This window comes from Bradyrhizobium sp. CSA112 (assembly GCF_029051645.1).
In the GTDB taxonomy this organism is placed as follows: domain Bacteria; phylum Pseudomonadota; class Alphaproteobacteria; order Rhizobiales; family Xanthobacteraceae; genus Bradyrhizobium.
Map to the genome: position 1 here is coordinate 1 of NZ_JAACFS010000003.1, position 56646 is coordinate 56646.

56 protein-coding genes and 5 pseudogenes (1 of these 61 only partly in view) are annotated in these 56646 nt (G+C 58.8%); 25 read left to right on the forward strand and 36 right to left on the reverse strand.

Features of this window, described 5'->3' with window-relative positions; all coding sequences use genetic code 11:
• Positions 1 to 114 precede the first annotated feature (114 nt).
• Both GWE18_RS07625 and GWE18_RS07630 read right to left on the reverse strand, forming a co-directional pair.
• A complete protein-coding gene (locus GWE18_RS07625) occupies positions 115 to 372 on the reverse strand; it encodes a hypothetical protein (protein WP_275185170.1) in 258 nt (85 codons plus the stop codon).
• Positions 373 to 768: 396 nt separating this feature from the next.
• Complete coding sequence (locus GWE18_RS07630) at positions 769 to 1173, reverse strand: hypothetical protein (protein ID WP_275185171.1); 405 nt, start codon at positions 1171 to 1173, stop codon at positions 769 to 771.
• A gap of 135 nt (positions 1174 to 1308) precedes the next feature.
• On the opposite strand from GWE18_RS07630, the gene GWE18_RS07635 reads away from it, so the two are divergent.
• Together GWE18_RS07635 and GWE18_RS07640 are read left to right on the forward strand one after the other, a co-directional pair.
• On the forward strand, positions 1309 to 1707 hold the full coding sequence (locus tag GWE18_RS07635; RefSeq protein WP_275185172.1) for a hypothetical protein: 399 nt from the start codon (positions 1309 to 1311) through the stop codon (positions 1705 to 1707).
• A gap of 624 nt (positions 1708 to 2331) precedes the next feature.
• Complete coding sequence (locus GWE18_RS07640) at positions 2332 to 2739, forward strand: hypothetical protein (RefSeq protein ID WP_275185173.1); 408 nt, start codon at positions 2332 to 2334, stop codon at positions 2737 to 2739.
• Positions 2740 to 2811: 72 nt separating this feature from the next.
• On the opposite strand, the gene GWE18_RS07645 is transcribed toward GWE18_RS07640, so the two are convergent.
• Positions 2812 to 3078: a hypothetical protein gene (locus tag GWE18_RS07645; protein WP_275185174.1), complete on the reverse strand. Its 267-nt coding sequence runs from the start codon at positions 3076 to 3078 to the stop codon at positions 2812 to 2814.
• 222 nt (positions 3079 to 3300) lie between these two features.
• Between GWE18_RS07645 and GWE18_RS07650 the strand changes: the two genes are divergently transcribed.
• The 5 genes from GWE18_RS07650 to GWE18_RS07670 all read left to right on the forward strand — a co-directional run bounded on the left by GWE18_RS07650 (position 3301) and on the right by GWE18_RS07670 (position 6816).
• Positions 3301 to 3636, forward strand: a complete 336-nt coding sequence (locus GWE18_RS07650) for a hypothetical protein (protein ID WP_275185175.1) — start codon at positions 3301 to 3303, stop codon at positions 3634 to 3636.
• A gap of 536 nt (positions 3637 to 4172) precedes the next feature.
• Positions 4173 to 4412, forward strand: a complete 240-nt coding sequence (locus GWE18_RS07655) for a hypothetical protein (protein WP_275185176.1) — start codon at positions 4173 to 4175, stop codon at positions 4410 to 4412.
• 868 nt (positions 4413 to 5280) lie between these two features.
• Positions 5281 to 5502, forward strand: coding sequence for a hypothetical protein (locus GWE18_RS07660; protein ID WP_275185177.1), 222 nt, complete (start codon positions 5281 to 5283; stop codon positions 5500 to 5502).
• Positions 5503 to 5655: 153 nt separating this feature from the next.
• The gene (locus tag GWE18_RS07665) at positions 5656 to 5940 is read left to right on the forward strand and encodes a hypothetical protein (protein WP_275185178.1); all 285 of its coding nucleotides are present in this window, start codon (positions 5656 to 5658) and stop codon (positions 5938 to 5940) included.
• Between the two features lie 216 nt (positions 5941 to 6156).
• Complete coding sequence (locus GWE18_RS07670) at positions 6157 to 6816, forward strand: tyrosine-type recombinase/integrase (RefSeq protein WP_275185578.1); 660 nt, start codon at positions 6157 to 6159, stop codon at positions 6814 to 6816.
• A gap of 291 nt (positions 6817 to 7107) precedes the next feature.
• Here GWE18_RS07670 and GWE18_RS07675 read toward each other — a convergent pair whose 3' ends face one another.
• The 11 genes from GWE18_RS07675 to GWE18_RS07725 form a co-directional block, all read right to left on the reverse strand.
• Entirely contained in the window at positions 7108 to 8079 is a 972-nt protein-coding gene (locus tag GWE18_RS07675) for a tripartite tricarboxylate transporter substrate-binding protein (protein ID WP_275185179.1), read from the reverse strand.
• A 28-nt stretch (positions 8080 to 8107) separates the two neighbouring features.
• Complete coding sequence (locus GWE18_RS07680; RefSeq protein WP_275185180.1) at positions 8108 to 8818, reverse strand: GntR family transcriptional regulator; 711 nt, start codon at positions 8816 to 8818, stop codon at positions 8108 to 8110.
• Between the two features lie 141 nt (positions 8819 to 8959).
• Positions 8960 to 9733 carry an SDR family oxidoreductase gene (locus GWE18_RS07685; protein WP_275185181.1) on the reverse strand — a complete coding sequence of 258 codons (774 nt, stop codon included), beginning with the start codon at positions 9731 to 9733 and terminating at the stop codon, positions 8960 to 8962.
• A gap of 16 nt (positions 9734 to 9749) precedes the next feature.
• Entirely contained in the window at positions 9750 to 10133 is a 384-nt protein-coding gene (locus GWE18_RS07690; protein WP_057852982.1) for a carboxymuconolactone decarboxylase family protein, read from the reverse strand.
• Between the two features lie 36 nt (positions 10134 to 10169).
• A complete protein-coding gene (locus GWE18_RS07695) occupies positions 10170 to 11405 on the reverse strand; it encodes an ABC transporter substrate-binding protein (protein WP_275185183.1) in 1236 nt (411 codons plus the stop codon).
• 36 nt (positions 11406 to 11441) lie between these two features.
• A complete protein-coding gene (locus GWE18_RS07700) occupies positions 11442 to 12686 on the reverse strand; it encodes an ABC transporter substrate-binding protein (RefSeq protein ID WP_275185184.1) in 1245 nt (414 codons plus the stop codon).
• A gap of 37 nt (positions 12687 to 12723) precedes the next feature.
• Entirely contained in the window at positions 12724 to 13431 is a 708-nt protein-coding gene (locus GWE18_RS07705; RefSeq protein ID WP_057900792.1) for an ABC transporter ATP-binding protein, read from the reverse strand.
• A complete protein-coding gene (locus GWE18_RS07710) occupies positions 13418 to 15199 on the reverse strand; it encodes a branched-chain amino acid ABC transporter ATP-binding protein/permease (protein ID WP_275185185.1) in 1782 nt (593 codons plus the stop codon). The genes GWE18_RS07705 and GWE18_RS07710 overlap by 14 nt, the downstream gene beginning before the upstream one ends.
• A 2-nt stretch (positions 15200 to 15201) precedes the next feature.
• Positions 15202 to 16152 (reverse strand): branched-chain amino acid ABC transporter permease, encoded by a 951-nt coding sequence (locus GWE18_RS07715; RefSeq protein ID WP_275185186.1) that lies wholly within the window; start codon positions 16150 to 16152, stop codon positions 15202 to 15204.
• Between the two features lie 106 nt (positions 16153 to 16258).
• Entirely contained in the window at positions 16259 to 17656 is a 1398-nt protein-coding gene (locus GWE18_RS07720; protein ID WP_275185187.1) for an MmgE/PrpD family protein, read from the reverse strand.
• A 31-nt stretch (positions 17657 to 17687) separates the two neighbouring features.
• Positions 17688 to 18596, reverse strand: coding sequence for an NAD(P)-dependent oxidoreductase (locus tag GWE18_RS07725; protein ID WP_275185579.1), 909 nt, complete (start codon positions 18594 to 18596; stop codon positions 17688 to 17690).
• Between the two features lie 163 nt (positions 18597 to 18759).
• On the opposite strand from GWE18_RS07725, the gene GWE18_RS07730 reads away from it, so the two are divergent.
• From GWE18_RS07730 to GWE18_RS07740, 3 genes are read left to right on the forward strand one after another with little or no spacing between them, the layout of a single operon-like run.
• A complete protein-coding gene (locus GWE18_RS07730; RefSeq protein WP_275185188.1) occupies positions 18760 to 20103 on the forward strand; it encodes an MmgE/PrpD family protein in 1344 nt (447 codons plus the stop codon).
• Positions 20104 to 20152: 49 nt separating this feature from the next.
• Complete coding sequence (locus GWE18_RS07735) at positions 20153 to 20533, forward strand: carboxymuconolactone decarboxylase family protein (protein ID WP_275185189.1); 381 nt, start codon at positions 20153 to 20155, stop codon at positions 20531 to 20533.
• Between the two features lie 24 nt (positions 20534 to 20557).
• Positions 20558 to 21391 (forward strand): N-acyl homoserine lactonase family protein, encoded by an 834-nt coding sequence (locus GWE18_RS07740; RefSeq protein WP_275185190.1) that lies wholly within the window; start codon positions 20558 to 20560, stop codon positions 21389 to 21391.
• A gap of 65 nt (positions 21392 to 21456) precedes the next feature.
• On the opposite strand, the gene GWE18_RS07745 is transcribed toward GWE18_RS07740, so the two are convergent.
• Both GWE18_RS07745 and GWE18_RS07750 read right to left on the reverse strand, forming a co-directional pair.
• Entirely contained in the window at positions 21457 to 21858 is a 402-nt protein-coding gene (locus GWE18_RS07745) for a tripartite tricarboxylate transporter substrate-binding protein (RefSeq protein WP_275185191.1), read from the reverse strand.
• Positions 21827 to 22429, reverse strand: a complete 603-nt coding sequence (locus GWE18_RS07750; protein WP_275185192.1) for a tripartite tricarboxylate transporter substrate-binding protein — start codon at positions 22427 to 22429, stop codon at positions 21827 to 21829. Before GWE18_RS07750 ends, GWE18_RS07745 begins: the two co-directional genes overlap by 32 nt.
• Before the next feature lie 179 nt (positions 22430 to 22608).
• On the opposite strand from GWE18_RS07750, the pseudogene GWE18_RS07755 reads away from it, so the two are divergent.
• Positions 22609 to 24251, forward strand: a pseudogene (locus tag GWE18_RS07755) (VWA domain-containing protein); the annotation flags it as partial.
• A 631-nt stretch (positions 24252 to 24882) separates the two neighbouring features.
• Here the strand turns inward: GWE18_RS07755 and GWE18_RS07760 are convergent.
• Positions 24883 to 25068 (reverse strand): hypothetical protein, encoded by a 186-nt coding sequence (locus GWE18_RS07760; protein ID WP_275185193.1) that lies wholly within the window; start codon positions 25066 to 25068, stop codon positions 24883 to 24885.
• Between the two features lie 1097 nt (positions 25069 to 26165).
• On the opposite strand from GWE18_RS07760, the gene GWE18_RS07765 reads away from it, so the two are divergent.
• Complete coding sequence (locus tag GWE18_RS07765; protein ID WP_275185194.1) at positions 26166 to 26474, forward strand: H-NS histone family protein; 309 nt, start codon at positions 26166 to 26168, stop codon at positions 26472 to 26474.
• 1068 nt (positions 26475 to 27542) lie between these two features.
• Here GWE18_RS07765 and GWE18_RS07770 read toward each other — a convergent pair.
• From GWE18_RS07770 to GWE18_RS07780, 3 genes and pseudogenes are all read right to left on the reverse strand, one after another.
• Positions 27543 to 28594 (reverse strand): annotated as a pseudogene (locus tag GWE18_RS07770) (transposase).
• An 878-nt stretch (positions 28595 to 29472) separates the two neighbouring features.
• Positions 29473 to 29754: pseudogene (locus GWE18_RS07775) on the reverse strand (septal ring lytic transglycosylase RlpA family protein); the annotation flags it as partial.
• An 807-nt stretch (positions 29755 to 30561) separates the two neighbouring features.
• A complete protein-coding gene (locus tag GWE18_RS07780) occupies positions 30562 to 30795 on the reverse strand; it encodes a hypothetical protein (protein ID WP_275185195.1) in 234 nt (77 codons plus the stop codon).
• 464 nt (positions 30796 to 31259) lie between these two features.
• Here GWE18_RS07780 and GWE18_RS07785 point away from each other — a divergent pair, with 464 nt between their 5' ends.
• On the forward strand, positions 31260 to 31427 hold the full coding sequence (locus GWE18_RS07785; RefSeq protein WP_275185196.1) for a hypothetical protein: 168 nt from the start codon (positions 31260 to 31262) through the stop codon (positions 31425 to 31427).
• Here the strand turns inward: GWE18_RS07785 and GWE18_RS07790 are convergent, their stop codons facing one another.
• From GWE18_RS07790 to GWE18_RS07810, 5 genes are all read right to left on the reverse strand, one after another.
• Positions 31428 to 31622 carry a hypothetical protein gene (locus GWE18_RS07790; RefSeq protein ID WP_275185197.1) on the reverse strand — a complete coding sequence of 65 codons (195 nt, stop codon included), beginning with the start codon at positions 31620 to 31622 and terminating at the stop codon, positions 31428 to 31430.
• Between the two features lie 130 nt (positions 31623 to 31752).
• Positions 31753 to 32007 (reverse strand): hypothetical protein, encoded by a 255-nt coding sequence (locus GWE18_RS07795; RefSeq protein WP_275185198.1) that lies wholly within the window; start codon positions 32005 to 32007, stop codon positions 31753 to 31755.
• A 459-nt stretch (positions 32008 to 32466) separates the two neighbouring features.
• Positions 32467 to 32625 carry a hypothetical protein gene (locus tag GWE18_RS07800; protein ID WP_275185199.1) on the reverse strand — a complete coding sequence of 53 codons (159 nt, stop codon included), beginning with the start codon at positions 32623 to 32625 and terminating at the stop codon, positions 32467 to 32469.
• Positions 32610 to 32945 (reverse strand): hypothetical protein, encoded by a 336-nt coding sequence (locus GWE18_RS07805; protein ID WP_275185200.1) that lies wholly within the window; start codon positions 32943 to 32945, stop codon positions 32610 to 32612. The genes GWE18_RS07800 and GWE18_RS07805 overlap by 16 nt, the downstream gene beginning before the upstream one ends.
• A gap of 150 nt (positions 32946 to 33095) precedes the next feature.
• Entirely contained in the window at positions 33096 to 33266 is a 171-nt protein-coding gene (locus GWE18_RS07810; protein WP_275185201.1) for a hypothetical protein, read from the reverse strand.
• 1098 nt (positions 33267 to 34364) lie between these two features.
• Between GWE18_RS07810 and GWE18_RS07820 the strand changes: the two genes are divergently transcribed.
• The 4 genes from GWE18_RS07820 (at position 34365) to GWE18_RS07835 (ending at position 38305) form a co-directional block, all read left to right on the forward strand.
• Positions 34365 to 34595, forward strand: a complete 231-nt coding sequence (locus tag GWE18_RS07820; protein WP_275185609.1) for a hypothetical protein — start codon at positions 34365 to 34367, stop codon at positions 34593 to 34595.
• 601 nt (positions 34596 to 35196) lie between these two features.
• Positions 35197 to 36249 (forward strand): hypothetical protein, encoded by a 1053-nt coding sequence (locus tag GWE18_RS07825; protein WP_275185203.1) that lies wholly within the window; start codon positions 35197 to 35199, stop codon positions 36247 to 36249.
• 306 nt (positions 36250 to 36555) lie between these two features.
• Positions 36556 to 36876, forward strand: coding sequence for a hypothetical protein (locus GWE18_RS07830; RefSeq protein WP_275185204.1), 321 nt, complete (start codon positions 36556 to 36558; stop codon positions 36874 to 36876).
• A gap of 358 nt (positions 36877 to 37234) precedes the next feature.
• Positions 37235 to 38305, forward strand: coding sequence for a glycoside hydrolase family 88 protein (locus GWE18_RS07835; protein WP_275185205.1), 1071 nt, complete (start codon positions 37235 to 37237; stop codon positions 38303 to 38305).
• A gap of 278 nt (positions 38306 to 38583) precedes the next feature.
• Here the strand turns inward: GWE18_RS07835 and GWE18_RS07840 are convergent.
• From GWE18_RS07840 to rfbA, 4 genes and pseudogenes are all read right to left on the reverse strand, one after another.
• A pseudogene (locus tag GWE18_RS07840) lies at positions 38584 to 39899 on the reverse strand (IS5 family transposase).
• A gap of 535 nt (positions 39900 to 40434) precedes the next feature.
• Positions 40435 to 40629: a hypothetical protein gene (locus tag GWE18_RS07845; protein ID WP_275185206.1), complete on the reverse strand. Its 195-nt coding sequence runs from the start codon at positions 40627 to 40629 to the stop codon at positions 40435 to 40437.
• Positions 40630 to 42024: 1395 nt separating this feature from the next.
• A complete protein-coding gene (gene rfbB / locus GWE18_RS07850) occupies positions 42025 to 43092 on the reverse strand; it encodes a dTDP-glucose 4,6-dehydratase (RefSeq protein WP_275185207.1) in 1068 nt (355 codons plus the stop codon).
• Between the two features lie 26 nt (positions 43093 to 43118).
• The gene (rfbA, locus tag GWE18_RS07855) at positions 43119 to 43994 is read right to left on the reverse strand and encodes a glucose-1-phosphate thymidylyltransferase RfbA (RefSeq protein ID WP_275185208.1); all 876 of its coding nucleotides are present in this window, start codon (positions 43992 to 43994) and stop codon (positions 43119 to 43121) included.
• 126 nt (positions 43995 to 44120) lie between these two features.
• Here rfbA and rfbC point away from each other — a divergent pair, with 126 nt between their 5' ends.
• Positions 44121 to 44675 (forward strand): dTDP-4-dehydrorhamnose 3,5-epimerase, encoded by a 555-nt coding sequence (gene rfbC, locus GWE18_RS07860; protein ID WP_275185209.1) that lies wholly within the window; start codon positions 44121 to 44123, stop codon positions 44673 to 44675.
• A complete protein-coding gene (gene rfbD, locus GWE18_RS07865) occupies positions 44675 to 45589 on the forward strand; it encodes a dTDP-4-dehydrorhamnose reductase (protein ID WP_275185210.1) in 915 nt (304 codons plus the stop codon). The genes rfbC and rfbD overlap by 1 nt, the downstream gene beginning before the upstream one ends.
• Before the next feature lie 80 nt (positions 45590 to 45669).
• On the opposite strand, the gene GWE18_RS07870 is transcribed toward rfbD, so the two are convergent.
• On the reverse strand, positions 45670 to 46671 hold the full coding sequence (locus GWE18_RS07870) for a nucleotidyltransferase family protein (RefSeq protein ID WP_275185211.1): 1002 nt from the start codon (positions 46669 to 46671) through the stop codon (positions 45670 to 45672).
• Between the two features lie 61 nt (positions 46672 to 46732).
• The gene (locus GWE18_RS07875; protein ID WP_275185212.1) at positions 46733 to 47872 is read right to left on the reverse strand and encodes a PqqD family peptide modification chaperone; all 1140 of its coding nucleotides are present in this window, start codon (positions 47870 to 47872) and stop codon (positions 46733 to 46735) included.
• Positions 47873 to 48010: 138 nt separating this feature from the next.
• Here GWE18_RS07875 and GWE18_RS07880 point away from each other — a divergent pair.
• The 3 genes and pseudogenes from GWE18_RS07880 to GWE18_RS07890 all read left to right on the forward strand — a co-directional run.
• Positions 48011 to 48190: pseudogene (locus GWE18_RS07880) on the forward strand (hypothetical protein); the annotation flags it as partial.
• A gap of 2401 nt (positions 48191 to 50591) precedes the next feature.
• Positions 50592 to 51023 (forward strand): NUDIX domain-containing protein, encoded by a 432-nt coding sequence (locus GWE18_RS07885; RefSeq protein ID WP_275185213.1) that lies wholly within the window; start codon positions 50592 to 50594, stop codon positions 51021 to 51023.
• A 394-nt stretch (positions 51024 to 51417) separates the two neighbouring features.
• Entirely contained in the window at positions 51418 to 51816 is a 399-nt protein-coding gene (locus GWE18_RS07890; protein WP_275185214.1) for a hypothetical protein, read from the forward strand.
• 228 nt (positions 51817 to 52044) lie between these two features.
• Here the strand turns inward: GWE18_RS07890 and GWE18_RS07895 are convergent, their stop codons facing one another.
• Positions 52045 to 52215, reverse strand: a complete 171-nt coding sequence (locus tag GWE18_RS07895; RefSeq protein ID WP_156908533.1) for a hypothetical protein — start codon at positions 52213 to 52215, stop codon at positions 52045 to 52047.
• Between the two features lie 349 nt (positions 52216 to 52564).
• Between GWE18_RS07895 and GWE18_RS07900 the strand changes: the two genes are divergently transcribed.
• The 3 genes from GWE18_RS07900 to GWE18_RS07910 all read left to right on the forward strand — a co-directional run bounded on the left by GWE18_RS07900 (position 52565) and on the right by GWE18_RS07910 (position 53950).
• The gene (locus GWE18_RS07900) at positions 52565 to 52759 is read left to right on the forward strand and encodes a hypothetical protein (protein ID WP_275185216.1); all 195 of its coding nucleotides are present in this window, start codon (positions 52565 to 52567) and stop codon (positions 52757 to 52759) included.
• Positions 52760 to 53046: 287 nt separating this feature from the next.
• Complete coding sequence (locus GWE18_RS07905; protein WP_275185217.1) at positions 53047 to 53439, forward strand: hypothetical protein; 393 nt, start codon at positions 53047 to 53049, stop codon at positions 53437 to 53439.
• Between the two features lie 181 nt (positions 53440 to 53620).
• Positions 53621 to 53950: a hypothetical protein gene (locus GWE18_RS07910; protein WP_275185218.1), complete on the forward strand. Its 330-nt coding sequence runs from the start codon at positions 53621 to 53623 to the stop codon at positions 53948 to 53950.
• A gap of 376 nt (positions 53951 to 54326) precedes the next feature.
• On the opposite strand, the gene GWE18_RS07915 is transcribed toward GWE18_RS07910, so the two are convergent.
• From GWE18_RS07915 to GWE18_RS07930, 4 genes are all read right to left on the reverse strand, one after another.
• Positions 54327 to 54833, reverse strand: a complete 507-nt coding sequence (locus GWE18_RS07915) for a DsrE family protein (RefSeq protein WP_275185219.1) — start codon at positions 54831 to 54833, stop codon at positions 54327 to 54329.
• 44 nt (positions 54834 to 54877) lie between these two features.
• Positions 54878 to 55369, reverse strand: coding sequence for a hypothetical protein (locus GWE18_RS07920; protein ID WP_275185220.1), 492 nt, complete (start codon positions 55367 to 55369; stop codon positions 54878 to 54880).
• A 131-nt stretch (positions 55370 to 55500) separates the two neighbouring features.
• A complete protein-coding gene (locus GWE18_RS07925; protein WP_275185221.1) occupies positions 55501 to 56532 on the reverse strand; it encodes a TAXI family TRAP transporter solute-binding subunit in 1032 nt (343 codons plus the stop codon).
• A 37-nt stretch (positions 56533 to 56569) separates the two neighbouring features.
• Positions 56570 to 56646 carry the 3' end of a hypothetical protein gene (locus GWE18_RS07930; protein WP_275185222.1) on the reverse strand. The gene runs 2485 nt beyond the window's last position, so 77 of the gene's 2562 nt are visible here — the last part of the coding sequence; its start codon lies off the right edge, out of view — the gene reads right to left on this strand; the stop codon is at positions 56570 to 56572.

Here is a 56646-nt window from a genome sequence, read left to right on the forward strand (position 1 = left end):
GGGCTACTCGGGTGAAGTCCAAGCGGGGGAGATGGACTAGGCCGCGCCCCTCAAGAGGCCCTGGACCCTGCATGACTCCGGCGGACCGGCCGGACCGGGCTGGGAAATCCGAAGTTATTTGGTCAGGTGCGCAAGCATGGCCTCACAGGCGTTCTCGGCTTCGGCAAACGTCTTAAAGGGTGATCCGCCTATCTTGATTGCAGGCCTGTTGAAATCGATGGGGCGCCAGGAAGCTACAAAGCCCGGCCGCCCATGAAGTCCAGGACCACTGGTGCTCTCGTTGCTGATAACAAATGAGAAGCCACGCTCGCTCGCGCTCCAGATCTCCAGCTCATCTTTCGCGGGAGCAACGCGGCTGAAGTGTAAGGCCATTGCTACGATCCAGCGCGTCTCTAAACGGCCCCAGCGCTTACAGAGCTGAGCGCTGGGACCGCCAACCTAGGCAGGTTTTCCTCCGGCCTGGGGCTTTGGGGGCATAGTGCCGGAGGCAGGGATTCGACTCTAGGGAAAAACCATCGTTCCTTCATCCCGGGGAAAATATGCAATTTGCGGCGCAGTCTGTAGCGCAAAACGTCCGTTCCCGACCCCTAAAGCTAGTGGCATTGCAAGGCCGCTTCGGGGCCGCTGTAATCGCCAGGAAGGCCGGCCGCGAGGCCGATAGTAAATGTCACAACGAGACTTGACATTGCAGCGATCGCGGCCGTCATCGGCTGGGTTGGATTCTGCCTGTATAAGGGTTGGTTCTAAAGCATGTTCGGACGGCAAGGGCTATGGCGGCAGCCTGCTGCCCGACGCCATTCGCTGGCCACGCGGCACATGGAAGCTGGAGGCCTCGCTGAAATGCCGGTCATGTCGGAAAAGCTTTTTGCGGCAGTGCTGCTCGAAAAAACGAGAATCGTCCAAATATCGCAAGGCCTCAGCGTTTCGCTTAGTGTTGATAAGCTGCACGGAGGTTCCGTGCCGATGAAGCCACCAGATCAGGTTGCTGAGGAAAATGACTCCTGCGGGTTGAATGAAGTTGAGCCGCTTAAAATCGAGCACGAGGCTAGGCGGCCAACCTTCAGGACAGCCGGCGGCAATATCTTCGGCCAGCGTCGATAGCGTAGCACCCTCGAACCTTGAGGGAATGATAAAGCACGGCGCCGGACCGGTGTCGCTGACAGAATCGCTCATTGATAGACGGTATCGTCAGGATGAGTTTAACGCCAACAGCCTTCCGCAGCCGGAGGGCGAGAGCAAGGGCAGAAGACCATTGTTTCTTGCGGGCGGTTGGCGATGATAATAACTGCCCTTAAGGGAGCCGCCGATATGCCCGCCTATCTTGTCCGCCTGATCGATACCCGTGATCTCGTGGGCTTTTATTTCGCTGACGACCCCAGCGATCTGCCCACGATTATCGATGAATGTACGGAAGCTGCAGATTGCGAATATGCGGAGCTGCCCGATGGCGGCATTACATGGGAAAGTCCGGCCATCGCGGTACCGATCGAGATCGACAAGGATGATCCGGACGACAGCAAGGACATTCCAGAAATGCCCTGGTCGGGGGCCTCGCTGTCCGAGAACTGGTGGAGTGTGCTCTACGGTTACACCGATGAACAGTGGACGCCGTTCTTTCCAGATCAGCCGCGCGAACCTAGACCGCCCGCGCCACGAAGGCCGCTTGGCCCGGCTCGAGTGGTGAGGTTCAGGAAGCGGGGCGCTTAGACTTTCGTCCCAGCTCTACAAGCCGGCGATGGCTGCTATTGGACCGCCTTCCGCAGCCTCAGCTTGAACGCTTGTAAGGCCTTAAGAGTTGTAGCCGGCGCCATGCCGAGGGCAGCCAAGCGCTCTATGATAGCCTGCTCTTGGCTTTGACAAGCTTGGAATGCCAAGTCGATAGCCTCCGAAGTGCTGCCTAGGCCTTGCAAACGGACTGTGCGGTGTATGCAATCTTCGTAGTTTTTCCTCAGTTGCGGCAGGAGGTCGTCCGCTTTGCTACGGACGTTGCCGACAAGCGCGAAAAGCAGCACCAACGCCGCAAAGCGCTGCATCGACTGCCGCATCACTTCTTCGCCTTCAGCCCCAGCTCGACTAGGCGGCGGATGGCTTCGGAGCGGACAGGCGCGTCGTCTTGCTGACGAGCCCACTTGTCTACTGCCTCTGCGATTGCGGGGGGTAGTCGCACAGCACTTACCGGATAGGAGCCCCCCTTCTTTTTTGGGCGGCCGACCGGATTTTTGTTTACGAAAATTGACTTCTTCATAATTTCAGTTTACAAAAATTGCAAGCCGAGGGGAAGCCCTAACTTCCGCCCCGGCTCTAACCCTAGCCAGACAGCAGGAGCTCATCATGGCCAAGGCTACCGAACAGGCTACCACGACCGTGACAACAACCGTTGCATCCGACCCGATCTTCGCCGCGATCGAGGCTCATGCAAAGGCCAGCGACGAGATCTGGGCCCTCCATGAGGACAGTCTCGCTGTGGGCCCCGAGAACGCGGGTCATCTCCCGATAGAGGCCGCCGTTGCGGCCGAACTCGACGCTGCGAAGGCCCTGATCAACACGGCGCCGAGCACGCAGATGGGCCTGCGGGCGCTGGAAGCGCATCTTCGCGAGGATCGCCATCGCCAGGCTCGGGGGTTCATCGCAAGGACGCACGCGACAGAAATCGGCACCTACACGAGCGGCGACTGGAGCCTTGAAAACGTCGACTGGCTGATCGCGAAGCGCGCAGCAGAGATTGATAGCGCCGCGTGATGCCGCGAGGCAGGATCGTGATAGGAGCCCGCCGGTTCACACCGGCGAGCCAGCGACGGCTTTTGCGTTTCGCTAAGCCGCGGTTGCTTGCTCGTCCGGCGCTCGCTCGGCGAGACGCTGTTCAAGGGCGTCGATGGTCATCTTGAGATTGTCGCGCCGCTCGATCAGGGTCCTTGCCAGCATTGGATACTTGACATCAGACCGGCCGGAAACGCTGGTGCGCTCTTCCTCGGCCGCGATCTCGCTTTCGATCAATTGAACGGTGCGGACGAGATCGGCCAGCATCTTAACAATCACTGTAGTTTCGCGCGCTGTCTCAAAACGAGGCGGCATACTCATTTGGGTGCTCCGAATGACTTAGATCGGCACACCTAGAGATTAGTTGCCGAACAGTTGAAGCACCCGTCGCAAGTTGTTGGCCAATAATGACCCCGTAAGAATACGGTCATCGAAACCCGTGGGCCGCGGAGCTTCGGTCCCCGCGCTCAAACCTGTGTACCGACTCAACGCAGAAGCGTACCTTGCACCAGTGTTTGACGCATCAGTGCCGAGGAGGCCGAAATGCGCGACGTTTCAAAACTGAAGTTCATCGGCTCGTCATTCTGCAGCCAATATCAGAGCCAGGCGAAGTTTTATATCGACGAGGCGCATGCGTCGGGAACGCGTCACCTCGTGGTCGTTTATGAGAATGATGAACACGACTTCATTGCCGGCATTCCTGACGGGTGGGCAGACGAAAACGTGCAGGACTTCATCTTCTGGCCGATGAAAAATCCGAACTCGCCCTATCCCGTATGGGAGGTGCCGGCGCGCGCCTATGGCAGTCCAATGCTCTATGCTTGGTGGAAGGGTCGCCCTCCGCTTCAGCGAGAAGCCTCTGCGCGGACTCAGAAATAGCCCGTGGATTCGCTGGTGCCGTTTCCGGCTCGCATACCCCAGTGCTAAGGCGGACTATCCAGCGGCGTTCCCAGAGTCAGGCTGGGGCACTCAGTCGCCGGCCCTTAGAGCGGCGCGAGATAAGCGTCGACTACATGAGCTGCAAAGATGGCGACGCAAAACACACCTAGGACTATCGCGACCACTTCAATCATTTTGACGCACCTTTACTAACGGTACGCCTAATGGCCGATCCTGGTTTCATGCCGGCGTCTTCGGGGCCGGAAAGTGGTTTCCCTCGCACAGCCGATTAAAGTTCGGTAATAGCCACCCGTCGCGCGCGAGCTGTGCGGCGGCAGCGATCATCCCGTCGATGCCCGCGCTATCCGGACTCACCGCTGGCCGGACTTAACCGTCAGTTAACGGTTCCGGCGCACCCTCGTCGTCAACCTCCGGCGGTCACGGATTGCGCTGATCATGACCGTCTGCTGGTCACGGTGTCTAAGCGAGAGCCGTCGCTGCCCCAACAGCGGCGGCCTTTTCGTGGGAGAGCCCCGATGAACTATCAGGCCTTCACGAACGAAAGCCTCACCATGATGTACGAGGCCGTCCGCGGTGCTTTGGCGGCCGACGATTCGCTTGAGGGGCTAGGTGAGGAACCTAAGTTTAAGGTCCGCGACACTCCCGAATGGAAAACCCATGCAGCCGACCTCGAGGCTGAAATGCTCAAACGAGGAATGCCTTTCAACGTGATTGATTGGTCTGATGAGCAGGAACCGCAGCCATTCGATAAGTAGGGCGGCGCGCGCCGTATCGCTCGCAACGCATGAGCGCCACGTCAAGATCTTGTTCCTTTGTATCCCTGGGTGCACTGGCGGCCTGAGTGGGTCTAGTGAAAATGTAACTAGGAAGCTTGGCTACCAAAGCGCATGCTTGGGCATGTCCGAATCCGGCCACCGATCATGCAAGTGCGGCGCAGTCTATGACCGCAGCGAGCATATCGTTGAGGCGCGCGAAATCAGCAGCTTTGAATGCGCCGTGTGTGGCAAGACCATCGAGAATTGGAACTCAGCTTGGGTGCCTCGATATCGGTTCATTGCCTGTCCAGCTAGGGATGCCGAATCTCCCCGAGAGTGATTTTCTGCTGGCATTGCATCGCGCCCAATTCTGCCAAGAATCAGACCCAGCTTGAACAGGCCATTTCGGAGCGCCTCGAAGTGGCAAAGCCTGGCCTAATCGCCGGGCCTGTTCATGGCAACGACGCCGAGGGCGGCGTTCGCGAGGACGACGATCCGGAAGTGCAGCGGCCCGCAAGGGCAGCGCCTGCCGGACAAGGCAGCTCGACGCGAACAGGTCCCGCCGGTTCACGCCGGCGGGCTTACCTCGCCATGCGGACCTGTTGTGAACTCTAGAGCCGTTCCGATGCACGGCCTAATGGGCATGCCACTTGGGGCATGACTGGGGGCCGGAGGGACCGGAGCGGCCTCGGCAGGCAAGCGAGCACCCAGACCGAGACCGCTTCATTCTGCCCGCGGGTTGACGTTGCAGTTGAGCTTCCAATTCCGCCAAGAGTCCTTTGCAGAATCCGGCTAGCGTTCCCATCATCCGCCTGTACAGTGATGAGTCGTTACATCTCATGATCGAGGGGGCCGTCATGCAGAGCGAGTGGGAATCAATGACGATCGATATCTGTTCGCGCTGCGCGAACAGATGCACGATGTGCTCAGCGCGAAGCTGAAGGCTAAAAAAGATCGAGCTCGAACGTCGGTTGAAACAACTCAATCAGCAGTCAAAACTAATCGAGACGGTGAAGCCTGGCCTGCCAGGGTGACCTTCGGACACTTCGGCCTCGCTTGGACGCTTCTGCCGCTCGTATCGATTCTTTGAGCTTCTGATTTTCCGTCTTTCGATTGAGAAGATCGGCCGTGGTCTGCAAAAGACGCTGCTCGAAATCGTGGAAAGACTGTTCCATCTGAAATACTCCTGCCCACCAACAATTTACGTTGCCAGTATCGTGCCACGCGTCCTCGGAGCACCGCGTTGCACGGTCTCACGATAGGCGAGATTTATTTCAGGACGTTGTCAACGAGTTCGGAAAACGACTTCGTGGCCGCCAGTCACGCCGGCGCATATCCGTATTCTTACGGGCCCTCCACTCTAGACGAGAATTTGCGCACGAGAACGCCATCGATCGTCTTGCTGACGCGGCAGGCAATGCTTCGTGAAGTGGAGCGGAGCGCGGCGCGCGATCTGTTCAAGACAAAGCCGGCCACAATGGCAGCGGCGAGTGCGCTGATCGACTACTTTGGCACGTTCATCGGCTGAGCGGCTTGATCTGGAGAGCCGCCGGTTCACGCCGGCGGGGTTTCTGCTCCGTCAGGCGTCCTTGGGGGGTGGAGAGCTTGCTCATCACGACATGATGCCCCTTTCCTTCAATGCGGACACCATCTCCGAAATTTTTCGCTCCAAGTCCTCGAAGTCTTTCGCAATCCCACCGCTATACCACTCGCTGTAATTATCCACCGCCTCAATGAGTTGGCGGTGTTTTTGGTAGAAATTCCACATCTCTGTCATGCGGCCAGCGCCTTCCAAGTGCTTCTCGATGGCCGCGAGGATCTCGGTCGCGTCGCGCTGATGCACAGCACCGCGCTCCAGAACATCTTCAACAGCAAGTCGCCGGCAGCGCAGCGCAACTGGATGAAAGCGCTACACGGCTGGGTCGACCATTGCCTCAGCTTGAAGATGATCAAGAGGGATCCTCTTGCCGAAGTGAAACTGGTCAAGATGAAGAAGACCGATGGTCACCACCCATGGGAGTCGACCGAGTGCGAGCAATTCGAAAAGAACCATGCCGTCGGAACCCGGGCGCGCTTGGCTTACGAGTTATTGCTCCAGGCTGGCCAGTCGCGATGCGATGTCGTCCGGATGGGGCGGCAGCACATTCGTAAGGGCGTGATGACCATCGGCCGGCAAAAAACTGGCGTGCCATTCAACGTCGAGATCACGCCGCGGCTTCAAGCGGCGATGGACGCCATGCCGGCAAGCAATCATCTAACGTTCCTGGTCACGGCGCAGGGCAATCCGTTCACGGCGGCGGGCTTCGGCAACTGGTTCCGAGACATGTGCCGAGAGGCGAAGCTGCCGAAGAGATGCACCTCGCACGGGCTCCGCAAGGCTGCGGCTACCTACTTAGCAGAGTAGGGCGCAACAGATCATCAACTGATGGCCTGGTTCGGTTGGAGTTCGATCTCACAGGCGCAGGTTTACACCAAGACAGCGAACCGGAAGCGCATGGCGCAGAGCGCGGCGCGGCTCATAACCGGAACAGGCATTGGCTCACCTTCTGACCCGGTGAGCCAGAACGTCCTCCAACCCATTGAAATATCTAAGGCGGAAAAATGAAGTGGCGATCCCGACAGGACTCGAACCTGCAACCAGACCGTTATGAGTGGGAGGATCAGGCGAGGGCGGTTTGCCTGGCCGCGCCTGGTTTCATTGCGGCTCGATACCTGCCTGCTTGATGATGCGAGACCATTTGTCGGTCTCGGCTCTGAGAAAGGCGTCGAGCGCCGCGGGCGTGGCGCGTTCGTCCTCAACCGGCGTCATGCTGAGTTCGGCGAAGCGGTTGACCAAGGGCGGGTCCTTGAGCGCCTTTTTCAGCGCATCCACCAGCGCATCGACGATCGGCTTCGGCGTGTTGCGCGGCGCATACATGCCGTACCAGGTCGTCACGTCGAACGCCGGTACGCCGGCCTCCGCCGAGGTTGGCAGGTTCGGCAACGTCGATACGCGTTTCTTGCTCGTAATGGCATATCCCGGAATGGTGCCCGCCTGAATAAAGGACGTCGGCCCGGTCGCGGGATCGCAATAGACGTCGATGTGACCGGCGAGGATGTCATTCAGTGCCGGTCCGCCGCCCTTGTAATAGACCGGCGTAAGCTTGGCTTGGACGGCGCTCATGAACATCAGCCCGCAAAGATGCGATGCAGACCCCAGGCCGACATTGCCGTAGGTGACCTTGTCGCCCTGGGCGCGCACGTGCGCGATCAGCTCTTTCAGATCCTTGGCGGGAAAGTTCGGACGCGCGATCAGGATCATCGGAACGTCGGTCACCAGGCCAATCGGTGCGAAGTCGCCGATCGGATCGAACGGCAATTTTGCATATAGCGCGGGCGCAGTGGCCTGGCCGACATGCATCAACAACAATGTGTAGCCGTCGGGCGGGGCCTTGGCGACCCGGTTGGTGCCGAGGGTGCCGCCGGCGCCGACGACGTTCTCGATGACGACGGCCTGCTTCAGCGTCGCGCTCATCGACGTTCCGAGCAACCGTGCGATCACGTCGCCCGGCCCGCCGGCAGAGAACGGAACGACGAGGGTGATCGGCCGGTTCGGATATTCCTGGGCAAATGTCGCGGTGGCCTGCGAAAGCAGCAGCAATAGCAGTGCGCGCTTGAAAAACTTCATGGCCGTTTCCTGTCGTGATGAGGTTCGCTCATTCGTTCATTTTCTCGTTCGATGCGGATGCCCGCTCGATCATGCTGAGCGCGGCCACCGCGGCCGCCTTCACATGATCGACGCAACACTGCTCGGCGAGGTCTGGGTCGCCGCTCTGGATGGCGCGCCAGATTGCCGTAACTTCGCGCAGGCTCTTGTTGATCCGCTTCGGCTGCGACATCGAGGTGATCCGCAACAGCGTGATGCGGTCGTGCAGCGGGCGAAGCATGCGCTCGATAAAGGCATTCTGGCAGCCGCCGATCAGCGCTGCATAGAACTCGGTCTTGGCTTCAAGCGCCGTCATCAGGTCGGATTCGGCGAACGCGGCCTTCAGCTTGGTAAGCGCGTCCCCGATCTTGCGGACAACAACGGGGTCACGCAGGCGGGCGCATTCACGGCCGGCAAACCCTTCCAGGACGGCGCGGGCGGCGTAAAGCTGCTTGGCTTCCTCGAGGCTGATGGTGCTGACGACGGGACCGCGATGCGGGACGGTTGTGACGAGACCGTCGGCTTCCAATGCCCGAAGCGCCTCGCGAATGGACGGCCGGCTGACACCGGTCATCTCGCAAAGCTCTCGCTCGATCAGGCGCTCGCCCGGCTTGAATCGTCCGGACATGATCGCCTGGCGCAGCTTTTGCGCAACCATCGAGCGGACGGTGGGAACGCCCTCGATTCGCAGCGTGGATTGCAATTCAGCGCGCTTGTCCATTGCCTACCGCCTTCGTATCGGAATACCGATTCAGTAGCTATTTACGGGCAGAATCATCATTTCCGCAATCTGAACATGAGGTGGCTGGTCCCGTGCAAACACGGTCGACCGGGCGATATCGTCGGTGTGGAGCGTTCGTGCTCATGCGATGGACCAGCCTCCGTCGATCGGCAGCGTCGCGCCCGTGATGTCCTGCCCGGCCGGGCTGGACAGGAAGACAACCATTGCGCCCACGCTTTCCATGGCGACAAACCGCCCGCTCGGCTGCCGCGCCATCAGATAGTCGCGCGTGGCTTCGTCGACGGCGCGGCCTTCGCTCGCCGCGATCGATGCAATTTTGCCCTGGATGGCCGGCGTCGGAAGGACGCCCGGGCAGAGGGCATTGCAGGTGATTCCGTCCCGTGTCGTCTCTATCGCCACCGCCCGGGTCATGCCGAGGATGGCGGTTTTCGTGGTCACGTAGTCGATGCGGTCGGCAACGGCGCGGCTCGCATAGATCGAGGCCATGTTGATGATTCGGCCCCAGCCACGCTGCTTCATGGCGGGCAGGGCGAGCCGGATCAGATGAAAGGGCGCCGACAGATTGACCGCCAGCGCCTCTTCCCAGTGCTCCGGAGCAAATGTCTCGACCGGTGAAAAATGCCGGACCACGGCGTTGTTCACCAGGATATCGATGGCTCCGAGGCGCCCGAGCAGTCCGTCCATCATGGCCTCGATCGATGAACGTTGTGACAGGTCGGCGGCCACGCTTACGGCATCGACACCGAAACGGGAGCGAAGGCGATCCCGGGCCTCCCGTGGCTCAAGCAGGTCGTGCAGGACAATATTGGCACCGGCGCCGGCCAGGCTCTCCGCCACGGCCAACCCAAGGCCGGCTGTTGCGCCGGTGACGAGTGCCCATTTGCCCTGCAGCATCGGATCGGGCTCCCGTTTACTTCTTCTGGTCCAACTCGGCGAATACTTCCCGCGCGTTGCGGAAGGCATCTACGCCGGCCGGTACGCCGCAATAGATTGCGACCTGCATGAAGACCTCGCGTATCTCCTCGCGCGTCGCTCCATTGGTCAGGGCGCCCCGAACGTGGGTCTTGAGTTCATGCGGCCGGTTCAGCGCGCACAGCATGGCCAGGTTGAGAAAGCTGCGGGTTTTGTGGCTAAGGCCATCGCGGCCCCAGACGTAGCCCCAGCAATATTCCGTCGTGAGGTCCTGCATCGGCCGGTTGAAGTCGTCGGCCGAAGTGATTGCCTTGTCGACGAATTCGTCGCCCAGGACGCTCTTGCGGATCTTGAGGCCTCGATCGTATGTCGCTTTGTCCATATCGGTATCCAATGTGTTGCGGTTGATGGCTACGCGCTAGTTTTTGGGCCAGAACGGTTGGGCCAGCGCCAGTTGCGGAGGGAATACCGTGACGGGTACACCGGATTGCCATTGCACGATGGTCATGCCGGCGCCGACGCGGCGGCCCTTTTCATCGAACTTGATTTCACCGAGCGGGTAATATTTGGAGGGGCCGCCATCCATGGCGCGCAAGGCGTCGGCCACCGCGACGCGGTCGGCCTTGCCGGCCTTTTCGAGCGCGTCCTTGATCACCCACATGTCGCCATAGGTGGAGATCGCATTCTGCGTCATCCACGGTTCCTTGTGGCGGGTCTTGAGTTCGGCAATGAGGGCCTCGTGACCCTTGGCGCCCCAGCTTGCGACGCAGGTGAGCAGGCCTTGCAGCAATTCTGGGCTTACGGTCTGCAACATGTCGGGTTCGGCGATGGCGATGCCGAACGAGATCGTCGGAATCTTGCCTTGTCCCAAGCCGAACTCATTCATCTTCTCGAGCAGCAGCTTGGCGTCGGAAATGACGGTCGGCAGGAAGAAGAGCAGGTCTGGTCTGGCCGACCGGACTTTCTGGACCAGCGAGGTGGCGTCGGCGAGCGGCGGGGTAAAGGTTTCATCGACGGTCAGTTGGAGGCCGTTTTCGGCAAGCAGGCCGTCCCGCATCGCTTTGGCCGAGGAAACCGATGCCGCCGTGTTATCAGTGACGATCGCGACCGTCTTTGGCTTCTTGCCGGAAGCCGTCTCCGCAAGCTTCACGATCTGAGGCAGGGCCTGTTTTGCCTGCGAGCCTGCGGTTGCCGACGTCTGGAAGACATATTTGAAGCCCCGATCGGTAATCAGGTCGGAATAGGAGAGGGTCAGGACCGGAAGATTGGCCCGCTCGGTCACCTCCGTGACGGCAAGCGTGAATGAACTGAGATAGGCGCCGCTCGCCGCCACAAGGTCGGGCTCCTGGGCGACCATCCGTTGCGCGGCATTCTTGGCCTTCTCCGTCGTATCGCCGGAATCGAGTACGACCAGTTTCAGCTTCGCACCGCCGAGCGACTTGATGCCGCCTTGCGCGTTGATGTGATGCACCGCCATCTCGGCGCCTTGTCGCATGACCGTACCCGGGCGGGCATAAAGGCCGGAAACCGGCACCAACAATCCGACCTTGACCTCGGAAGGCTGCTGCGCCCATGCGCGAGAACAGATCAGGCCGGCGGATGCGCCGGCGAGCAGGCTGCGCCGCGTCAATGCGGCCCGGGTAGCTCTTGTCATCGCTAATCCTCCCTGAAGTTTTTGAACGCGTTACGGTCAGGACTTCTTCGGCCAGAATGGCGCAGCCAATGCGAGATCGGACGGATAGACTGTGACGGGCACGCCGGACTGCCACTGCGCGATCACCACGCCGGCGCCGACGCGGCGGCCCTTCTCGTCGAACTTGAGCTGGCCGCCCGGGTAGTGCTTCGACGGACCGCCGTCCATGGTCCGGAACGCCTGTGCAACGGCAAGGCGATCGGCCTTGCCGGCTTGTTCGAGCGCTGTCTTCATCAGCCACATATCGCCGTAGGTCGAGATGACGTTCTGCGTCATCCAGGGCTCCTTGTATTTTGCCTTCAACTCGGCGATCAGCGCTTCGTGGCCCTTCGAGCCCCAGTTGGCGACCACCGTCATGATGCCCTGAACGGCTTCCGTGCTGACGCTTTGCAGCATGTCGGGCTCGGCGATGGTGATGCTGAAGGAAACAGTCGGGATCTTGCCCTGGCCAAGCCCGAACTCGTTGATCTTTTCCAGGCCGAGCTTGGCGTCGGAAACGGCGTTGGGCATGAACAGCAGCAGATCCGGACGCGCCGACCTGACCTTCTGGATCAGCGGCGTCGCATCGGAAAGCGGGGGTGTCCATACTTCTTCCACGACGAGCCGAAGGCCTTCCTGGGCAAAGATTTTCTCCTTCAGCGCCTTGGCGGTGGCAACTGACGTCGCCGTATTGTCCATCAGCATCGCGACCGTCTTCGGGCGTTTGCCGGATGCGGCCTCGGCAAGCTTCATCAGTTCAGGCAGGCCGAGCTCCGACTGCCGGCTCGCGGGCGCTGCGGTCTGGAAGATGAATTTGAAGCCGCGCTCGGTCAGCAGGTCCGAATAGGACAATGTGAGCATCGGCAGCTCGGCGCGTTCGGTCACCTCGGTCACCGCCAGCGTAAATGAGCTGAGATACGAGCCGGTCGCCGCAACCAGATCCGGCTCCTGCGCCACCATGCGCTGCGCCGCATTCTTGGCCTTTTCAGTGGTATCGCCGCAATCGATCACAATCAGCTTGAGCTTGGCGCCGCCGAGCGATTTGATGCCGCCTTGAGCGTTGATGTGCTCGATGCCCATCTCTGCGCCCATCCGCATCACCTGGCCCGGCCGGGTGTAAATGCCCGACAGCGGCACGATCAAGCCGACCTTGACTTCGGCAGGTTGCTGCGCGCGCGCCATCGTCGACAGTCCCATGGCGGCGGCACCGGAGAGCACGGTTCGCCGCGTCAACGATGTCTTCGACATATTGGCCTCGCCCATTTTCGTTCTCCCAATGGTGTTATTGATCGTTTGTTGGTTACATGCCGAGATAGGCCTTGCGGATGCGGTCGTCCGCCCGCAAGGTTTGGTTGTTGCCTTCGAGTGCGACGCGGCCTGCTTCGAGAACGTAGCCGTGGTCGGCCGATTCCAGCGCCTCCGCCACGCGCTGTTCGACCAGCAGGATGGTGAGGTTCGATTGCCGCCGAATCTCGATCAGCCGTTCGAAGATAAAATCCGCGATGGTTGGCGCGAGGCCCATCGAGGGCTCATCCAGCATCAGGAGTTTTGGCGAGGAGGCGAGCCCGCGGCCGATCGCCAGCATCTGCTGCTGTCCACCGGACAGTGTTCCTGCGAACTGGCCGCGGCGTTCGGCGAGGATCGGCAGCCATTCGAAGATGCGCTCGATATTGTGTTTCCAGTCGCGCTGACCGGCCTCGGTCATCGCGCCCATTTCGAGATTTTCCATCACCGTGAGCGACGGAAAAACTTGACGGCCTTCCGGGACATGGGCGATGCCGAGATGCGCGCGCTGCGCGGGCCGGATCGACAGCAGGTCTTGATTGGCGAACCTGATCGTACCGGTGCTCGGACGCACGATGCCGGAAATCGTCTTGAACAAGGTGGTCTTGCCGGCGCCGTTCGGTCCGACGATAGCGACGAACTGGCCTTCCTCGACCTTGATCGAGACGTCGTTCAAGACCGGGATCGCCGAATAGCCTGATGTCAGCCCTTCAATGTGGAGCATGGGCCATCCATTTCTTGCCGAGATAGGCTTCGATGACGCGGCTGTCGCGGGTGACGGCCTCCGGCTCGCCCTCGACGATAACGGCGCCATGGTCGAGCACGAGGAAACTGTCGACCAGGCGAACCATGGCCTGCATGGTGTGCTCGATGATGGCGATCGTCATGCCGTCGCGGGCCAGCCGCTGGATTACGGCTACGACCTCGTTCGCTTCGTCATGGCCGAGGCCCGCGAGCGTCTCGTCGAGCAGGAGGATGCGCGGTTGTCCGGCCAATGCGCGGGCGAGCTCCATCAGCCGCAATTCCTTGGTGGTGAGTTCGCCGGCGATGCGGTCGGCGATCTCGGACAGGCCGACGCGGGCAATCGCCTCAGTCGCCAGCCGCCTTGCCTCGGCATCGGTCTTGGCGCGGACATAGGCGCCGACCACGACGTTGTCCGAGATCGACATGCGCAGGAACGGTCGCATGATCTGGAAGGTGCGGCCGATGCCGGCCTCGCAGAGCTCATGCGGCTTGCGGCCGGACATTTCGCGTCCGTCGAGGAGAATCTCGCCCGTACCTGGCCGCAGGAATCCGTTCAACAGGTTGAACAGCGTGGTCTTGCCGGCGCCGTTGGGACCGATGATGCCGAGGATCTCGTTTCGCCGCAGCTTGAAGCTGACATCCTGAACGGCTTTCAATCCGCCGAAGGAACGCGACAGGTTACGTACTTCGAGGACGACGTCGCCTGTCCCCGGGAATCGTTCCGAACGCGATGGCGCCGGCGCGGAGGGAACGGCAGCGGCTGGGATATCCGGGCCGCTCGATGTTTTCGCGGCAGGCGATGCCGACCGCTTGCGCAGGAAGTCACGCACTTTCCAAAACAGGCCCTCAGGCGCGAGAAGGATGACGCATATGATGGCGAGGCCGTAGATCACCCCCTGAATGCCGGGAAAGCGCGAGCCTGCTTCGGCGTTGAGCGTTTCGGCCAACGGGATCAGGATCACGGATCCGATCACCGGACCCCAGACCGTTCCAACACCGCCGAACATGGCGACCGTCAGCGCCTGGGCCGATACCAGCATGCCGAATACGGATTGTGGGGTCACCACCAGCAGCACGACCGCGTAGAATCCGCCGACTGCTCCGGCGATGGCTCCGCTGAGCGTGACGGCACGGAGCTTCCAGGCCAGCGTGTTGATTCCCGCGGCTTCCGCGGCGGCTTCGTTTTGTTTGATCGCAAGCAGCGCCATGCCGAAGCGCGACCGCTCGATCGCCCGTGTCAGCAGGATCGTGGCGAGCATCATCGCCAGCGCCAGCAGTGTGTAGAGACGGTGATCGGCGAATTGCATATAGGCGATCGGATTGTCGCGCTTGATGGGCAGCGTTACTTCCTGAAGGCCGAGCCATTCGAACACATAGAGAATGGCGAGCGGGTAGGCGAGCATCGCCAGCGCGAAGTAGTGGCCCTGCAGGCGGAAAGTCGGAAAGCCGATCAGCAGTCCGGCGATGCCGCCAAGGATAGCTGCGATGGGGATCATGATCCACGGCGACAGATCGAAGTGGATCTGTCCGAGCACGACGGCATAGGCTCCGAGGCCGAAGAAAGCTGCGTGACCGAACGAGATCAATCCGGTGTATCCACTAAGCAGGTTCCACGACAGGCCGAATATCGCCCAGACCGGCACCAGCGTCATGACGAGCTGGTAATAGGAATTGGTTACGCTCAGCGACACCGCCGCATAGAGCGCGGTGAAGACAATGATAGGCAGCAGCGATCGCCAGCCACGCATGGTCACGTCCTCTCGACCATGCGCCCGAAGAAACCTTGCGGGCGGACAAAGATGATCAGGAGAAACACGACGAAGATCGCGGCGTTCTGCAATTGCGTCGGAAGGATCAGCGTCGACATTTGCTGGACCAGGCCGATCGTCATGCCGCCCCAGAAGGCGCCGATGATGCTGCCCATCCCGCCGAGCACGACGCCGGCATACATGACGATGACGTATTCGACGCCGACAAAGGGATGAAATGGATAGTTGGTGGCGAGCAGGCCACCCGCGATCGCGGTGATACCTGTGCCGAGCGCGAAGGCAATGCGGTGCGCGCGGTCAACGTCGATACCCATATAGGTCGCTGCGGTGGGGTTGTCGGCCGCGGCGCGCAGCGACTTTCCGATCCGCGACCGCGTGATCATTAGCGTCAGTAGCAACATCGTCACCAGCGAAACAACCGCGTCTATCCCGCGCGCCTTGTTGATGAAGACGCTGACGTCATAAAATAACGGTCCAAGCTCCCACGCCGAACTCGACAGCGGCGTCCGGATCGAGGCAAGCACCGAACCGAACACGAGCAGACCGCCGTTCTGCAGGATCAGCGCAATCCCGAGTGTCAGAATGAGCTGGGCATAATGCCCCTCTCCCTCGAGCGAAGAGGTGCGCGTGCCTGATACGCGCGAGATCAGGGTAAGGTGGACGAAGTAGCCGAAGACGGCCAACACCGGGCCGGCCAGCAGGATCGCGACGAACGGTCCAAAGGTGTTGCCGAACGTGGCCTGCACGCCGAGCGCAGTGAAGAAATAGAACGCCGCGTACATGCCGAGCATCATGAAATCGCCCTGGGCAAAATTGATCACCCGCATAACGCCGAAGATCAGCCCGAGCCCGACGCACATCAGGCCGTAGACCGCGCCGATGAGGAGTCCGGCGGACAACGCTTGCAGAAAACCTTCCAGCACCTGTGTCACCGACGACCTCGTGCGGCGTTGGCATTCGTCTTCGGTGCGCTGGCCGATGTCGAGTGCGCCTCAGGTTTGAACATTTCGCTCCACATATCCTGCTTGCTCATATTGGTCATGATGCCGGCCGCAACTGCCGTTCGCTTGGTTCGGGCCGGCAGCAGGCTGCGATGACGCGGCTGTCCGGGAGCGATGCGCAATCGTCGACAAGTCCTTCGAGAAGCAGCGCGCGCTTGTCGCCGATCACGCCGGTCGCAGCAGTTCGAAAGCGCGTGCGGATCTCTTCCGGCGTCGCGGCAATGACATTGTCGAGGCGCTGATCGACGGCGTTTCCGTCGCGCAAGGTAACGCGTATCTCGGCGCCCTGCTTGGCCGGGAATGCGGCGGTGAGGTGCGGCTCGCTTTGCAGGCTGGTTCGCTCGACGAGGCGAAGAATTCTGATGTCGTCGATGTCAGCGTAATTGGCCTCTTCGAGCGCGCCGCGCGCGAGCACGGCAGCGACGCTGAAGGGGATGCTCATCTTCGCCTGCAACGCGTTGCGGAACGGGCCTTTGAAATCGCAGCCGGGATAGTTGGCCGCGGCCTCGGGGACGCGGATCGAAACTGTCGCGATGTCGTCCGCCGTTCCTATGTCGCGCACGGCACGCAAGGCTGCTTGCGCCGCGGTCTGGGCAAAATTGCAGGCGGGCGCTGGCTTGTTATAGACCGTCATGATCTCGGGCCGCGCGCCCGCGAACAACCGGATGCTGGCGGGGGCAGGCTGCCGGCGGAAGGCCGCGAATAGTCCGGCTTCGCCCTCGAGGATCGTTTCCGAGGCGCGGGCCCCGGCTTCGGCCAGTTCGATCGCGGCAATCGCGTTGCGCGCAGCGAAACCCGGGTGGAAATACATCTCGGAGCCGCCGGCACGCGGCCATTCGTTCAGGCCGGATGATGTATTGGCGGCAATGGCGACCGCACTCGTTACGGCATCCTCGGTGAGACTGAGGGCACAACTTCCCGCTAACGCTGCGCCGAGCGGCGCCACGATGCCGGTCGGCCGGTAGAGGCGGGCGAGGTCGGCCGTAACGAGTGCGCGGCCGATTTGCGCGCCGGCCTCATAGCCGATGATGGCGGCGCCAAGGAAATTCGCCCCGGACAACGGTGTTCGCTCCGACAGGGCAAGCAGGGTCGGCCAGATCACCACGCCGTGGTGGCAGATGCTGGCGGCATGCATGTCCTCGCGCACCAGGCCGTGGCCCATCGTCGCATTGGCGAAGGCGGCATCGCCCGGCGCGGCAAGCGAGCCGGTCCCGATGATGGTCGCGCCATTTGCCACCTGCCGCGCGATGCAGATCGCTTGGCGGATCCAGGGGTGATTGCGGGCCTCGAAAGCACAGGAGAGAAAGTCCAGCAGGCAGATTTTGGCCTTCTCAACGACGTCCTGATCGAGACGGCCGGCATCGACGGCAAGCGCGTCGCGCGCGAACGCTCGCGCCATCGATACTTCGCCTGACTCGATCGATCCGATCGTCACGCTGCGGCTCCCTTTCGACGATGGCGTCGGCCTAGCCGCGCATCTGCACGCCGGCCCACTCTTCCAGCACTTTCGCGATCGATGTGAAGTCGGACGACGCGCCATATTTGGCGTTGGTGATCGCCAGCATCTGCCGCACCACCGAGCCGCAAACCATCGGAACGCCCATGGCTTCCGCTTCGTCGACGCAGAGCCGCACGTCCTTGTAGGAAAGGCCGGTGGTAAAGCCGAAGTCGAACGTGCCGGGAAGCACCGCGCGGGGGAATTTGTCTTCGGATGCGCTGTTGCGTCCGCTGCTGGCGTTGATGATATCGATCAGCACTTTGGCGTCGACGCCGCCCTTGACGCCCATCGCCACCGCTTCGGAGGTGATGACCAGAGCGGCCGCCGCCATCAGATTGTTGGCGAGCTTCGCGGTCTGAGCCGTACCCGGCTTGTCGCCAGTGTAAAACAGCTTTCCAAAATGCTTCAGGATAGGCTGAACCTTGTCATAGGTCGTCTGCGGGCAGGAGACCATCACGGCGAGCGTGCCGTTTACCGCGCCCTTGATGCCGCCGCTGACGGGCGCATCGACCAGCGTGATGTTCCGGGCTTCGAATCCATTCGCGATCGCCTTGGCGGCGCCAGGCCCGGTGGTGGACAGATCGATAAGAATGGTGGCGCGGTTGCCGGCAACGATTCCATCAGGGCCTAATGCCACGGCCTTGACGATATCAGGGGTCGGCAGGCTCGCCAGCACGATGTCTGCGCTGGACGCGACTTCGGCGGGCGATTTCGCCAGCCGCGCGCCGCGCGCAACCAGCGGCTTGGTCGCTTCGGTCTGCGAATCGTAAACGCATAGCGAATAGCCGGCGTCGAGCAGGCGTCCGGCCATAGGTCCGCCCATGCGGCCCGTTCCGACAAAGCCGATTGTTTCTGCTGCCATGGTTCGCTCCCTGATGCGCCGCAAGCGCTCTTCTTGTTATTGGCGCCGCCGGGGTTCCCGGCCACGTTTGATCAAATGTCCAGATTGTCAGTTAATCTGTCAAGCATAAGATTCCGGTCGACAGGGCGCGACGCGGCGGAATAGGATTGGAGAAACAGGCTCGCGAGGAATTTGCTCAGTGCGGCAAGATGAAGCGCAAGGCGCCGGCACAACGCTCGCCGGTTTCGTTGCCCGTACGACGTGGACGGATGTCGCGGGGCAAAGTCACGAAGCGAAACGCTCGATCCTGAACTTCTTTGCAACCGCCTTGGGTTCGGCTCACGACCCCGCAGTCACCGCTGCCTTGCGCGTGCTTTCGCCGTTCAGCGGTGTCGCAACATCGGCGGTCATCGGCCGTCCGGAACGGCTGGATGCGATGGGCGCGGCATTCGTCAACGCGGTGTCAGCCAATCTGCTCGATTTCGACGATACCCATCTGGACACGATCATTCATCCGGCGGCGCCCGTCGCGGCGCCGGTCCTGGCCTTGGCGCAGGCGCGTGGATTTTCGGGGCGGGACGTTCTCACGGCATTCATTCTCGGCGTGGAGATCGAGTGCCGCGTCGGCAATGCCGTGTCTCCCGGACACTATGCGCGCGGTTGGCATATTACGTCGACCTGTGGCGTGTTCGGAGCCGCCGCCGCCTGCGGCAAGCTGCTCGGCCTGCGGGCGGACCAGATTTCCAATGCGCTTGGAATTGCTGCGAGCCAATCGGCCGGGATCGTCGAAAATCTCCCGAGCGCCGCCAAGAACGTCAGCGTCGGCAATGCAGCTCGCAACGGCCTGTTTGCGGCATTGCTTGCGGCGGAAGGCTATTCCGCATCGCCCTTCGCCATTGAAGGCTCGCTCGGCTGGGCGCGCGCCATGGGGGACGAGCCCGATCTTGCACGATTGACGGGAGCTCTGGATGAGACCTGGGAGATCGCCAAGAACACCTACAAGCCCTATCCCGCAGGCATCGTGTTTCATGCGGTGATCGACGCCTGCTTCGCCTTACGGGAAAGGCTGGGCTCGCGCATCGAAGATATCGCCTCCATCACGGTGCAGGGCTCGGCGCTGCTGCTGGCGCGCGGTGATCGGCTGGTTCGCAACGAACGCGACGCACGCGTCAGCATCCATCACTGCGCCGCCTGCGCCTTGTTGCTGGGCACGGCCGGCGTCACGGAGTTCTCGAAGGCGATGGTATTTCGCCCGGACCTGGTGTCGTGGCGTCAGAAGGTGAGGGCGAAGCTCGATGGCTCACTTCCGGATGGCGCCGCGCGCGTCGTGATTCAATTAACGTCGGGAGAGTCGCTGAGCGAGATCGTGATGGCGGCAAAGGGCAGTCTTGCCGATCCGCTGTCGGATCGTGCTATCGAAGCCAAGCTGCGCGATTGTGCGCGGCTGGGCGAAAGCGATTGGGATGTCGATCGCATCATCGACGGCATTTGGCGTATCGAAGCGCTCGACGATATATCGAGCCTGATTGGGATGGAGCGCTGAGCCGCGCGGCCTTGAAAGACAGCATTCAAACAAACGGAAGGAACCAGAGATGAGCGAGTTGTTCGAAAAGGGATTGAAGATTCGCAAGGAAGTGCTCGGCGAGGAGTACGTCAACAAATCCATCGCAGGAGCCGACGAATTTACCCGGACGATGGCGGAATGGTCGACCGAATTCTGCTGGGGCGCATTGTGGGCCCGGCCGGGGCTCGACCGCCGGACGCGCAGCATCGTCAATCTTGCGATGCTTGGAGCGCTCAACCGGCCGCATGAGTTGAAGCTGCATGTCAAGGGCGCGCTGAAAAACGGTCTCACCAAGGACGAGATCAAGGAGATCCTGCTCCAGGTCGCCGTCTATTGCGGTGTGCCGGCAGGGATCGATGCTTTCCGCAACGCGCGCGAGGCGTTCAACGAAGCCGAAGGCAAGTCATGACCTGCCGGTCTGTCGGGGGATAGCATGGCTGAGCCGGAGTACGAACTCTTCGCCATTCGCTACGCCACCCGCGATGCGCGGCGGAGCGAGCACTTCATCGGCGGCGACCCGCACGATGGGCCGATGCCGATGGACTATTTCATGTGGCTGGCAACAGGGGGAGGTCGTACCTTCGTCATCGACACCGGATTCAACGCGGAAGTATCGACGAGACGGAAACGGACATATCTGCGCTGTCCGGTGGAGACGCTTAGTGCGTTCGACATCGATGCGAGTGCGGTCGAGGATGTCATCCTCACCCATTTGCACTACGATCATGCGGGAAATTTCGACCGCTTCCCGAACGCGCGTTTCCATCTTCAGGAGCGCGAACTTGCCTATGCCACGGGGCGCTTCATGCACTATCCGAGGTTGTCGCATTCATTCGAGGTCGAGGACGTCTGCGGGATCGTACGGCTCAACTATGCGCGCCGCGTCTTGTTCTACGATGGCGACGCCGATCTTGCTCCCGGCCTCTCGGTACACGCGGCAGGCGGCCATTCGGCCGGGCTTCAATTCGTTCGCGTCAGGACCCGCCGGGGGTTCGTCGTGCTCGCTTCCGACGTCAGCCATTTTTACGAGAACATGGCGAGCGAACGTCCGTTTACCACCGCGCTTCACATCGGCGAAATGCTGGAAGGGTTCGACCGGCTGCGGGCGTTGGCGCCGGATGAGAGCCACATCGTCCCGGGGCATGATCCGCTGGTTATGAAGCTTTATCCGGCGCCGAGTCAGGAACTCGAGGGCATTGCAGTGCGCCTCGACGTGCCGCCATCGGGAGCCGCTCCGGTTCGCGCCGATTATGCGTCGGAGCACTAGCCAAGGTCGTTGCACTCCCGACGAAAGCGAATGCCTTCAACGAGCGATACGATGCACTGCCGCGCCTATTTCTCCATCGCAGCTCTTAGGATCGGCATCAGCCGCGCGGATTCGCTTTTAATCAGGTCGGCGAGGGGCTTTGGTCCGCGGCGGCCTGGCTCCACGATGTCGGCGCCGAGATCCGCCAACCGCTTTTGCACCGATTCCTCGCTGAGGCCTTTATCCAGCGCCTCCGCGAGCTTCTCGATAACTGATTGCGGCGTGCCGCTCGGCACGAACACCCCGTAAAACGGTGCGCAGTCGAATTCGGGCAGGCCCTGTTCGTAAGACGTTGGCACATCCGGCAGCATCGGGCTGCGTTTCCGGGCAGCGACCGCCAGTGCCTTGACGGCACCGGCTCGCACCTGGCTCAACGTTCCGAGCACGGGATCGCACTCATAATCGATTTCTCCCCGCCAGCATTGCATTCAATACCGGGGCCGTGCCGGTGAACGGCACCATGGTCGGCTTGATGCCGATCGCCGCGTTGAGAAGGAGGCATCCGATGTATGACACCGAGCCAAGTCCGGCGTGCCCGCCATTGAGCTTGCCCGCGTTGGATTTCGCATAGGCTACGAATTCGGCGAGGTTGTTGGCAGGAAAGTCTTTGCGGACGACCAGCAGTTCGGGATACTCGGCGCTTAGTCCAATCGGCTCGAAATCTTTCCGCGGATCGTAACCCAGATTTGGATAGAACGCCGGCGCAAGCGCATTTGTGCCCAGGTGCCCGGAAAGAATGGTGTAACCATCGGCCGCGGCACGGGCCGCTCGAAGCGCGCCAAGGGTGCCGCCGGCACCTCCGACATTCTCCACCACAAATTTCTGATTGAGATGACGGCTAAAGATATCGGCGACGATCCTGCCCGTGATGTCGGCCGGCCCGCCGGCTGCAAAGGGAACGATGATCGTAACGGTTCTTGCCGGATAATCCTGGGCCTGCGCACCATTCATTCCGGCTATTGCAAGAAGAGCAGCCGCCGCCATCAAAAGCTTTGCCACTTGTCGCCTCCCTGAAGCTATTTTTGTTGTAACCATAGGCTGGTTTCGCGGACGGGCAAGTCGTCCATGCGGCAGCGTCAGCAGCCAAGCATCGTCGCTACAGAGACTTTAGGATCATCATGGCAATCGCGATAGCGATTAGTAGTTTACTTCCATCCATGTGTGGTGCGCTGGCGATCCAAAGCATCGATCATCCCGGCCGCGATGGGGCAACCGTCTTCCTGCCGGATCGGATCGCCCTGTTTCCGGACCGCAAGCTCAATGCCTTGCTCTATCGCTGGCTGGCAGGATGGTTCGCTGCGGCGCCTGTTGCAACGACCGATGAGATCGACCCGCTGCGGCGCGACCTCGTGACCTTGCGGCGTGCCCGCGAGACGGTCGGAAAGGCCAGACGCTATTCCCCGGCTTGGTCCGTCCCTATGAGCGGCTGGCTGCGGCCGCGGCGCAAGCGCGCCCGCGCAGACCTCTGCCGCGGGCCGAGCAGGAAGTGGAACGGATCCTGCTGGCGTTGCTCGGTGCCGGTGCGCCTCCGGCGGACTGGCTGTGGCCGGCGGTGACCGGCGTCGGTGACCTGCCGGCGAAAGCGCCGCCCGGATACCGGCCAATGCTGCCGTGTCCGCTCTGGGATGATTGCTGGACACGCGAGGCCATTGCCGTCGAGGGTGGCGACCACGACGCGCCCGTGCCGAGCGACGAGGCTGATATGCCTGACACGCGAAAGCGCCGGGCCGTCCGCGAAGCCAGTGACGGCGATAAGCGCGATCCGTTCATCCGTTTCGAGAAGATACTCGGAATGGCGGAGATGCTGAACGTCGATCGCCCGTCCGACGACAGCGAGGCGAGGACGTCCGCAAGGCAGCCGACGACCTCGACGAACTCGCGATCGGCCGCCGCAGCGGCAAGCCAGCGACCAAGCTGAAATTCGACCTGGACCTGCCGCCGGAAGCCGTCGATGCCACACAGCTGAGTAGCGGTCGTCTTTATCCGGAATGGGATTACCGAGCCGGCACTCATCTGCCGGATCATTGCCGGGTGTTGACGGGGCTGGAACCCGGACGCGGACGTCCTCAAGCACGTCCGTCATGTGCGGCGGCGCTTCGAGGCGCTTTGGCCGCGGCACGAAGTGATGCGCGGCCAGGCCGACGGGTTCGATCTGGATCTCGATGCGCTCGTCCGCGCCCGAAGCGATCTGCGGGCCGGCAGCGGCGCGCTCGATCGGGTCCACCTGGCCATGCGGCCGCAAGGGCATGACCTCGCCGCCACGCTGTTGGTCGACGTTTCGCTCTCCACGGACGCGTGGGTCGATGGCCACCGCGTTCTCGATGTGGAAAAGGAAGCGCTGCTCGTCCTCGCGCATGGGCTATCCGCCTGTGGCGAGCATCACAGCATCCTGACCTTTACATCGCGGCGGTGCTCCTGGGTGCGTGTCGATACGGTCAAGTCGTTCGAAGAGCCGATGAGAGTTGCCGTCGAGCGGCGTATCGGTGCGCTCAAGCCGGGCTATTACAGGCGGATCGGCGCGGCGGTGCGCCAAGCCGCTGCCGAGCTCGCCCGTCAACCCCAGCGCAAGAAGCTGCTGTTGGTGCTGACCGATGGAAATCCCAACGACGTCGATCATTATGAAGGCCGCTTTTGCGGTGGAAGACACCCGCAAGGCCGTGCGGGAGGCCCGACGTTCCGGAGTTGCGGTGTTCGGCGTCACGGTCGACGCAAACAGTCCTACTTTCCCACCTTGTTCAGGCGCCGCGGCTACTCCATCGTCGGCAACATCCGCCGCTTGCCGGCGGCGCTTCCATCGATCTACCGGCAATTGGCCCGCTGAAGCACGGACAGCTTCCGCGGCCTTCCAAGGTACCCGTCCGCGGCAACCGCGGTCGCGAAGACGAGACAGGGACTGCCGATCTGGACGGCCTAGAAAAGCAAAAGGTCAGAATTGCGCCCTGCGCCGCATCGCACAAAAGCCTTGTGCCGGCTACCGATTGCGCAAATGGAACTTTCAACTCCGAATTAAGTTTAGATTGATAGGTTGGTGAGTGGTGAGTTGGGAGCATTCAATGACCACTTTGCAAGCCATGGCGTTCGGAGCCATGTTAGCGTGGACGCCTTCTCTTATCATTCTGGCAGCATCGCTATGGAACGCTCCTGAGCTGGAGGAGATGGAGTAGCTGGTAATCTACCTCATTCCGCTCGTCACGCCCTCTACACGTCGCAGTTCTCCCGATCATATCTCGAATCGATCCTACTCATGATCGTGAGAGCCGCATCGTGAAGGGTGATTGGAGGTCTCACTGGGAATCTATGACGATCGATGAATTGTTTGCGGTCCGCGGACTGATGCAAGACGTCCTCTGCGCGAAGCTGAAGGCCAAAAAGAGCCGAGCTCAAGCGTAGATTCTCAATCAGCCGTCGAGCGATGTAGGGCCAACAAAGTCTCGCAATCCCTAGTCACTTATTCAGACGCGCAGCTCATTGCTGACGGGAGGCAGGGCGACTGCTGGATGGACCTGCTCTTGGCCGCGCTTTGCCGCCTCCGCTGATCGCACCATTTCTCTGAGTTTCTGAACTTCAGCCATTCGGTTGTGAAGATCGGTCGAGATTTGCAGAAGACGATGCGTCCGTACTTCAACCGGCTGTTTCATGTTGTACCCCCTACGCCCGCACACACCTGACAATATCAGGCTATTCTTTCTGGGTCGTGACAGTCTGCATTCAGGTTCACATAAGGCGGAAATACCTTGGAGATTCTTGCCGCCTCCGGACAAGAATGCGCCCACTGCTCCGTCAAAAACCGCCGGTATCAAAATACTCGTCCGGCGGCGTCTTCGTCCTAAACTGAGCCGCTTAAATCCTCAGCGGCACCTAAACACCAGAAACCGTGCCAGTCGCCGGGTGCGGCCCATGCAGCCCCCGCGGCGATTTTCTCCAAGCCCGGGTGTTCGCATGGCGTCGCGGAGGGGATAGATCGCTGACGCCGTTTCGTTCGGGGCCGATGCCGACCAACAAAACGCAAATCCGCAGAATTCGAGAGACGAGGTGAAACTGAGATCGGAAGCCCGGCAACGAGAACGCCTTGGCTATAGCTCTCGCCGGCATGAACGGCGCGCCGTGTTAATGGCGGAGGCCGAATTAGGCGTCAGCGTGAAGTTGAATGGGCGGCTTCAGTGCCCCCAGGCGGACTGCAGGGCCGTATTGCGACGCAATAGCAGCCGACCGGGCGCCGGAGCGGAGGCCTTCACGAATGACCATGGCATAGTGCGGCTATGTAGCATTACGCCCCGGCATTAGTAGCAGGATGGGTGCACAGGACGCCGGCCGCTTGCTTCGCTGTACTGCTCGTGCTGCCGACCGATTGCTGCGGCTAATCCTAAGTTTGCGAGATAGCGATCTTTTCAAAGGAAAGAGCAAGCCGGCGACTTCCGCTCGCAAGCGAATTAGCTCTTTATATCGTACTCTTAGATCATTATTTTGACGAAGTAATTCTATGTCGCGGCTGCGCTTTGGCATAACTCAACCCCTACATAACTAAAAACAAAATGCACCAATAACTAAACAAAAGTTCTGGCTTCAGCGAGGCGGTTCCACAACCGGAACCTGCATTTTGGCCGCGATTTTACTTTACAAAATGCTCACTACGCTTTTTAGCCCACTTTATTCCGAAAGCAAACGTTTGGTTTATTATTAAAATAACGGAGAAATAACGGAAGCCTGTGCATGAGAAATGATGATGGAGTTAGTCATGAAACGAATCGATCTCGAACGGATGAGTACCGACGACCTTTGGTCGCTGCATGTTGAGGTCTCTCAACTGCTACAGCAACGAATCCAGGCGGAAAAACTGCAGTTAGAAGAGCGTCTGAAGCTGCTGGAAGCCCCAGTGTCAGGGCGCCGGGCCTACCCCGCCGTACCCGCGAAATATCGCAATCCTGATCAGCCGTCCGAGACTTGGGCCGGACGTGGCAAGCAGCCGCTTTGGCTGGTAGCGCAGTTGCGCTCGGGTAGGCGTATCGAGGATTTCAGAATTAAGAAGGCGGTCAATAGACGATGAGCCGCCGCCCGATAAGGCTAACTCTAAAACCTAATGCAAACGCAACGCCTTCTGGGTTGTACCGTTCGAACCACGCTTTCGCTACCTCCGCGTTTGCGAATAGCTTGAGATGTACCTTGTTCCCCGATAGTGGCTTGCGAGTGTCGACGTAGATCCATACTGTCATTGGATTATATCCAGTTCGCGTTTTGAAGCTGCGACAGATCACAAACAACACGGGATTCAGACTGCCGGTTGCTGGCTACAAAAACTACCAGAGCCGCCGATCAGTTGTGCTTGCATGGGCGGCGCATGGAGCGGTCAGGCGTCGCATAAAAAACTTTGAGGCTCATCCGCTGGCGGGTGACCAGCCAATATCTTCCTTACTTCGTCTACCAGTGAACAGACGTTGCCAATGTTTTCAGCATATGATCGCAGCGGGAGTTCGCTCATCTGCAGATCGCAGCGCCTGCGCAACTTGCGAGCGACGCATCTCGCCAACGTGATTTTCCGTTCGCGCTGCATCGCACACACACAACCACGAGGAAAGTCGCACCAAGCGGCCAACTGTTCGCACCGCATAAATGCCTTGATATCGGCATCGGCACGTCAAGATTTGAGCTGTCAACTACAGTTTAATTACGAGCAGTTAGGTTCGTGAGTGGGGAATTGGGAGCGATCCATGACCACTTTGCAAGCCGTAGCATTTGGAGCCACGCTCGCGTGGATGCCATCTCTTATCATCCTGGCAGTTTCGCTATGGAATGTTCGCGAACTCGATGGAATGGAATAGTTGGGCAGTTGCCGAATACCGGGCATTGGCCCTCTATCGAATCATAGAACTCCTCATTACAATCGATAGTCGTTTCGACTCATGATTGTGGGGGCGCGTCATGAACAGCGAATGGGAATCTATGACGATCGATGAGCTGTTTAGGCTCCGCGAGCTGATGCAAGATGTCCTCAGCTTGAAGCTGAAGGCCAAAAAGGCCGAGCTCGAGCGTAGATTGCAGATTCTCAATCAGCCGTCGAGCGATGTAGGGCCGACGAAGTCTCACAATCCTTAGTCGTCCGTGAAGAAGGACGATTTCACGCCGGATTAATCAGCGGGCCAGGGAAGAGTGCGGTCAGGAACAGGCGCAGCAAAAGGCTGAGCCAACGGATGAGGCGGCGGAAGTTGTAGCCAGCGGCGGCGAGGACGGCGTTGGCGGCGTCGCCGTGGCGGAACCAGAGATAGTTGCGGCCCATGAGGTGCTCGGCGTTGAGATGGCCGATGACGGGCTCGACGGCAGCCCTGCGGCGCAGCTCGCGCTTGATCCTGGGCGTCACCCCGCGCTTCTGGCCGGAGATGAAGACTCTGAACCTGTAATCGGGCGGTGCATTGTGGCCGCGGTATGCCTTGTCTCCGAGGAGGCGCGCGATGATGTTGCCGATCAGCGTTTCCATGTCCGGGATCACGGTGGCCAGCGTGTGACCGTCATAGGGATTGCCGGGCAGCGCCTTCACATGGGTGACTGGCCGCCCCTGGCGTGGCCGATCGTGGTGGCGACCGAGACTTTGACGCCGAACTCGTAAGGCTGATGGGCCTTGCCCTTGGCGCAACGGCACCGCGTGAAGCTTCGCCAGCCGCACCAGCTTCTCGCGCGCCCGGTTCAGAAGCTTCGCATCGGTGGGGAACGTCACGGTCTTGGGCTGAACCGTGGTGTCGACGATCACCCGCGACAGCTCGGACGGCTTGATCGCCTTGGTCCTGGTGGCAACCGACAGGCTCTCCTGGATCAGCGCAGCCAGCCGTTCCTCGCCCATCCGGTTGGCCAGCGCGTCAGCGACGAGCGGTCGAACACCAGCCGGTGCTGGAAGAACTCTTCACCGCAGAAGTATTGGTAATAGGGGTTCTCGACCCACCGCTCGCACAGCACCTCGTCGGATATGCTTGAGGATCGCCAGCCCCGCCATCAAGCGTGTCGGCAGCGGCGGCCGGCCGGGATCATCGGTGTAAACCTCGCCGAAACGCTCCTCCAGAACCCCCAATCCACTGTCCGCCCCAGCGTCACCAGCGGATGTTTCATGTCGATGATCTGATCGAGCCGAGAGCGGAAAAGATCCTGCTCGCCCGTTTCGCTCCGCTCCCGTGGCCGCATCTCACCCCTCGCCAAAGCAGTCGAGAGGAGAGTGAATCACAAATCAAGTTTGCAAGGAATTCCGCTCCAAAGGCCGGCTTTCCGGCAAATCCAGTTACGGCAAAATGCCGTAACAACTGGATTCCAAATCAATGACTTGGGAATTCTTCACGGACGACTTTCGCAGCGTCCTAAAATGAAGTGGCCAACAAAAAGCCTTGGAAAATGCCAAGGCTAGTGCGGAGCGACTTAAGATAGATTTTGATTACTGCGACCTCTTCGTCGTTTTCGTGCCCTTCATCTGTTTTTCCTTGGCCGCTTGATTATAACCTTTTGACGCGTAGCTCTTTTGCCGCTCATGGTGCCGTGTGCCCCAGCCTGGACCGGCGCAAAAGAGACGGAAGTGAATAAGAAAATGAAGGCAAAAAGGGTCGTGATTGTAACCGCTTTCATAATGTTCCTGCGAGGTTGAAACGGACAGAGATTAGGTAATGCCCGCAACTTTGGCAATCACTCGAAAAGGCCACTCAGTTGGCGGCCTCTTTCATTCTAGCACTTCAATACCGTGGCGTAGGCTGACCTTAGCCCGTGTCCGTCGGAAAGAATCAAGCGAGTAGGCAGCGCACCGCCGCATTGTTCGGGGTGGACAAATGAAACGGCCGCGGCCGGGCAATCGGGGGTGTCGCCGGGGCCGCTTCGCTTCCGGGAGAAAGGGGCGGCCGTGCGGCGTGCTCGGCTCGCGTGGTTTTCGGGCGAGTGTCGCCTCTGGCATGCCTCCGGCGGTTGTGTTTCGCTGCGCGCAATCAGTCCGGGACTTGTCCGGGAACTTTATGCGACACCGGCCGGCATCAGCCGGCTTTGTCCGGCATCCGTTCTACTGATATTGCAGCAGACGCAAGCTAAAGCACCTCAACGCGAACTTGGGCCACGCCGCGATCCGTAATCCCCAAAGTCCGCGCGGCGCCGAGCGAAAGGTCAAGGACGCGGCCGCGTACCCATGGTCCGCGGTCGATGATACGGACTACCACTGACCTGCTGCTCACAGGATCAGTTACGCGAACACTTGTGCCGAACGGTAGGCTGCGGTGAGCTGCGGTCAGTGCATCGCGATTGAAGGTGGAGCCGCTGGCTGTTTTTCCTTTCGTGTAAGCATAGTAAGAGGTCTTTCCGGAAAAAGTGCGATTGGAAGATTGGCGAGTTACGCGATCGTCCGAGGGCCGCGTCGGCTGTCCTCCGATTTGAGATTGCTCTGGCGAATTTCGCTTGGTCTGGTCTGGTGCTTCAGGAGGTGCCGGTTCTGCGTGCGCCTTTGGAATGATAGACCATCTTTCGTTGAAGCTCTGAGCTGCAGCAGAATCTACATGTACGCCTAACCACGCGGGGACTGTCGCAATCGCGACTATTCTAAACAGGAGACGCATGACCAACCTCACAAACAATGAAAACAGAACGATAATGCAACTAATGAGGCTGTGTTCCGGGAGAGCGTAGAACCTCCAGCGCTGTAAACGTGGACGGTGATAAGTTACCGATGATTTCATGTGTGCCGAGGTAAGCTGCTTAGAAGCACTGCAGCAGGAAGACGGATTGCTAAGGCCTTCCGTAGAACAGACGGGTTTCGAATTTTCCGGAACGTTCGCTATGTGAACGGCTTGCACCCGCTGGTGCTCGGAAATCCGCGATCTCTTTCTGCGGCAGGGAAGGGAGGGGCCCTCCTTTTCATGTGATCTCCGACTATCGAACTGCTTGAGTAGTTCCCCCATCCTCGCATCGCGCGCGCTGGATGCGATAATGTCGCCAAACAGGAATTTAGATAGCTACCAGCAAACGGAGCGTGGCATAGTATGATGTGGCGCGGATGCCTGCGACGCGAAGGGCGCACGCACCATTGAGCACGGCGAATGCGGAGCGCTGATAGTTGCATGTCGGTTAGCCGCAGTCCTGGTCAGGATGCGCCCAATTGCGTTGCGTCTCGGCAGGTTTTTGGCCTACGGACTTCGAAGATGTTGCTCGATCAGTTCGCGAGCGGCCTCGAACACGTCTGGCGAGGAAGTCATGGTCTGGTTAGTCTCAAGCATCAAAAGTGCCTGCTCGTAGATCTCATGGCCTTCCTCGGCGGTAATGAGATTATTGCGGACCATCGACTGAAGCATTGCCGCTTGCATGGCGCCGGCCATCAGGCTTGACGCTATGGCCAACTCGAGCGCAGAGAGCTCCTTCATCAAACGCCCCTGTGCAAAGTCAAATAAGTTGACACGTGGTAGAAACTTGGGGGGCGACCGAGTGGTTCCTAGGTGATCATTTGGCGCCTTCCACCCCGAGCGTGCAAGCGGCGGAACTAGTTTCATTGTCCGCCCTCATCTTCACCGCTCTGTTGACTATTCGGCAGATATTGCCAGATTTTCCCGCATGTTTGGGAGCGCCAGACGGGTACCCACTACGCTGTTTGGCGGATTGGAATGGGAATACTCCGATGGCCCCGGCGCGATCCCCGCGGGGCCATTTTTCTTCACGTTTGCCAACTTAGGGCGCGCGGTCAGGTTCTCGAACCGTAGATCCTAATTTAATACCTTCTGTGCGTTGCGACTGAGCCTCTCTCCCATATCTTTGAAGTTTCGATATCGTTAGCAACAATCAATTGCTTTCGTGATCGCGGAGACGCGTCATGCCTAGTGAGTGGGAGTCAATGTCGATTGAAGAACTGTTCGAGCTTCACCAACTGATGCAGTCAGTTCTTCGTGAAAAACTGACCGCCAAGAAGAAGCTGCTGGAGGATCGATTGCGTCAGCTCAACCAGCCGCCGAGTGACGCAGCAAGCGCGAAGCCCACTCGGCGTGTGAAGCCGCCGACCTAACTAAACCGCCAATCGAGATTCGATGTACGAAGCGGGGTCGCTCGGCGAAGGTTGGGCACACTTTTGCGCAGTTAACGCTTGCAGCGCCTCTGCAATATGCACCGCTTCTCTGAGCTTTTGAAGTTCGGCCATGCGGAGGGAAAGATCGAGGTCTATCTGCGAGAGACGCTGCTCCGATGAAATGAACTGGCCCATTTTTAATCCTCGGTCGTTTTGAGACCCATGCCCTCCAGGACCCACAGGTAGCCTCGCGAACTTTGGCGAGTTAGTCGCGGCAGCCTTCGGGGCAGTAGATGCGCTTCGCCCTCAGCTGAGGTTCCATATATCAATTAGGCCTGTTGCCTGGGTTTCCTGGGCCTGTTCCCGAACCATCGTTGATTGGCGGATTTCCCGGGGGCTGCGGATCAGTGCCGTTGCCGACCCCGTTGTTTCCCTTGGCACCAGACGTCGCGATCGCCTCTGAGGTCAAGGTTGTCGACAACAATAACGTAATCGCTGGCGGGGTGACTGCTGCGAATTTTCCGCAGGCTGCCAGGAATTTCCGCCGATCGGCTTCGGCTTCGTTTTCTGAATTGCCCATAGAAGTCTCCTTTGTCGTGAGAAAGTGAGACCGCGTCACCACCATCATTGAAAATTCGGCAGAGTCAAATAACATTTAATTGCCATTTAATCCCGCACCTAATTAGACGCTGAGATAGACAGGAAACTTCCTACGAGATCCAATGCTTGATCCCGTGCAGATCGCCGACACACCGTGAACGCCCATCGAGCGCATACCTCCGAAAGTTATTTTTTCGGCCCGCCGGCTCACGCTGTCGGACGCGATGGCCGCGCTATTCAGAGCGAGTGCGCCTTTTGGATACCTCGGAAGATCCTAGTAGACCTCTAGAGAGTAAGTTCGAGGTAATCTGCCATCTGCTATCAAGGGGATGTGCTGAGGCCAGTTTGTTTCTCTGCACAGTAGACGCATATCCCTTACGGCCCCAGCAGCCCCCAAGCCCCGCTGGGGCCGTATTTTAGTTGGCGGCGTCTTGCACCTTCAGCCCCGGAGCACCTGCCAGCCGATCGCCAGCACCCGGATCACGAGCATGGCGTAGGCGCCCTGCGGCCGATGCGGTTCACTCCAATACTCGAACGCTACGCCTTCTGGGTCGTTCTCCTCAAACCATTTTTCCGCGGCATCTACATTGGCGAACACCTTGATGTGCTCAGCGTCGCCGACCTGCTTGCTTGTGTTGACGTAGACAAAAACGGTCTTTGGTCTCTCTTCGGCTTGCGCTTGCCCCAGTGGAATTGCTTGCCCAGATCTAGCAGTGGCAGCGGCGGGTCGTTTCGCTTCAGCGCTTGGATCACGGCGGCAATCCGGGCATGCATGACGAAATCGCGTTCTTCGGCGGCGCCGGCCAAACAGGTCGCGGCGTGCTGAATCTTCGGATGATCATGCTCGGATTTCGGGACGGTCTCGCTGATATGCCTGATCGCGTCCCGAAGTGTGACGAGCCGCCGGCCGCCCGACACCGGGATAGGCTCCTCAAAGCGAAGGACCAAGACGACGCAACTCCCGCAACGAACGCGTAAACGGCCCCAGCGCCCACAGAGCAGAGCGCCAGCGCCGGGCCGAAGGCCTTTGCCGAACCATCCAGAGAGAATTGACAGAGCGCTATGGGCCTAGATCACGTTCGTTCCGAAATCGAGCACATGCGTGTCCAGGTCGGAAGACAGCGCAGGAAGATCCTGCAGCTTCAGCGTGCCGGCATCGCCACAGCGGCGGCTGAGCTCTTGCTTGGCAGGATGCTGGCGAAGTCCGATGGCCCCGGCGCGACCCCGCGCTGGGACCATTTCACGTTGGTCAGCTTGGGCCACGCGGTCAGGCGTCGTCGAACCGTAGAAGCCTAATTTAATATGTTCTATGCATTGCGACTGAGCCTCTCTCCCACATCTTTAAAGTTTCGATATCGTAAGCAACAATCAATGGCTTTCATGATCGCGGGGACGCGTCATGCTGAGTGAGTGGAAGTCAATGTCAATCGATGAACCGTTCGAACTGCACCAATTGATGCAGTCAGTCCTTCGTGAGAAATTAGTCGCTCAGAAGAAGCTGCTGGAAGATCGATTGCGTCAGCTCAACCAGCCGTCCGATAGCGAGGGTGGGAAGGATGATCCCCGGCCTTAGTTGGTATCGACTTTTTTCGCGATGCTCGCGTCGCGTGCAGGGCTGCCTCTTTCTGTCGAACTAGCTCCCGCAGAGTAGCGAGCTCCGCAAATTTTCGGACTAGATCAGCGTTATCTACGTCCAATTGATACAGGTAGTAGCTTGGAATTTGGACTATCGCCCGCATCAGTCCCTCCCACGCACCTTGCTCCCATTGGTCGAAAGATACCCTCATTCGCGATGAGAAGTTCCTAAATCATTGCCATCCTTTCCCAGGACAACAGCGCTGGACGATTCGCGGGAACCTGCCGGCTAAACCTGTCTTCCCATGCTTCCGTTTTTGCCGCTCTGTTCACTTTCGTACAGACGTTGCCAGTCTTTCCCGCTTTTATCGGGAGCTAGACGGGTACCCACTACCCTGTCCGGCTATTTGAAATGGGAATACTTTGGATGGCCTCGGGAGGCCATTTTTTTCGGTGCCGTCTCAAAAAGATACGCCGCCGGGCTTGAAATACGGTGTCCCGGCGGCGCTTGTCTCAGACTGAGCCCTGAAATCCCAGTCCCTCGGTACGTCGCAATAGCTATGCCACAGGAGGATGACGGTACGGGAAAACCGGAAAGGCGCTAACACTAAGGGGTTACCGCAGGCTCATTACCCTGGCCTCCTTGCTACCTTGAAAATCCGGCCGCACGTCGGCGCCGCGCTTGCCGCATGCCTTGCACACGAACTGCGGCTCAAGGTCCGAGAGCCGATCCGGCCAGCAGTCTGCGGGCAGGCGAGTGGAGTGGCTGCAATGGTAGTCACTGCAGAACACCACGACGCCGAACAAGCCGGACCTCAGCATCTCGCCGAGAGTAATCTTCTGTTCCCGCTGCATCGCACGCCATTGCAGGGAGTCGTGCCTGGTGGAAAACTGTTCGCATCGCATAAATGCCTTGATATCGGCATCGACAAGTCAGGATTTAAGCTGTCAACTCCAATGGTCGCGGGTTGGAATTTGGGGAACGATCCATGACCACTTTGCAAGCCATAGCATTTGGAGCCATGCTCGCGTGGACGCCATCGCTCATCATCCTGGCGGTTTCGCTATGGGATGTTCGCGAGCTTGAGGGAATGGAATAGCCGGGGCATCCTGCATCAGTTCGCGAAATGCGGACAGCTCATCGGCGCGACGCTTGCTGGATGGGTTCGGCTCTTGGCTGGGCCCTGCGGCCTCCGCTGATCGTACCATCTCCCTGAGTTTCTGAATTTCGGCAACGCGGTTGTGAAGATCGGTCGAGATTTGAAGAAGGCCGTGCATACGTGCTCCAAGTGGCTGTTCCATGTTGCACCTCTTACGCCCACGCAACGCCGGTTACGCCAACACGACACCGAACCCACAAGTCTATTCCTTCTCGGTCGTGATAATCTGTACACTAGGCCCACGTATGGCAGGGCCGGCGTTGGTGCATCAGAAAAGGCCGCAGGTCCTCAATTGTTATCCAACAGGGCGGCGCGGCCTTAGCGAGCTTCAGTACCTGAACGAAAAGCGTAACTTGATGCCCGCCACGGGCAGGAATAAGCTAGTGGCGAAGTGAAGAAATGGCCTGATAACCCGTCAGAATAGGCGTGGTTTCATGCGCCAAAAGATTGAGACCGCACCGAGGGATGGGAACGCTCACTGGTCGCCTGAGGCCGGTCAATGGATCGGAGAAGCCGGCGAGCCGAGCAAGACAACGCCGTCGCATTGGTATCCAATGCCGGCGAAAAATTATCTTCGGCAAGGGGACGGTCCGCCCAGCGGCCTCTACGACGCGTCGACGTCGGCAGGTCGAGCGCGCCGTCATGGCTTCTTTTCTTTCTTTTCAATTGCCGCAATGCTGGTCGCGGCGCCGCTCATCGGCGTGTATTTCCACGCTGAAGTAATCGCCTATGTGGCACGATACGCTAGTCAGCAGAAGATATTGGGCCCACCGGTCATGGCGCAACAGATCCCATTGCCGAAGGACGACGAGGCGGCGCAGTTCAAGCGCGCGGTCGACAGCGCGACGGCGGAGCTGCGGCAGTCTCTGCAGCAGGAGCACGACTGGGCCAAGGCGCTGGAAACCGAACTGGTAAACCGGCGACGGGACGTCGACATGCTATTAGGCGACGTCGAGACGCTACTGTCGGAGCACAAGATCAACGAGGTGGAGCGGCTTAAGCAGGCGGTGGACAGCGCGACGGCGGACCTGCGTCAGTCTCTGCAGCAGGAGCACGACCGGGCCGAGGCGCTGGCAACCGAACTGGCGAAGGCGCGGCGCGCCACGGAACAGAAACCTGCCGTTGTGGAAGAGAAGTCCGGTGTCTCCTTGCTTGCCTGGGCAAACAGCGACGCCTTCGTGAAGCCCGCCCAGACCGCAGTGCAACCGGACGTGGCCACGGAGACCAGCAAATCGGCAATTAAACCGAGTGAACCAGTTCGCGTTGAGCACGAACCGCGCGGGGGCTACGGCTGCCAGCACTTTCGGACCTTGGCGTTATCGCGCTTGCCGACAAACGACTGGCTCACCTGTTGGCTGTTCGGACCAACCATAGCGATGCCCTCACGACGGCCACAACAAACGCGCCGACCCACTATTTTGCGAAACGACGTAGGTGTGCGGTCCAATCAAAAGACCTCGGCAAACTTGGGAATGCGTCCGCTTTGAGGTAGTTCCGCACCTCCTTGATCGCCTGAGCCGAGATCTGCGCGGGGTCTGTCAGCCATTCCGTCATGTGAGAGGCTGTTTCGGCTTGGCGGGCTCCGCGGACAAGACGCTCGCGCTCTGGGGTGCCTTGAGCCAGCTTGCGCAGCTTCCTCGGCAAGGCGGCCTTTCGGTGCGATATTTCACTGAGCTGCTGTGCGCCCTCTTGGGCTCGCAGTGGTCGCGACGCACTGCGAATTGTGGTACGAGAGGAGCTAATTAAGAAACTCTGCACCATTCGGGCGCTCTCATGGCAAGTATATCGAAGGCATGAAGCAGATCTTTTTCTTTGCCGCGACAGTGAGCCTGACTGCAGGCTTTTCAATGGGTTGCTTCGCGCAGGATCGTGCCACGGCTGATACAACCAAGATGAGCCGGGAGGAATGGCAAGCTCGTGTCAACGCATCCCGAGAACGGCTGGACCTGATGCGGCAAGAGCGGAAGCGCGAGCGCGAAAAGCAAATAGAGCCGAGGCGGGAAGAGTTACGGCGCGAGCGCAACAAACAAATAGATCTGATGCGGCGAGAGCGCAAAAGCCTGGTAGCGCCGCCGCCTACGCAGGATGAGATCTCTGAAGCCGCCACCAGATAGGTTCTCGACGATACTCTTCCCGGCGATATCGTATCGACCAAAAGGGCTGTTTCGATTTCGAGGGTCGCCGGATCGCGAGCGAAAACCTGAGGATTTCGAACGACTGCGCTGAAGTGTTCGGCCAGCGATCTGCGGGGAAGGCCACGGAGTGGAGCGATCTCCTTGGCGAGGGCCCGGCGCGTGTGGTCCGGAAGCGTCGCGGGCCGGCCCGCCTACCTCGGGATACTTGCAGCTCGAGCATTCCGTCTGGACGGCTCCGACTCGTCGCCGGGCGTTTCTGTTACGATAGGGCTGTCCCGTCCCGCCGCGGTTCTATCCGCCTTTGGGCGGATAGAAATCAGCAGTCAGGAACAGCTGCATGAAGGCAATCGCACTGACGGCCATCCTGTTCATCGCTCCACTTGCCCCGGAAATCATACGCAATACGGCCCAGCAAGTCGCGAGTTGGCAACTGTCGCACTTCGATGAAATACCCCAGGCGCCTGAAACTGATTGGACACGCGCCGCCTTCTATATCGGTCTCGCTAGATGGGCCGCGACACCAGGTCAGATGAAGTATTTCGACGTGATCCGAGAGCTTGGAGAACGCAACGGTTGGCAGATGGGCAACAGCGACTGGGCGCCCCCGATCTACTTTGCGGATGATCATGCCATTGGGCAGGTCTACAACGCCGCCTACGATCATTTCGGCGATCGACGCATGATCGAGCCGACCGTGCAGCGGCTGGACTATATCCTGCAGCACCAACCACAGGTCTCTCTCGAGTTCGACAGCGCGAAGTGCCTGCAGCGATGGTGCTGGTCCGACGCCATATTCATGGGGCCGGCGACGTGGTTCGGCGTTGCGCGCATCCAGAAGGACCCGCGCTTCCGTGACTATGCCGACAGGGAATTCTGGGCCACGAAAGACTTCCTGTTTGATAGCGAGGAGCACTTGTTCTACCGCGACAGCCGTTTCGTCGGAAAAACTGGCGCGCATGGTGAAAAGATATTTTGGGACCGCGGTAACGGCTGGGTGCTCGCTGGGCTTGTCAACATCCTACGCGAGCTGCAGCCCGGTGACCCGCTGCGAGAGAAATACGTCAAGTTGTTTGTCGAGATCGCGAACCGCATCGCGAGCCTGCAGCGCCCGGATGGCTTCTGGTCCACGTCGCTGCTCGCTCCGCCCGACGCAGGCATCCCGGAATCCAGCTGCACTGGTTTGCTGACCTACGGCCTGGCCGCCGGGGTGCGCATGGGACTTCTCGACGCAAAGCGGTATAGTTCAGTGATTGAACGAGGCTGGCAGGCTCTGGCATCGGCGACAGTTGATGGCCGGCTCGGCCGCGTGCAGCCGATCGGCGACAAGCCGGACCCCGTCCACATCACAGACACCCAGCTCTACGGGTCTGGGGCTTTCTTGTTGGCTGCATCTGAGCTAGTCCACTAACATCACATCTTCGCGTGCACGACTTGCGGCATCGTGGCCGCGCGCGGATCGGAGGAGCTGGACTACTTGGCATCGTCGTAGAGAGGATTTCGATAGCCGACTGAGTCCGCAGCCCCGCCCCCTAGGACGGTTGGGATCACGTCATATCGCTCTCCGCGCCCCGCGCTGGCGATCCTGATAGCGTCGACGTGCGCCGGGGCGCTCATGTTCGGGGCAGGGAAGGGCGTATCGCTCGACGAACACCTTTTTGAAACAGTCGTCCGTGAAGAAGTCTGGCTTCAGGCTGGAACGGTCTGAAGCGCGGCAGTGAGAGCCGAGAGGATTTGGCGCAGCAAAAGGCTGAACCAACGGATGAGGCGGCGGAAGTTGTAGCCGGCGGCGGCGAGGACGGCGTTGGCGGCGTCGCCGTGGCGGAACCAGAGATAGTTGCGGCCCATGCGGTGCTCGGCCCTGAGATGGCCGATGACGGGCTCGACGGCGGCCCTGCGACGCAGTTCGCGCTTGATCCTGGGCGTCACCCCGCGCTTCTGACCAGAGATGAAGACTCTGAACCTGTAATCGGGCGGTGCATTGTGGCCGCGGTATGCCTTGTCTCCGAGGAGGCGCGCGATGATGTTGCCGATCAGCGTTTCCATGTCCGGGATCACGGTGGCCAGCGCGTGACCGTCATAGGGATTGCCGGGCAGCGCCTTCACATGGGTGACTGGCCGCCCCTGGCGTGACCGATCGTGGTGGCGACCGAGACTTTGACGCCGAACTCGTAAGGCTGATGGGCCTTGCCCTTGCCGATGCATTCGACCTCCGGCGCGTGCAGGGAATAGACCTTCGGCCCGCGCTGATGCTGCTTCTGATCGCGCACGCGCCGCGCCAGCGCCAGCAGCCTTGTGAACGCCGCTTCGAGCCCGCCGTTACCCTCGATCTTGCGGCCGACATCGCGGATGACGCGGCCGAGATAGGTGCGCAGCTTCTTGAGCGCGCTTGAACTGCTTGGCGTGGGCATAGCGCTGATGCTGGATCAGGGCGAACTTGCCCACCCGCGCATAGGATTGGCGCAACGGCACCGCGTGAAGCTTCGCCAGCCGCACCAGCTTCTCGCGCGCCCGGTTCAGAAGCTTCGCATCGGTGGGGAACGTCACGGTCTTGGGCTGAACCGTGGTGTCGACGATCACCCGCGACAGCTCGGACGGCTTGATCGCCTTGGTCCTGGTGGCAACCGACAGGCTCTCCTGGATCAGCGCAGCCAGCCGTTCCTCGCCCATCCGGTTGGCCAGCGCGTCAGCGACGAGCGGTCGAACACCAGCCGGTGCTGGAAGAACTCTTCACCGCAGAAGTATTGGTAATAGGGGTTCTCGACCCACCGCTCGCACAGCACCTCATCGGATATGCTTGAGGATCGCCAGCCCCGCCATCAAGCGTGTCGGCAGCGGCGGCCGGCCGGGATCATCGGTGTAAACCTCGCCGAAACGCTCCTCCAGAACCCCCAATCCACTGTCCGCCCCAGCGTCACCAGCGGATGTTTCATGTCGATGATCTGATCGAGCCGAGAGCGGAAAAGATCCTGCTCGCCCGTTTCGCTCCGCTCCCGTGGCCGCATCTCACCCCTCGCCAAAGCAGTCGAGAGGAGAGTGAATCACAAATCAAGTTTGCAAGGAATTCCGCTCCAAAGGCCGGCTTTCCGGCAAATCCAGTTACGGCAAAATGCCGTAACAACTGGATTCCAAATCAATGACTTGGGAATTCTTCACGGACGATTCCTTAGTCGCTTATTCAGACGCGCAGCTCATTGCTGACGGACTGCAGGCCGGCTGCTGGATGGACCGGCTCTTGGCGTCCGCCTAGTTGGACGCGCAGCTCATTGGATGTGATGAGGCATAGCCTTTAATTTTCGAAAGCGATGCCGAGCCATTCGCCATCCCGCCAAACAAGGCGGCACCTTCGGATAGTCTCAAAATTGTCGAAGGTCAGTTCGAAGGCGCTCGGCAGTACCGATAGATTGTGTGTCCGAAGTTTTGCGCCACAGTCCGAGACGTCAATGACCTTGCACCCGCGCGCGCCGGGCTGCCCCTTGAAGAACAGCAGCGCGCCTCTCCCGATACTTGCCCTGCAAACTGATTGTCGAGGACTCGGTATCATTCTCCATCCTCATCGTACTCGATGAATTTCTTGTATTGCCAATGGCGGCCGTCATGTCGGCGCCACACGCGTCCGTGCACGAGACGGCCGGTGATGGATCGCCTGGGAAGTATCACAGTCCAAAGATGCCAGAATTCCGCGCCTGCTCGCTTTAAGCTTTGCGTTTCAGGAGGGTCAATTGCGGTGAACATGGAGCCGTCTCCGCGCAGTTTCGTTAGCGGCCTCGTACGCTAGCGAAGTCGCCGAGCGGCGGGGCGAAACTGACTGTAAGCCGCCCGACGGCTGCGCCACGTTGAGCCGGACGGGGGCAATTGTCCGGCGTCTTGAACGCTATCCGCTCGAAGATCGAGAGCAACAGAATTCGCTCGTTAAGCTTGATACGGTCGGTAAGAATTAAATCGGGAACAGCGGCGAGGGGATCCGGATCATTGCGCAGCTTTCGTTCGCCATCGTTTCCGTAATGTTCATTCTGGTCTGAAGCTATTCGCCGCACCTGAGTGACGGCGTCCCATTGCGCGGCTTTGAAGGCATGTTGACTGAACCTTACGGGGGGCGCCGGCCCTTACGCATAACCCCGAAGAAGGCGGCTCCAGTTTCTTTGCCGGCCATCATAACCCTCCACGCCTGAACCCCGATCGAGTCGGATATCAAGGAGCGCAGCGACGATGTGCGTCTGTCCGACCTGGAGCCGAAATTTATCTGGTAAGGTCTGCGGGCTCCGTGGCGCTGATGGCAGACCTCTTTTCGAGAACGCTCGCAAAATCGCTTCAGTTGCAAACAACACGCGATTCGTATTGTCTGGTTGCGGGATTCAAGACCTGACGCTGTGAGCATTGGGAGCGGCCAACGGGTGGCACCTGCATCGGCGGCGAAATGGATGGCGGTGTCATTTCACAGACTGACAAGGGGCAGGCGGGTGGAATATCGGTGCTGGTTGTGCATCGCGGCAGCAACCGACCCTCAACACATTGGCAAACGCATCTGGCCTGAGCGGCGAGGGTGAAAAAAGAGCTCGCGACAACGAGCAAAGTTAGCCGGATTCCTGTCATTGATCCCTCTTCAGCTTTCTTCGCGTTTATCCATCTTTGGCGCATGCCGGCGGTTCAGCGTACGCAAGACGCTAACGCGAGCCAGCAGCGTGCGTCGGTCTACTTCGACCACCGGCATTGAAGCCTCCATCGAGGCCTGATAGGATCTCCTTCGGGCCCTCCGATCAGGAGGGGCAACGAGCCGATGCAGGCTCTCTGATCACAAAGCGACCTGAAAGGGCCACTTAATTCGGGCGGGATGCCCGGCCCCTCCGTGGGATCAAGGAACGGTCAACAACCAAGAAATGCCGAACGCGCGCTGAAAGAATGTCTAACGCATCAAATCTTACGTGGTTCGAGGGCGAGTTCTATGTCTAGTTGAACTGGAGCGAAAACTAGTAGCATGCCAAGGGGGAGGCGGATTTGTTAGTGTCGAGCCCTCCCAACTCAGACGACTTTACTCTCCTCTCGAGCCACTTGCGTCGTCGTTGGTTGGACGACCGAGGCATCTTACGTTCTAGTGCGAGCGGATGTTGGTCGCCGGCTGGTGTACTCTACTCACCTATTCAAACCGATCCGCTTCGCCGTGTATCCCCGGTTCGCAATCGCCCGCCACCATGATTGGTGGTCGACGTACCAGCGCACTGTCTTGTAGATTCCAGTTTCGAAATCCTCTTCCGCACGCCATCCTAGCTCTCGCTCGAGCTTGGAGGCATCAATTGCATAGCGGCGATCGTGCCCAGGGCGGTCGGGAACAAAATTTATAAGATTTCGGTGGGAGCCGCTCGGGTTCGGGCTGATCTCGTCGAGCAGGTCGCAGATTCGTTCGACCACGTACAGATTGGTGCGCTCGTTACGGCCACCGACGTTGTAGGTCTCGCCTATACTTCCCCGCTCCAGGACCAGACTTAACGCCTTGGCGTGATCCTCGACATAGAGCCAATCGCGGATGTTCTTTCCGTCGCCATAGACGGGCAGGGACTCGCCCGCCAATCCCCTGATGATCATGTGCGGGATTAGTTTTTCTGGGAAATGGTAGGGTCCATAGTTGTTCGAGCAGTTCGTGACCAGCGTCGGAAGTTCGTACGTGTGATGCCACGCGCGTACCAGATGGTCGGAGGATGCCTTGCTGGCGGAGTAAGGAGAGTTCGGCGTGTAGGCCGTTGTCTCCATGAAGAACCCCTCGTCCCCAAGTGAGCCGAACACCTCATCTGTGGAAATGTGCAAAAAGCGGAAACGTTTGCGCTTCTCGCCCGAGAGCGAGCGCCAGTGGCGCAAGGCTTCCTGCAAGATTGTGAAAGTACCGACTACGTTGGTCTGAATGAATTCGGCGGGTCCATCGATCGATCGATCAACATGACTCTCGGCGGCGAGATTCATCACTGCATCTGGCTGATACTTCTCGAATAGGCGACGAAGGCCGAGCCCATCGCAAATGCACTGTTTCTCAAAGAAGTAATTCATGTTCCCCGCCGTGCCGGGTAGCGATTCAAGATTCGCCGCGTAAGTCAGCTTATCGATGTTGACGACCTTTGCGTGGGTATCTTGCAGCAGATGCCGTACGACTGCGGATCCGATGAACCCCGCGCCTCCCGTAACGAAGATTGTCCAGCCTCGAAACCGCATGTTCAGTTTGCCCCGATGTCCTGCATCTACCGTCTGAAGGAAGCGGCTACAGATTTCAGATATTCGCCATAGCTGCTTTTGGCGGTCTTCTCGGCCAAAGCCTCAAAGGCTCCGAGCGAGATGTACCCCTGCCGCAGCGCGATTTCTTCCGGGCATGCAATGCGCAGGCCCTGGCGTTGCTCGAGGACCTGGACGAAGTTGCTGGCCTCTACGAGAGAGGAATGCGTCCCGGTGTCGAGCCACGCAAAGCCACGGCCTAACGCCTGCACATAGAGATCGCCGCGTTCCATATAAGCCTTGTTGATGTCGGTGATCTCGAGTTCGCCGCGCGCCGATGGCTCGAGCTCGGCAGCAATCTTCAGGACGTCATTGTCGTAAAAATATAGTCCTGTGACGGCCAAATTTGACTTTGGCTGCTTCGGTTTTTCCTCGATAGAGAGCGCGCGGCCGCTGCCATCGAGTTCAATGACGCCATATTGCTCGGGCGTCTTGACGACATAACCGAAGACGGTCGCGCCCTTCCTACGGGCAGTCGCATTCAAGAGCAGCTCAGCCAGGCCGTTGCCATAGAAGATGTTGTCGCCAAGCACCAGCGCAACCGGATCATTGCCGACGAAATCGCGACCGACGATAAAGGCATCCGCTATCCCTCGCGGAGATACCTGTGTAAGGTAGGAAAAACGCACCCCGATCTGTGAACCGTCGCCCAAAAGGCGCTCGAATAGCGGCTTGTCCTGGGGGGTGGAGATGATCAGGATGTCCTGGATTCCGCCCAGCATGAGGGTCGAGAGAGGATAGTAGATCATCGGCTTGTCGAAGACCGGAAGCAGTTGTTTCGAAACAACTGTCGTCACCGGATAGAGGCGCGAACCCGTGCCTCCGGCGAGAATAATGCCCTTCATAGGCCCCTCACACATTCAATTAGCTGAATCATATTAAATATAACACATTTAATGTAGCATATTAAATGGTGTTGGTTGGATAAATTTGGTATTTGGCTAACGTGAAATGTTGCTCGGTCGGACAAGATGAACGTTATTGCGACAGCGCTTCCCGAAGTGCTAATCCTGGAGCCGAGGCTGTTTGGCGACCAACGCGGTTTCTTCCTGGAAACCTACCAATTGCCGCGTTATGCAGAGCACGGCATTAGCCTTCCATTTGTGCAGGACAACATGTCCCGCTCCAGCCATGGAGTGTTGCGTGGGCTACACCTGCAAAACCCCTTCACCCAGGGTAAGCTTGTTACTGCATTACGCGGCCGGGTTCTGGATGTGGCGGTGGATGTGCGGGTGGGGAGCCCGCGTTTCGGATGCCATGTTGCGGTAGAATTAAGCGAGGAGAACCGACGGCAACTGTGGGTTCCTCGAGGCTTCGCACATGGCTTTGTCGTCCTATCTGAGACCGCAGACTTCTTTTACAAGTGTGACGATCTTTACAGCCCCAAGGATGAAGTCTCCATCCGCTGGAACGACCCCGCGATCGGCATAAATTGGGGCATTGAAGCTCCCTCGCTTTCAGCCAAAGATGCCGATGCCCCGCTACTGAAAGACGTCAAGAATCTGCCGATGTATGGGCAAACCTGATGCGGATATTGTTGACGGGAGTGAGCGGCCAGGTCGGCGGCGCATTACGCCCCTTGTTAACTGGCCAAGGCACAATTATAGCGCCTTCGTCTTCCGAATTTGATCTGTCGAAACCGGAAACGTTAACGGACCGGCTCGAGCATTTCAGACCCGATCTCATCGTAAATCCGGCCGCCTATACCGCCGTTGATCGCGCCGAGGAGCAGCGCGAGCTTGCGTTCCTCGTTAATGCAAAGGGGCCCGAGGTCATCGCGCAATGGGCGGCCAAGCACCGCGTGCCGCTCGTTCACTTCTCAACAGACTACGTTTTTGACGGCTCCGGTGATGCGCCGCGTCGCGAGGACAGCCCCACGGGCCCAATCTCGGTCTATGGCGCGAGCAAGCTTGCAGGGGACATGGCAATCATGGCGGCCGGTGGACCGCATCTGATCGCGCGCACGTCTTGGGTATACGCCGCCAAGGGTACCAATTTCCTCCGTACCATCGCGCGCCTGGCCTGCGAACGCAAGGAGCTGCGCATCGTCGCAGATCAAATCGGAGCGCCAACCACGGCTCGAGCAATTGGTAATGCGGTTGCCGGCATCGTGCTGCCGAACCTCGCGAACCTGAACGATCTGCTCGCGCGGAAAGGTGGCGTGGTCAATCTCGTTTGTGCTGGGGAAACTAGCTGGCACGAATTTGCAAGCGCCATTGTCGAAGGTCTGAGATACCGCGGCGTTAAACTCGAAGTCGAAACCGTTGTTCCAATCGCAACTGCCGATTTTCCGACGAAGGCCAAACGGCCAAGCAATTCGCGCCTCGACCTGTCTCGCCTCAAGGACGAGTTTGGTGTGGTAATGCCGAATTGGCGAGATGCATTGGCGCCGGAACTTGACGGTTTCGTTGGAGCAGATGACGTTTCAACCCCTCGATAAACGGCGCGTCAGGCCCGAGCCGGCCTTTTCTGGGTCGCCCAGGCAATTCGAATACGAGGCCAGGTCGAGCGTCCCGTCATTTACACTTTCCCGATGCGATGATTGCCAACGAGTCCGAAGAAATGCCGCAGCGTATCGGCTCGTGGCAAGGTCAACGTTACGTTTCTTCGGCTATCAGTCTGATATTCTGCTCCAAGCTCCTTCCTGTAATTTCCGTAGTCAAGAATCGCAACCGCGAGGAGGGGCCAACGTGCAAGAGGGAAACGGGACTGCAGCAACAGCCTTCTAAACTGAAGCTGTGGAATGAACCGTTTGCGAAGTTCAACAGGAACGTCAACGTCAAAAAATTCTGCCAGGGCGATTAGCTGTTTCGCGATGGCGTTTCGTGCCAAGCGGCCCGGAGCAAATGACATCAGGCGGTTCCAGTCTATTCCTTGCGCCGCGTTAGCCAAGTCTCTCAACTCGATCAGATGTCGCACATCTACTTCGCCGACCCAGTAATCATGATCCTGAAATTGGTCGTGAATGATCAGCATGAAAGCTTGAAAGGTCGGTGTCGGAAGATAAGCGGCCCCGCGGCCAACCGATACGGGCATGCAATGTTCAAGCAATTTTCCAGAAGAACGATAGAAATAATCTGGACCTGGCGCTGCTTGATGTAGGTCTATCATACCGACGTCGCGCGGTCGCTTTAGGTCCGTGTATTGCTTTCTGCTCTCCGGCGGGGTTCGAAAATGGGCCTGATAATCGAGGCCGGAGAGCGCGCGCAGGGCCGTCTCCATCTGATCGGGCTCGACCAATATGTCGAGATCAGCCATGATTCGGGTTGCGCGGCGTTCAGGAGCGGCTGTTGCGAGGATTGCCGAGCCCTTTAGCAGCACCGGCATCACATCCCGTTCATTAAGCGCCGCGACCGCCTCTTCCAATTGAGCCCTCAACAGGTCGTTCCGAAGCGCGTTTCGCCGGTAGATTTCTCGAACGAAAGCCTTTACATCCTCGGGAACTGATTGATCAGGTTGATGAACCAGATCGATCAAGAGCGGGGTTGTTAGCGTATTGTTGGCCAGTTCCAGCACGGCCATCCAATCCAGGTTGCTGGGCGCGTTGCCCCCGAGACATTGGCAGAGCCTGACCAGAGTGCTGCTAGGAAAAGCCATTACAGAGACCTCTCAGCTTACGTCCTGCGTCGGCAGCCTCCGCATAGGTCAGCTCAAACAAGCCGGCCCCACCGATTATTTTCTTCAGCGCTGCAAAACCCGCTAGAGATAGTTTGCCGTTGGCAGCAAAAGATCCATTGATCACTCGCTGCATGGATTCGATTTGCCCGAGGGGCTTCAGTTCTGCCGATGTCCCGTCAACCCTATTGAGAAAGATAATCCACTCGACCTCGAAGCTTCCCGTATGCACATCTGCTACAGGTAGATACCGGACGCGTATGCCGTCTGCGCGGTCATGGGCAGTGGCATGACTTAAATCGTCGCGAGCTTTCGAAATCGTCTCCCAAGTGCCCGGCTTGATGGTGGGCGCGAAGAGAAGCCCTTGCGCAAGACCGCTTGGAGAAATCATAACGACGTCATCACCGCAATATCGGCACTCGTCACTGACTAACTGAAGCGCGAGGGTCGATTTACCGGTGCCCGGCTGCCCGCATAAGAGCATTCCTTTATAGCCAAACACCAGCGAAGCAGCATGCAGAGCGAAATCAGGCTGATCCTGTAGAATGATGCGCTCAGTGAGGTCGGCCTTGATCGCAGGAGCCAAACTCGTGATGGGACATCGAGTGATGCTCTTTCTGCAGTTGCGGAATAGAGCCTCGTCCCCGACTTCTACAATTTCGATTGTGATATCCGCTTGATCGCGTCCCGGGCTCAAGTCGCAAAAGAGCAGCTCAAGAGACTTGATCAATGCTTCGTTAGAGGCTCTGATGCTGATTGCTCGCTGCGCTAATCGGGTCTGGAGCGCGCTGGCAAATGGAAGCCTCCATTCCATTTCTACAAGTTCCATATCAAGCCATTGTTGCAGGGCTTGACTCAGAACACTACGCGCCTGCTCGCGGCCGAGCCCAAGTTCGCTTAGTTCATCAGCAATCGTTTCGAATTTATTCTGGTCAAGAAGTTTGCACCACAGGTAAGCGCTGATCTGATTTAGCTCATAGATCTGCTGGCTTTTCTCGCTGAACAGGACCGGTCGATCATCAATCAACGCGAACGACGCATCTGCGGCTGGACGCAGTAGAATCGGGCTGTCAGGCCCGGATTCCATCAGATCTGGTCTGAATGTCACGCAGGACTCCACAAGGGTGCGTCAAAATAATCTTCGCGATGAAGTTGACATTATTTAAGCCGAAAATTTAAATCGAGTAAATTGGAAGTAGAGCGGGAACTTGACACGGTCCGCTCAAATTAAGATGGAGCCCAAGCCATGAACAAAAATACTGATGGGCCGGTCCTCAACGCGGAGCTAGAGCTCGATGCTGACAGGCGCAAGTTTCTGGCGGCATGCGGCAGATTTGCCGTCGTTACGCCTCCCGCTGTGACCTTGTTACTATCAACTTCACTGAATTCCGATGCGATTGCACGCTCCGGCAGCGGTGGGGGAGGTGGAAGACCCCATCAGCGGCCCGATCTGCCTAACTGGCTTGAGCGGTTTCTTGACTGGTTGTTCTAGGCACTCCGATCGATCCAGACCAAGCTGCTGAACGCACGCTTCTCGACAACCCGCGAGTTGAGGTAGCCGCAGTATACTGATGACGTTCCGCGGCTTGCCAGCGCTTGCTTAAACTCGTAACAGCCACTTCAGTCAGGAGGCCGCCAAACGTGTGTACGCCGTTCACCAAATTCTGGTGTAATGGCAACGTACGGCGGCACTGGCATTCGAAATAAAATCAACCCTCGGACCGGAAGAAACGGATCTTGCGCCGACGACCAGCGCAAGGCTTAAGCAGTCTCTTATCTCGATGATTGTTACACTCTGGGCGGCGATCATCACCGGCGCTGCAGGCAGCAACCGTTTTCCTGAGTGCGCAATCTGGTGTCAGCGATTCAAGGGGCGCCGCGCAATTGCTAGTTACGTCTGACCTTTGTTTTCATGTCCCCGACAGGACTTCCATAGTCGGCACTATGCTTCAGCGAGCCCGCTGGAAGGAAACGCTGTTGCCCGCAACGAGGACGGCGCCCAACACCTCCACCTATCGGGGCCTGCTGCCTCTCCGCCATTTATCGTCTTCACCGCCACCATAGAGCGCGCTTGAGCCGCCACTGCCGCGAGAGCCGCCCGAACTTCCGCCTCTCGAGGCATTCGCTCCTGAACCACTACCGTCACTGCCACCGCCGCCGCCGCCTCCACCGCCGCCGCCTCCACCGAGGGAGGCGTGATTGCCGTCTCCGCGCCCCGCTTGTTCCTCACGCGGGCTCTTGTTATCGGAGACTTTCTTGTCGCCGGGGCGATCGGGATCATTGTCGAAAAAGGAATGTTCCGGCCGGCCGTGATTGCCAGAATGGCCAGACCGGGCAATCGCCGTTGATGTCAGTGAGGTGGAGAGAAGTAAAGTCATAGCCGGCGGAGTTACAGCGGCGAACCTCCCGCAAGAAATCAGAAATTTGCGGCGATCTTCGATCTCGATGTCGTTCGGCATGGCGCAATTCCCACTCAATTAATCCAGGGCATATTAAATCATAATCATAAGGCAGACAATTTAAATGTGCGGTACCGATTTGCCACTCGCGGTGGAATAGCGCGCGCACGGAGGTATTTTTATACCTAAGATGGCAGGATATGCCTCTTCATACAAGAACTTCCGACTACGGCCCTTCAACAATGGGCTTAATTGCGGGCATTGAAGCGGTACCGCTGAATTAACGTTCAGCGGTAGGGTTAAACGTGAGAGCAGATCGACACGTAATTCGCGATTCGGTAAGGCTCATACTTCCTTAAGGAGTCTGCCCCGTGACAGTAGAATCGCGTCCATCATTAGAAAAACTGACGGCAGCAGCTATTATTACGCACGCGCTCGCCGTTCAGATGGCCGAATTGCTGAAGTTGCGAGAAGCGGTCCAAAGGGCCGAACAGGCAGCGGCGTCCAAGAGGCCCGCGCGAAGTCAGCGCGGAAATCAGCTTTTTTCCAGTTCGGTAGCTTGGCGGTCCGATTCAATTTCACCGGAACATTTTCACCAAACGCGCATTCAAAGCGGCACAAAGAAAACAAAAGCTCGCCCTGGCAGATTATTCATGCAATCGCAGTGGCGATAAAAAAGATCGCGGCCGCTTTCTGGCGGCCGGGCTGTTCTCAAATGATCGCAAATACCCGCCCAAGCTTGTGGAGGCGCGCCAACGCCAATAAAAATGCTGGGTTTTGAGTAATTTTATTGGGGTGAGGATGCGTATTGCTGGAGCAACTCTTCTTATCCTCGGTTTCGTACTATGTTTTGCGATAGACGACTGGGAGTTCATCGGCCTATTTCCTATGGCTATCGGTCTCATACTCCTAGCCATCGCAGAGAGGAAGGCATCAGCTCTCGCGTTGGCGCAAGCCGCGTCGCGCGCGCAGATGGAAAAGCTGGCGCCGCGTCCCTCCCAGAAGCAATTGCCGGCAGCAGACACAATTGAGGTGAGCTCCGAGGTACTGCAATTGCTCGAAAAATTAAATCGAAGCTCAAAGCCTCGATGAATGCACTGTCGAACGGTGGAGCGTGCGTGTCCGTCCATCTGATAGAGCGAGGTGAGTAAGCGAGATCACGCCTGCGGCTCAATTGATGCTCATCCTTGATGGTCACATCATCGCGGAAATCGCTATCGGCCTATGCGAAGCGGGTCTTGTTTGCTAAGGGGGCCCGTCGCAAGGCATGGGTCGCTGCGAGGCCATCACGACTTTCGGTCACGACAAACTGCGATGCATGGCGGGGCAGGCGACATCGAGCAGAATAATTTGATCACCGGGAAGTGCCGTATGAGGGAGAGCGCAAATCGGAGGGGATCAAAGAGCGTGGTAGCAAGGGATTGCGAAATGACGGATAAGCAGTTGCGGTGCCGCGAAACTACCGGTGCGATCGTTATTGATACTTTTGGGCGTTACCTGTTTCAATTGCGCGACAATGTTGTCGGCATCACCAATCCGGGTAAGATTGGTCTATTTGGTGGTCACCGCGAGGGCGGCGAAACTTTCTTGGAATGCATGGTCCGCGAGCTACACGAGGAGATCGGTTATTTTGTCCCAGCGGATCGCTTTGAGCATCTTGGAAGCTTTGAGGGTGAGGACATCGACAGCGAGGGAGGAACGATCCACGGATATCTTTTCGTCGTGCGCGATATTCCAGTGGATGCGCTGGCCATCGCCGAAGGATCTCTCCTTATCGTAGAACCCGTGGAGCTTGCCGAGATAGAGCCCAAGCTTGTACCGACTACACGTCTTGCATTGAAAGCCTACCTGAATACTTGACGGAACACTTTTGTGTGTTTTTGAGCCGCCTCCCTAACCATGCGACCAACAAAATTGCGGAAAGCGGGAAGCATTCCTCTTCGCGCCACGGTAGCCCGAATTTGGCCGGCTTCATTGTGGCCTTCATGCACCAGTCAGGCAAAACCTTCTCTTTATGAAGTCGAATCTTTTTGACTGATCAGACGAAGCAGCCTTCGCTTATCGCCATGTTTGATGTCGTAATCGCATTTCTGTTGGTTCTAGGTCTCGGAATTTTCGTGGCCCACGGCATCGACTCATTACGGTCGTAACTCTCCTAAGTCCGTTCCGCCTAACTGAAATCCCGCGCCGCAATCAGGAGCGTATGAATAGCTTGAGTACGAAGCTTCGACTTTTCTTTGTAGGAGTATTGGAAATGGAGACATTCTTCAAAGTCGCTGGCTGGACTACTGCCGCAATTCTGGGTGCTGCGGTCTGGAACGTATTTCCCGAATACCGAACAATCATAAGTAGCATCTTAGTCGCACTATTTATCTGCTACGTGTTCTCTGTGCTTGTGGGAGTAACGGTTAGGCGGCTCATCGGCGATGAATTGCTGGAGCTTCGTCTTCAAACCAATGCAACTGCCGACCGCCTCGAGCTCATAGACCGTAAGGTAACCGCAGTTTTAAGGGATGCACTTGAGCAGCGCCAAGCGCGAACTCAAACACTGCCTTTTCGCCCGATTGTGTCAGCGCGTACTCCTGAGGCGGTCCGGTCGCGCGATCCAATTGGCTCAGTTCGCAATCAGATCACGGAAACGGTCAATCAATGAGTGCATCGCGAGCCGCTGGTCAGCACTGACGCTGGGTTCGAATTGGGACCATTCTCGGCAAACTAACGGCACGCTGTCTGCTATGACTACGGGTGTCGTCGGTTGCGTTGGATCACAGCAAGGTCGGCGAAAGAGAGAAATTCCTTGATCTCGCCGGTCAGCAAAATACCCGCGAGCTGGCACCTGACGGCGTGGAGCGTGCCGTGATGACCAGGCGCAAATGCCTGCTTAGCTGGTCATCATAAGTACCTCGAGCCTTTGAATGCGGGCCGCGAGGTCCGCCGCTCTCACCTCAATCAGCTTCATCTCTCGGTAGTGCTGTATGATTGAAACGGCAATCCCGACGGTCACATAAATAGCGATAGGGTCTTCAAGTAGCCAATTAATACCTTGCAACATCTCGTCTCCCCCAAAACCCTCAAAGCTAGAAGCTTAACTTTTGGGTACCGAGACGCAAGCGTCTCGACGATACAAGCAATCTGAAGGTGGGCAACATAAATTGCGGGCTTGGCGGAGGGGTGGGCGGGTCCGTTGGATAGGCGCCCTGCAGCCGGCGGCACGGTGGGCCCAGCCGGTAAGTGTCAGAAGTCAAATGCTAGACCATCGCCAGGATGCCGCCACTTAACCCACCGCTCCGTTTATTATTGACAGCTTACTCGCCGACGATAAGCTCAGGCGGGCGAGTTCTCTTTTAAGCCAAATACATTGAAATATCTTTTAATGATACATCGATTGAGAGTAACGACCCATGATTGAAGAGAGTTTTGTTCGATTACGAACGCATCGCAATAACGTGCAGCGCTACCGGCAATTACTGAAGACGATGCTAACGGACGCTGAGCGCCAGTTTATTGAACGTCGTCTTTTGGAAGAAGAGTCGGCCATCAAGTCCCTGGCCACTCTTCAAGAAAGACCCGGTGTGCGGGGGCTGGGAATTGCCTAAGCATTGAGGCCCGTTCTCAATCAATATTTGAGGTTAATTCGTCGAATTGGAACGGCGTTTAAGAACCGTACGGCGATCGCTTCGCGTAGACGGCCTGTACCGCTGAGCGCTCCAACGCGGCAATCCGATTCAGGGGGAAGGGGCAGTTCATCGTCGGGCGCCTGCCAGCTTTTGCCGCGCGAGATCAGGGCAATTCCCCGGGGCGATCCCGGGGTTCCGCCGCATGGTTGCCGCATTTTCCACGTTTCTAATTGGTCGTTAATGAGGGAAGCTGATCGGGAGGGGGAATGAAATTTCTGAACCTCTGGCACGAAGCGCGAGCCAATGTCCTCCGCAAGCGATACGAAGACTTGAAGCCGCGGATTGATGCGGCAGATCCTGCTGCAAAATCGGCGTGCTTTGGTGTTGTAAAGTCGAGTTTCGAGTTTCTACGCAGGCGTTACGCGAGCGCCTCGAGCGAAGAACGAAAGGAAGTTTTGAAGCACGCTTCAAAAACTGTACGTCAATTATCGGATGCAGGTGATTGGCCGCGCGCGCTGGGACTAACCATTATCATGTTCAATCTAGAAGCGTGTTACTTGCCAGGCGATGACGCGGCTGTCTTGAAGGGAGCCACCGATGCGTTGTTAAAAGAGGCCTGCGCATATCCTGAACCCCGGCCCTTAAGGGAGACGGGTTGAAAGATTTTCGAGTTGCAGGCGTTGAATACTGCCGGGGGTAGGGCCTCGGCGGCCCGTCTGCATCTCCCCTAGGGTGATTTCTGTTGACGCTGCATTCAATTGGCGATCAAGATTGACCATTCGTGATCGCAATGCAAAATTCTCTGCTTTTTAATAGACTGTCTCTAAGGGCTTAGGAAAATTGGAGCAGCCGGAACGCAAAATCTTCACGCTCGATATCAACGGAACGCCGACGCTTGCTCTTCAGGCGCAAGACATCGAGTTTGCACGCGGTATGTGCGCGGTGCCAGAGTTCCGTTTGGATTTGCACGAGATCAGCTCGAACGGCGTCCCCGTTTGCCCAGTGGATTCTGTGTTCGGGCTTCGGCCGGCTACAGAGAAAGAAGTAGCCGCCTTCGAGCGTGCTGTTGGATTGGCGCCGGCTGCAGATGATTTCACGTTTGTTATGCTGATTGAAGTAGACAGAGTGGAGGTTGTGGCAATTACCTGCCAGGCTAACGACGCTGCTTAGACTTCGCCGAGTCAGGCGCATTGCCCGGCGTAGGTCGGCGCAAGGCTATAGCCTCGTCGGTCATGGGGATGCTCTTGGGTGAAGATTGCGAACGCCCTCATCTCAAGACAGGACGCCCCGCTGCGCTATCCTCTTGGCTGTGTCGCCGGCCGCAGCGTCCTACCGCGCGAGCGGTTTAATCCTTTGGTTCGGCGGCGACATCGTGGGGCACGGCAGGCGGCCGAATCCTGCCGCCAGACCCGTGTAGCACAGGCTATGAACCAAGTTGGCGCGTTGGCAGCATCAACTGGACCGCACCGCCGGGATTGCCGCATCCGCTGGGCTTAGTTCGGCGCAACGATTGGTTGGACCAGATTCTTTGTCAGCAGTGGGCGCGTCACGGCTTGACGTAGGTCCAGCCCTGCTCCTGCAGTTCCATCACACGCACCACGCCCGACTTCACGACCTTTGCTTCCGAGATCAGCGGAATCTCCTTGCCCTCATTCCTGCCCATGTTTTCGCGGGTATTGCTGCAGGCCTCGAACGAAATCGAAGGCTGGCTTTCCGAGAGCGCCTTGATCCTCGCTTTGACCGGCGAAGTGTCGTCGCGCAGCATATGCAGGCCGGGACCGAAGGTGACGATATCGATATTCACCTTCTCGCCGAGGTCCTGATAATACTGAGCTACGTTGCTCGCATTGTTAAGCGCCAGATTCATCATCGCCGGCTCGTTGCTGTTTACCTGCAGAATAAGGCGGTGCGGCTTCGTGGCATCCTGAGTGGGCGTCATTTTGGTAACGGCCGTGAGCTTGGTCGCCTGCGTAGGTTGCTTCTTGTTCACCTGCGCTTCCGACGGCGGTGCGACCAAGAGCAGTGCTGCAATTGCCGCGGTGGCTCCAGCCATTCTTCCAAGTCTTGTCATGTGAGTTCCTTCCTGTCCGATGACCATTAGCTGCGTGGCCTGGCAACGGCATGTGGCCATTTGCATGCCGTCGCCAGCTTCTCGCGGACAGTCTTCAGGCCGCCAAGCAAGAAATGTCCCTCGGACGCCACACCTGTTCGCGAGGAAAGGCGCACAGCGAATTCCCCCTCATCGGGGAGCGATTGTAACATGCGCACCACGTCGCCCCTGGGGGCGGCGCCAACTCCGAATGACGGGCGGGCAGCGGGAAGCTGCACTGGGAGATCGTCATGGACGCGGTAGGAGATCAGGTACTCCTCGGCGCTGCGCGAGACCGCAGGTCCCGTGATCACGAGTTCGGTACGGCCGCCGCGGCAGTGGATCGAGAGCTGCATCGTGGCGCTATCAGAGCCGCCGCGAGACGACGTGGTCGCCACAACGACCGGTGAATAGTCCACGGGCGAGGTGGTCTCGCTGACAAGCCAGTTGTCACTGTCTGCCGCGGCCGCCTGTGTGATATTGCGCGGTATTGTTTCCAAACATTCCTGCCGCGCGGTAAGCTCCACATTAGAGCACGCGCGAAGATGCGCCATTGCTTCGCTGGCACCTTGCGCGAAAGTCATGCTGTATGCTGCGTCTAACAGCACAGCGAGCGGGAGCGCGGCTCTCTTCACGGCCGCGCCTGTGCACTGCGCGCCGCGCGATCCAGCCATTCCTGCGCGGCCGAGAAGCGGTCTAGCCCGGGGACGGTTGCGGCGAGATTGATCGACTTCCATTTCGGATCGAATCCCGGGGCCTGCAGCCGGTCGATCCGCGAGAACAGATGATCCACGAAACGGGCGACACGCGGGTAACGGTTCGATCGCCGCGACCAGTTGAACGCAACCAAGGCGGTCGGCACCGCAATCGTTGAGATGCGTTCGCCCTGCTTGATTAAGTTGGGATATTCGCTCGCCTCGAGCGTTGCCGGCAAGTAGTAATCCTCGAACTTGCTGTCGAAATTGACGGACAGAAATTTATAGCCTTCGTCCCAGCGTCTACGCACGAAGGCGTCAACCGGTTTCGAGGTGATGAAGAGGACAGCGGCAATCTCGCCTTTACGCATCTGCTCCAGAGCGATCGGGTGCGGAATGAAGGTCTTTTCGACATTGATGCCTAGACGGCTGAAGATCAGCGGTCCTGAATAGGCAGCGGCCGTGCCCTGGGTGTTGAAATTCACTTTCTTGCCGGCGAGGTCTTGCAAGGTTGTGATTTCAGGTCGCACGAAGATATGCAGCTCCGACGGGAACAGGTTGAGGAGATAGGTTATGCGGCTTCGGATCTGCGGTATCTGGATTTTGTATTCTTCGAGCGCGTCGGAATTGATGATCGCGGTGTCGACGCCACGCAGGTAGAGCAGCGAATTCACATTTTCGGTGGCGCCCCGAGTGACGATCGGCAGAACATGTAGATTCGGACCGTCATCGACGATTCGGGCCATCTCTGCCGCTAGGCGAATGGGCGCGCCCTCCAGCAAGCCGCCGGCGAGGCCGACAGTCCAGGCGTTGATCTTTTCTCTTTGGTCATGCGCAGAGGCGCGGCTGATGACTGGCGCTTCGCTCTTCGCCGGCTGCGCGTACGCGTCAACCGATTGAAGCATCCAGGTAACAGGCGCCATCGCCGCGAGGAGCAAAAACGACCATGGCTTCGGCTGCGTGTTCATCTCAATCTCCACTTTTCCTTGTGCGGGTCTGATCCCCTCACTCACGCAATGCGTCGAGGCGCTCCTTCGCTTCTCGAATGCCGCCGCTGTGCGCCTTCGCGTAGAGTTCGCGTG

Coding starts and splice junctions, on each gene's coding strand:
- rfbA (WP_275185208.1), bottom strand. CDS start 43,994: ATGAAGGGCATTATTCTCGCCGGAGGCACGGGTTCGCGCCTCTATCCG.
- rfbB (WP_275185207.1), bottom strand. CDS start 43,092: ATGCGGTTTCGAGGCTGGACAATCTTCGTTACGGGAGGCGCGGGGTTC.
- GWE18_RS07735 (WP_275185189.1), top strand. CDS start 20,153: ATGAGCGAGTTGTTCGAAAAGGGATTGAAGATTCGCAAGGAAGTGCTC.
- GWE18_RS07700 (WP_275185184.1), bottom strand. CDS start 12,686: ATGGGCGAGGCCAATATGTCGAAGACATCGTTGACGCGGCGAACCGTG.
- GWE18_RS07760 (WP_275185193.1), bottom strand. CDS start 25,068: ATGAAACAGCCGGTTGAAGTACGGACGCATCGTCTTCTGCAAATCTCG.
- GWE18_RS07900 (WP_275185216.1), top strand. CDS start 52,565: ATGATTGAAGAGAGTTTTGTTCGATTACGAACGCATCGCAATAACGTG.
- GWE18_RS07645 (WP_275185174.1), bottom strand. CDS start 3,078: ATGAGTATGCCGCCTCGTTTTGAGACAGCGCGCGAAACTACAGTGATT.
- rfbC (WP_275185209.1), top strand. CDS start 44,121: ATGAACGTTATTGCGACAGCGCTTCCCGAAGTGCTAATCCTGGAGCCG.
- GWE18_RS07915 (WP_275185219.1), bottom strand. CDS start 54,833: ATGGCTGGAGCCACCGCGGCAATTGCAGCACTGCTCTTGGTCGCACCG.
- GWE18_RS07905 (WP_275185217.1), top strand. CDS start 53,047: ATGAAATTTCTGAACCTCTGGCACGAAGCGCGAGCCAATGTCCTCCGC.
- GWE18_RS07655 (WP_275185176.1), top strand. CDS start 4,173: ATGAACTATCAGGCCTTCACGAACGAAAGCCTCACCATGATGTACGAG.
- GWE18_RS07790 (WP_275185197.1), bottom strand. CDS start 31,622: ATGGGCCAGTTCATTTCATCGGAGCAGCGTCTCTCGCAGATAGACCTC.
- GWE18_RS07695 (WP_275185183.1), bottom strand. CDS start 11,405: ATGACAAGAGCTACCCGGGCCGCATTGACGCGGCGCAGCCTGCTCGCC.
- GWE18_RS07780 (WP_275185195.1), bottom strand. CDS start 30,795: ATGAAGGAGCTCTCTGCGCTCGAGTTGGCCATAGCGTCAAGCCTGATG.
- GWE18_RS07765 (WP_275185194.1), top strand. CDS start 26,166: ATGAAACGAATCGATCTCGAACGGATGAGTACCGACGACCTTTGGTCG.
- GWE18_RS07885 (WP_275185213.1), top strand. CDS start 50,592: ATGACGGATAAGCAGTTGCGGTGCCGCGAAACTACCGGTGCGATCGTT.
- GWE18_RS07675 (WP_275185179.1), bottom strand. CDS start 8,079: ATGAAGTTTTTCAAGCGCGCACTGCTATTGCTGCTGCTTTCGCAGGCC.
- GWE18_RS07810 (WP_275185201.1), bottom strand. CDS start 33,266: ATGGTCCCAGCGCGGGGTCGCGCCGGGGCCATCGGACTTCGCCAGCAT.
- GWE18_RS07635 (WP_275185172.1), top strand. CDS start 1,309: ATGCCCGCCTATCTTGTCCGCCTGATCGATACCCGTGATCTCGTGGGC.
- GWE18_RS07835 (WP_275185205.1), top strand. CDS start 37,235: ATGAAGGCAATCGCACTGACGGCCATCCTGTTCATCGCTCCACTTGCC.
- GWE18_RS07925 (WP_275185221.1), bottom strand. CDS start 56,532: ATGAACACGCAGCCGAAGCCATGGTCGTTTTTGCTCCTCGCGGCGATG.
- GWE18_RS07870 (WP_275185211.1), bottom strand. CDS start 46,671: ATGGCCGTGCTGGAACTGGCCAACAATACGCTAACAACCCCGCTCTTG.
- GWE18_RS07630 (WP_275185171.1), bottom strand. CDS start 1,173: ATGAGCGATTCTGTCAGCGACACCGGTCCGGCGCCGTGCTTTATCATT.
- GWE18_RS07690 (WP_057852982.1), bottom strand. CDS start 10,133: ATGGACAAAGCGACATACGATCGAGGCCTCAAGATCCGCAAGAGCGTC.
- GWE18_RS07785 (WP_275185196.1), top strand. CDS start 31,260: ATGTCGATTGAAGAACTGTTCGAGCTTCACCAACTGATGCAGTCAGTT.
- GWE18_RS07650 (WP_275185175.1), top strand. CDS start 3,301: ATGCGCGACGTTTCAAAACTGAAGTTCATCGGCTCGTCATTCTGCAGC.
- GWE18_RS07745 (WP_275185191.1), bottom strand. CDS start 21,858: ATGCAATGCTGGCGGGGAGAAATCGATTATGAGTGCGATCCCGTGCTC.
- GWE18_RS07740 (WP_275185190.1), top strand. CDS start 20,558: ATGGCTGAGCCGGAGTACGAACTCTTCGCCATTCGCTACGCCACCCGC.
- GWE18_RS07830 (WP_275185204.1), top strand. CDS start 36,556: ATGAAGCAGATCTTTTTCTTTGCCGCGACAGTGAGCCTGACTGCAGGC.
- GWE18_RS07895 (WP_156908533.1), bottom strand. CDS start 52,215: ATGTTGCAAGGTATTAATTGGCTACTTGAAGACCCTATCGCTATTTAT.
- GWE18_RS07625 (WP_275185170.1), bottom strand. CDS start 372: ATGGCCTTACACTTCAGCCGCGTTGCTCCCGCGAAAGATGAGCTGGAG.
- GWE18_RS07685 (WP_275185181.1), bottom strand. CDS start 9,733: ATGCTGCAGGGCAAATGGGCACTCGTCACCGGCGCAACAGCCGGCCTT.
- GWE18_RS07680 (WP_275185180.1), bottom strand. CDS start 8,818: ATGGACAAGCGCGCTGAATTGCAATCCACGCTGCGAATCGAGGGCGTT.
- GWE18_RS07795 (WP_275185198.1), bottom strand. CDS start 32,007: ATGGGCAATTCAGAAAACGAAGCCGAAGCCGATCGGCGGAAATTCCTG.
- GWE18_RS07705 (WP_057900792.1), bottom strand. CDS start 13,431: ATGCTCCACATTGAAGGGCTGACATCAGGCTATTCGGCGATCCCGGTC.
- GWE18_RS07890 (WP_275185214.1), top strand. CDS start 51,418: ATGGAGACATTCTTCAAAGTCGCTGGCTGGACTACTGCCGCAATTCTG.
- GWE18_RS07825 (WP_275185203.1), top strand. CDS start 35,197: ATGCGCCAAAAGATTGAGACCGCACCGAGGGATGGGAACGCTCACTGG.
- GWE18_RS07640 (WP_275185173.1), top strand. CDS start 2,332: ATGGCCAAGGCTACCGAACAGGCTACCACGACCGTGACAACAACCGTT.
- GWE18_RS07710 (WP_275185185.1), bottom strand. CDS start 15,199: ATGCGTGGCTGGCGATCGCTGCTGCCTATCATTGTCTTCACCGCGCTC.
- GWE18_RS07845 (WP_275185206.1), bottom strand. CDS start 40,629: ATGTTCACCGCAATTGACCCTCCTGAAACGCAAAGCTTAAAGCGAGCA.
- rfbD (WP_275185210.1), top strand. CDS start 44,675: ATGCGGATATTGTTGACGGGAGTGAGCGGCCAGGTCGGCGGCGCATTA.